This is a genomic window from Ornithinimicrobium jinqii, assembly GCF_045032595.1.
In the GTDB taxonomy this organism is placed as follows: Bacteria; Actinomycetota; Actinomycetes; order Actinomycetales; family Dermatophilaceae; genus Ornithinicoccus.
This window is the reverse complement of sequence record NZ_JBJFZS010000032.1, coordinates 1-53,006: the sequence shown is the minus strand read 5'-3', so window position 1 is coordinate 53,006 and position 53,006 is coordinate 1. Positions and strand designations below refer to the sequence as shown.

Sequence of the window (53,006 nt, the reverse complement as noted above, 5' to 3'; positions counted from 1 at the left end):
TCATCGTGATGCTCCGTTCGAGAGTGCTGTGGAAGGTTCACTCGAAGGATCACGCGGTGACCGCGCCTACATCAGCAGGACACGCTCACCACCGTGGTCGTCGTACACCACTCTGGTGGACTCCACTGGGGTACGGGCACGAAAGAGGCCCCTCCCGGTGACCGGGAAGGGCCTCTGACCTCGGTGGAGGCGAGGGGACTCGAACCCCTAACCCCCTGCTTGCAAAGCAGGTGCGCTACCACTTGCGCCACGCCCCCGAGCTGCCCGAACGACCTCGGGCGGGGTGTTTCAGTTGTCGGCCGCCGGTCTCACTGCCCGGGCGTGTGGACCTCGTCGGTGGCCTCGGCCCACAGGTCGCGCTCGGCCTGGGTGTCCTGCATCTTCTTCACGGCTGCCACCCCGAGGGCGGCGGCGACCAGCATCAACAGGCGCTTCATGACGTCTCCCGGTGGAATCGAGTGTCGACGGCGACGAACTGGGTGGGCCTAACAGGACTTGAACCTGTGACCTCTTCCTTATCAGGGAAGCGCTCTAACCGACTGAGCTATAGGCCCTCCGGCGCGTGGAACACGCGACGCACGAGATTACCAAACCGCTGCGGCCATCCCCAAACCGGCGGGACGCCCGGCGAGGGATGTAGCAGGTGTACTACGGTATGCAGCATGCATGCTCCGGGGGACCTGGCGGTGCGCTGTCGCGGGCTGACGATGGTCTACGGCGACCGCACGGTCCTGGACGGGATCGACCTCGACGTCCCGCGGGGTCAGGTCGTCGCCCTGCTCGGTCCGAACGGGGCAGGCAAGACCACGACCGTGGAGGTGCTGGAGGGGTTCCGCCGACGCAGCAGCGGGACGGTCGAGGTGCTCGGCCTGGACCCGGCCCACGCGCCCGAGGCCTGGCGGTCCCGGGTCGGCGTGGTCCTGCAGAGCTGGCGGGACCACGGACGGTGGCACGTCCACGAGCTGCTCGACGTCGTCGGCGCCTACTACGCGCCCTACGGCACGGACGCGGTCCGTCGTCCGTGGCCGAGCGGGGAGCTTCTGGAGCGGGTCGGCCTGGCCGCCCACGCCGACCAGCGCATCGACCGGCTCTCCGGCGGGCAACGCCGCCGGCTGGACGTGGCCGTGGGGCTGGTCGGACGTCCCGAGCTGCTCTTCCTCGACGAGCCGACGACCGGCCTGGACCCGGAGGGACGCCGGGACGTCCACGACCTCGTCGGCGAGATGGTCGACCTCGACACGACGGTCCTCCTGACCACCCACGACCTCGACGAGGCCGAGCAGGTCGCGGACCGCATCCTTATCCTGGCCGGGGGGTCGATCCTGGCCGACGGGCCTCCGGACGAGCTGCGCCTGGGGCTGTCACGGTCCAACGAGGTGCGCCTGCGCGACCGCGCGACCGGGGAGGTGACCGTGCACGCCACCGCCGACCCCACGGCATACCTGACCGAGGTCCTGGCGACACGGCCGGGGCAGGTGGAGGTGCTGGAGGTCCGACCCGCGTCCCTCGAGGACGCCTACCTGCACGTCGTCCGCCGCGTCGAGGCCGGCGAGGACGTGTCCGACCTGCCCGGGCTGCCGGATGTCGACCGTCACGACCACCTGGGGAGGTCCCGATGAGCGGGAGCACGGCGCCCGCGGTCCTGCGTGCCTCCTGGGCGCAGGCCCGGGTGACGGTGAGGCGCAAGTACCTCAGCCCGACGGGCATCTCGGCGCTCGTGACGCCGGTCATCTTCCTGACCGTCCTGTGGTTCTTCCGGGACAGCCAGATCCGCGGTCTGGTGCCGACGTCGGCGTGGCTGTTCAGCGGCATGCTGACCTTCGGGCTGGTGGCGGGGGCGGTCCTCGGCGTCGCGGCCGACATCCAGGCCGAGCGCGAGGACGGGACGCTGCTGCGCGCCAAGGCGGTGCCGCACGGCATGACCGGGCACCTGCTGGCCAAGCTCGTGGTGGCCCTCGTCGACGCGCTCGTCCCTGTGTTCCCGCTGCTCGGCCTGGCGGCGGTCCTGCTTCCCGAACTGCTGCCGGGCAGCCTGGGCGCCTGGGTGGGCTTCGGGCTCCTCTACCTGCTCGCGACCGCGGCGATGCTGCCGTGGGGCGCTGTCCTCGGCTCGCTCTTCCGGACCGCCGTGGGCGTCGGGGTCGCGGGTCTGGTCGTGTATGCCGTGGCCGCCGTCTCGGGGATCTTGTACCCCCTCACCGCCCTGCCGGGCTGGCTGCAGGTGGTGGGGCAGGCGACCCCGCAGTACTGGATCGGGCTCGGGATGCGCCGGGCGCTGCTCGACCCCTCCGCCGCCTCCCTGGAGGTGGGCGGCACCTGGCGCACCGAGCTCGTGGTCGGCGTGCTGCTGGCCTGGGCCGTCGCGGGGATCGTCCTGGCACCCGTGCTCCTGCGGAGGATGGCGCGCCGGCAGTCGGGCCGGGCCGTCGCCGAGGCACGGGACCGGGTCCTGAGCCGGGGGTACTGAACGGTGGGGACGTCGGCCGACACCGTCCACAACCGGATCGCCATGCTCCGGGCCGAACGAGGGGTGTCCCGCCGGGCCCTGGCCGAGGCGCTGGGGGTGCACTACCAGACGGTGGGCTACCTCGAGCGGGGCGAGTACAGCCCCTCGCTGCACCTGGCGCTGTCGATCGCGGGCTACTTCGAGGTGCCCCTGGAGGTGGTCTTCTCCCTGGAGCCGTTCGAGCGGCTGGGTGGCGGACCGCTCAGGGGCGGGGGGGCTACTCGTCGGACAGGGTGATCTGGGCACCGCCGACGAGCGCGGCGCAGATGTTGTAGAGGAACGCGGTCAGGGTGGCCAGGGCGGTGAGCAGGAAGACGTTGAGCACGCCCAGCACGGCGGCCAGGGACACGACACGACCGAAGCCCAGGTAGTCCATGAGGTCGAAGGACGGCCCGCCGGACTCACCGCTGGTCACCTGGACGAAGAAGTCGCTGATCGTGGAGAAGACGTTCATGCCCGACAGGACGGTCCACAGCACGGCGACCATCACCACCCCGGCGATGCCGAGCGCCACCGAGACCAGGAAGCTGATCTTGAGCACCGACCACGGGTCGACGCGCTGGGCGGTGAGCCGGACCCGTCGAGGACCGCCCCGGCGGGGCGCCTGCCGGGGTGCCGGGGCCGCGTTGCCGCTCGTGCGAGCGGTCCCGCCCCCACCCGGACGAGCACCGGAGGAGCTCCGCCCCGCGGACGCTCCCGCGGCCGAGCCGGACGCCAGTCCGGCGGTGGCGCTCTTGAGGGCACGGGCCTTGCGGGCCGCGAGGTCGCGGCCCTGGGCGGTCCGGGCCAGGGCGCCGTCGCGCATGCTGGCGGCGGCGGACCCGGCGGTCGACCCGGACGCACCCTCGGGCTTCACCCGGTCGTGGACCTGGGTCTCGTCGTCGGACGTGGACGCGCCCGACGAGGCGCCGTGGGTCGTGCTCATGCGTCGTCTCCCGTGTCGGGTGCTGTCGTCTCACCGACCGATGGGCCACCGTCCGGTTCTGACGACGGTACGGCATCGGTGCTCGGCACGACAGTCTCCGCGCCGTCGTCGGGCTCGTCGTCGGGTCCGTCGAGCAGCTCGACGCCCTCGACCGAGACCTCCTCGGCGTTGCGGGCGACGGCCACGATGGAGTCGTTGCGGCCGGGGAGGGCGAAGCGCACGCCGGCGGTGTCCCGACCGGTGATGCGCACCTGGTCGACCGCCGAGCGCACGACGTTGCCGCGCTCCATGACGACGAGCACCTCGTCGCTGTCGTCGACGGTCAGCGCCCCGACGAGGGTGCCGCCCTTCTCCGTCGCCTTGGCGACCTTGATGCCCAGACCGCCGCGCCCCTGGACCCGGTAGTGGGACACGGGCGTGCGTTTGGCCATGCCGGACTCGAAGACGACGAAGACGAAGGGGTCCTCGCCCTCCGGGACCACGGACATCGAGAGGAGGAAGTCGTCGCCGCGGAACTTCATACCGGTCACGCCCGAGGTGGCACGGCCCATGGGCCGCAGCGTCTCGTCGGTGGCGGTGAACCGCACCGACTGGCCCCGCCGCGAGACGAGGAGGACGTCGTCCTCGGCGGAGGCGAGCCCCGCTCCCACGAGCTCGTCGCCGTCGCGCAGGTTGACGGCGATCAGCCCACCGGCGCGCGGGGAGTCGTAGTCGCCGAGCCGGGACTTCTTGACCAGGCCGTTGCGCGTGGCGAGCAGGAGGTAGGGAGCCTGGTCGTAGTCCCGCAGCGGCAGGACCTGCCGGATCTTCTCGTCCGGCTGGAAGGCCATGAGGTTGGCCACGTGCTGGCCGCGCCCGGTGGGCCCGCCCTCCGGGAACTCGTAGGCCTTGGCCCGGTAGACCCGACCCATGTTGGTGAAGAACAGCATCCACTGGTGGGTGCTGGTGATGAAGAAGTGCTCGACGACGTCGTCGGCGCGCAGGGCCGCGCCACGCTTGCCCTTGCCTCCGCGGTTCTGCGGGCGGTACTCCCGCACCGGGGTGCGCTTGACGTAGCCACCACGGGTGATGGTGACGACCACGTCCTCCTCGGGGATGAGGTCCTCCATCGACATGTCGCCCTCGTCGGGCACGATGCGGGTGCGCCGAGCGTCGCCGAAGCGCTCGACCACGCTGGCCAGCTCGTCGCTGATGATCGTGCGCTGGCGCGGCGGGCGCGCGAGGATGTCCTTGTAGTCCTCGATCTGGGCCTGCAGCTCGTCGTGCTGCTCGATGATGCGCTGGCGCTCGAGGGCGGCGAGGCGGCGCAGCTGCATGTCGAGGATCGCGCGCGCCTGGATGTCGTCGATGCCGAGCAGCCCCATGAGGCCGTCCCGGGCGTCGTCGGCGGACGGGCTGCGGCGGATGAGCGCGATGACCTCGTCGAGCATGTCCAGAGCCTTGAGCAGCCCACGGAGCACGTGGATCCGCCGCTCGGCCTCGTCGAGACGGTACTGCGTGCGGCGCACGATGACGTCGACCTGGTGCTCGACCCAGTAGCGGATGAAGGCCGAGATCGGCAGCGTGCGCGGGACGCCGTCGACGAGGGCGAGCATGTTGGCGCTGAAGTTGGCCTGCAGCTGGGTGTGCTTGTAGAGGTTGTTGAGGACGACCTTGGCGACGGCGTCGCGCTTGAGCACGATGACCAGGCGCTGGCCGGTGCGGCCGGAGGTCTCGTCGCGCAGGTCGGCGATCCCGGCCAGCCGCCCCTCGTTGACGAGCTGGGCGATCTTGCGGACCAGGTTGTCCGGGTTGACCTGGTAGGGAAGCTCGGTGACCACCAGGCACTGGCGGCCCTGGATCTCCTCGACCTCGACGACGGCCCGCTGCACGATGGAGCCGCGGCCGGTGCGGTAGGCGTCCTCGACGCCCCGGTGCCCCATGACGAGCGCGCCGGTCGGGAAGTCGGGGCCGGGGATGAGCTCGAGGGTCTTCTCGAGCAGCTCCTCGCGGCTGGCCCCGGGGTGCTCGAGCAGCCACTGCGCGGCGCCGGCGACCTCGCGCAGGTTGTGGGGCGGGATCTGGGTGGCCATGCCGACGGCGATGCCGGCGGATCCGTTGACCAGCAGGTTCGGGAAGCGGGACGGCAGGACCGTCGGCTCCTTGGTCTTGCCGTCGTAGTTGTCGGTGAAGTCGACGGTGCCCTCGTCGATGTCGCGGACCATCTCCATCGCCAGCGGGGCCATGCGGCACTCGGTGTAGCGGGGAGCTGCAGCGCCCTCGTCGCCCGGCGTGCCGAAGTTGCCCTGACCGGTGATGAGCGGGTAGCGCAGCGACCACGGCTGCACCAGGCGCACCATCGCGTCGTAGATCGCGCTGTCGCCGTGGGGGTGGTAGTGGCCCATGACGTCGCCGACGACGCGGGCGCACTTGTTGAAGCCGCGGTCGGGTCGGTAGCCCCCGTCGAACATCGCGTAGACGACGCGGCGGTGCACGGGCTTGAGCCCGTCGCGGACGTCGGGCAGCGCGCGGGACACGATGACGCTCATCGCGTACTCGATGTAGCTGCGCTGCATCTCAGCATTGAGGTCGACCGCCTCGATGCGGTCGGTCTCGCCGGGCGACCGGTCCACGGGCGCCGTCTGCGGGTCCGGGTTCTCGGTCCCCTCGACCTCGCCGTCCACGTCCTGGGGCAGGTCGGGGGTCACGTCGTCGGGGGTCTGCTCGTCAGCCATCGTTTCCCTCGGGTGTGGTCGGTGGGGTCAGGAGGTATGGGGTGCGCGTGCCGGTCGGCCCGGCTAGATGTCCAGGAACCTGACGTCCTTGGCGTTGCGCTGGATGAACCCACGGCGGGACTCGACGTCCTCACCCATGAGGACCGCGAAGATCTCGTCGGCCGCCGCGGCGTCGTCGATCGTCACCTGCAGCAGGACACGGGTCTCCGGATCCATCGTCGTCTCCCACAGCTCCTGGGCGTTCATCTCGCCCAGACCCTTGTAGCGCTGGACGCCGGAGTCCTTGGGGAGCCGGCGACCGTTGGCCAGGCCCTCGCGGATGAGGACGTCGCGCTCGCGGTCGGAGTAGGCGAACTCGTGGTCGGCGTTGGACCACTTCATGCGGTAGAGCGGCGGCTGGGCCAGGTAGACGTAACCGTGCTCGATGAGCGGGCGCATGAACCGGAAGAGCAGCGTGAGCAGCAACGTCCGGATGTGCATGCCGTCGACGTCGGCGTCGGCCATCACCACGATCTTGTGGTAGCGGGCCTTGGTGATGTCGAACTCCTCGCCGATGCCGGTGCCGAAGCCGCTGATCAGCGCCTGCACCTCCAGGTTGGCGAGGACCCGGTCGAGGCGCGCCTTCTCCACGTTGAGGATCTTGCCGCGGATCGGCAGGATCGCCTGGTGGAAGGGGTCGCGACCGGAGACGGCCGAACCGCCGGCCGAGTCCCCCTCGACGATGAACACCTCGGACAGCGCGGGGTCCTTGGACTGGCAGTCCTTGAGCTTGCCGGGCAGGCCCAGGCTCTCCAGCGGGCCCTTGCGCCGGGTGGCGTCGCGCGCCTTCCGGGCGGCGACGCGGGCGTGGGCCGCCTGGACGGCCTTGCCGACGATGGCCCTCCCCTCGCGGGGGTGCGCGTCCAGCCAGGCTCCGAAGCGCTCGGTCATCGCGGCCTGGACGAAGCCCTTGACCTCGGAGTTGCCGAGCTTGGTCTTGGTCTGGCCCTCAAACTGGGGCTCGCCCAGCTTGACCGAGACGACGGCCGTCAGGCCCTCGCGGACGTCGTCACCGGTGAGGTTGTCGTCCTTCTCGCGCAGCAGCTTCGTGGAGCGTGCGAAGTCGTTGACGAGGCGGGTCAGGGAGGCCCGGAAGCCCTCCTCGTGGGTGCCGCCCTCGTAGGTGTTGATCGCGTTGGCGTAGGTGTGCACCGACTCGCTGTAGGCCGCGGTCCACTGCATCGCCACCTCGAGGCTGAGGCTGCGGGCGCCGTCCTCCAGCTCGAAGGCGATGACCTCGTCGTGGATCGGCTCGGCCCGCTTGGACCTGTTGATGTGCTTGACGTAGTCGAGGATGCCGTCGTCGTAGCGGTAGGTGACCGTGCGGTTCTTCACCGCCCGGGTGGCCTCGTCCTCGGTCTCCTCGATGGCCTCGACGTCCTCGTCGGTCTCGACAGGACGCTCGTCGGTGAGCGTGATCGCCAGGCTCTTGTTGAGGAACGCCATCTGCTGCAGACGGATCCGCAGCGTCTCGAAGTCGAACACCGTGGTGTCGAAGATGTCGGTGCTGGGCCAGAACACGATGGTCGTGCCGGTCTCGTCCTGCGGTATCGCCTCGTCCTCGGACAGCGGGGCGACCGGGACGCCCAGCTGGTAGGCCTGCCTGAAGACCCGGCCCTTCTGGCGGACCTCGACCTTGAGCAGGTCCGACAGGGCGTTGACGACCGAGGAACCGACGCCGTGCAGACCGCCGGAGACCTTGTAGCCGCCGCCGCCGAACTTCCCACCGGCGTGCAGGACGGTGAGCACGACCTCCACCGCCGGCCGCTTCTCCACCGGGTGGATGCCCGTCGGGATGCCGCGGCCGTTGTCGACGACCCGGCAGCCGCCGTCGGCGAGCAGGGTGATCTCGATGTGATCGGCATACCCCGCCATCGCCTCGTCCACCGAGTTGTCGACGATCTCGTAGACGAGGTGGTGGAGGCCGCGCTCGCCGGTCGAGCCGATGTACATGCCCGGGCGCTTGCGGACGGCCTCGAGGCCCTCGAGGACCTGGATCGCCGACGCGTCGTAGGCGGGCGCTGTCGCCAGCGACCCGGGGTCCCCTCCCGTGGGTGTCACCTCGGGCAGCTCCGGCATGGCGGGCTCGGCAGGGCTCTGGGGGCCAACCTCAGGCACGGTGCTCCTTGAAGGCGAGGGACGGGACAACATCCCCATGCTACCCGTCGGTCGTCCCTGAACCCGCATTCCACAGGCCTTCTGCGGCCCAATTTCGGCGATCTGGCCGCTCAACCTCCCCCGCTCCCATCCCCACCACGCCACTGGGGTCCGACAGCGCCCACGGGCGGCCGTACGCCAGCCCTTCCAGACGGGTCGTCCGGTGCTCTCCCGCTCCGGCCGGCCGCGCCCGCCGTGCGGCACCGGTGGTCACCCCCTCGGCGCGGGTCTACGGTGGAGGAGAAGGTCGAGCAACGCCACCAGGAGGAGTCGGGATGGGCGACGGCGAGGGTCGCGGCAGGGTCACGAGCACCCAGTGGGGTCTGGTGGCGGGCCTGCTCATCGGGGCCGCGGTGGGGGTGGTCCTGTTCGCCCTCACGAACGAGGTGCTGTGGCTCGTGCTCCCGGGGGTGGGGGTCGCGCTCGGCAGCGGAATCGGCGCCTCCCTCGACAGCCGTCGACGCTAGAGAGCTCTGCGCGGGACGTCGATCGCGGGGGCGGGGATATCGTGAAGCGCGTGGACGAGGAGCTGGAGCCGCTGCACGCCGCGCACGAGGCGCTGGCACGAGCGCGGCGGAGCGCACGGGAGCGGGGTCTGCGACCGGGGTCCCCGGCCGGGGCGGGCCGGCGCCGCGCCATGGAGCCGCAGCACTCGACCACAGACAAGCGTGAGCCGCTCGCGGTCGGGGCCGAGATCGACCGCCTCGTGGCCAGCCGGGGGTGGGACGCCGACGTCCAGGTCGGCTCCGTCGTCGGGCGCTGGTCCGCCATGGTCGGCGAGCAGGTGGCGGCCAACGTCGAGGTCGTCTCGTTCGAGGGAACCGTGCTCACGGTGCGCGCGGTGTCCACGGCCTGGGCGACCCAGATGCGCGTCCTGCTGTCCTCGATCCTGGCCCGGATCGAGCGCGAGGTCGGCCCCGGCGTGGTGACCGAGATCCTCGTCCACGGCCCGGCCGGCCCGTCCTGGCGCCGGGGACCCCTGTCCGCCGGTGGCCGGGGACCAAGAGACACCTACGGCTGAGATCTGAGATCAGCACGCCGCGCGTCCGTTGGTGGGGGTCGGAGCCCTCAGTCGCCTGTGGCCGTGGGGGTGGGGACGACGGAGCCCAGGGTGACCTCCAGCACCCGGGCTGTGCCGAGCAGGTCGGCGGGGACGTCCTCGGGGACGGCAGCCGTGATGAGCACCTGCTCGCAGTCGGCCACGAGCTCGGCCAGCCGTCGCCGCCGACCGCTGTCCAGCTCGGCGAAGACGTCGTCGAGGACCAGCACGGGGTCGGTGCCCAGGTCGTGGCGCAGCAGGTGGAACCCGGCCAGCCGCAACGAGAGGGCCAGGCTCCAGGACTCGCCGTGGCTGGCGTAGCCCTTCGCCGGGAGGTCGCCCAGCGACAGGAGGACGTCGTCCCTGTGCGGGCCGACCAGGGTCACGCCCCGCTCCTGCTCCGCCGCGCGGACCTGCTCGACCGCGTCGAGCAGGGCCTGGACCAGGTCGTCCTGGTCGGGCACCTCTCCGTCGGCGACCCGCGCGGCCACCGGCTCGGGAAGACTCGACCGGTAGGACGCCCCAGCGACCGTCTCGCTGTCGCTGATCGTCCGGTATGCCTCCTGGAGATAGGGCCCGAGGTCCCTCAGCAGCCGCAGGCGCGCATAGAGCAGCGCCCCGCCGATCTGCGCGAGCTGGCCGTCGAAGACCCTCAGCGTGTCCAGCGCCCCGACCCTCGCCTCGTCCAGGCTCTGACCGGGCGCCAGGTTCGGTCCGCCCGACCGCCTCGCTCCGGCCCGCGGCGCACGCCACAGGTGGGCGGCGGAGCGGAGCAGGGCGTTGCGCTGCTTCACCGCCCGGTCGTAGTCGGCCCGCACCCCCGCCCACCGCGGCTGGCGTGCGACCAGCAGGTCGTCGAGGAGACGGCGACGCTCCGCAGGATCCCCCTTGACCAGGGCGAGGTCCTCCGGCGCGAACAGCACCGTGCGCAGGGTTCCGAGCACGTCCCGCTGCCGGGCGACCGGTGAGCGGTTGACCCGTGCCTTGTTGGCCCGGCCGGGGACGATCTCCAGCTCCACCAGGGACTCGTGCCCGTCGTGCACGACGGTGGCGCGCACGACGGCCGACCCCGCACCGGCCCTCACCAGCGGGGCGTCCTGCGCGACGCGGTGGGAGCCCAGCGTGGCCACGTACCCCGCGGCCTCCACGAGGTTGGTCTTCCCCTGCCCGTTGCGACCCAGGAGCACGGTCACGCCCGGCTCGAGGGCGACGGTCGCCGCGGGATAGCTGCGGAAGTCGGTGACCGAGAGCTCTCGCAGGTGCACCGGTGCCCGGGGTCCTGCTCAGCCCGGGTGGGTGTCGCCGCTGCCCGAGGTGGGGCCGGTGCCACCCTCGGTCGCGCCGGAGCCCGAGGACGGACCTGCGTCGTCGGCCACCTCCGCGGGGGACGACCCGCCGTCCTCGCCCGCGCCGACCCGCGTCTCGCCGGGGTCCTGCTCCTTGGGCTCGGCGCCGTGGTGGACCTCGACCTGGCCGTCGTCCTTGCTGCCGGCGTCGTCGAGCATCGTGACCGCGTGCCCGCCGAACTGGCCGCGCAGGGCCGCCACGGCCTGCATCGCGGGCGAGTTCTCCTGCCGGGACGCGAACCGCGAGAAGAGCGCCGCGCTGATCACCGGCATCGGCACCGCCATCTCGATGGCTTCCTCGACCGTCCAGCGGCCCTCGCCCGAGTCGGTGGTGTACTCGCTGACCCCCTCCAGCCCCGGGGTCTCCTCCAACGCCTTGACCAGCAGGTCGAGCAGCCAGGACCGGACCACGGTCCCGCGGGACCAGGCCTGGAAGCATCCCTTGACGTCGGTGACGATGTCCTTGGCGGTGAGGAGCTCGTAGCCCTCGGCATAGGCGTGCATGAGGCCGTACTCGATGCCGTTGTGGACCATCTTGGCGTAGTGGCCGGCGCCCACGGCGCCGGCGTGCACGAACCCCTCCTCGCGCGGCCCCTCGGGCCGCAGCGCGTCGAAGACCGGCATCGCGATCTCCACGTGCTCCGGGCGCCCGCCGCACATCAGCCCGTAGCCGTTCTCCAGCCCCCAGATCCCGCCGGAGACGCCGCAGTCGACATACCCGATCCCGAGGGGGTCGAGGATCGCGTCGAGCTCGACGTCCTCGGTGTACTTGCTGTTGCCTCCCTCGATGACGAGGTCGCCCTCGGAGAGCAGCTCGCCCAGCTCCTCCACGGTCGAGCGCGTCGGGGCACCGTGCGGCACCATGACCCACACCACCCGCGGTGGCTCCAGCTCGGCCACCATCGCCGCGAGGTTGTCGACGTCGCGCAGGTCCTCGTCGAGGTCGAACCCGACGACCTCGTGCCCGGCGTGGCGCAGCCGGTCGCGCATGTTGCCGCCCATCTTGCCCAGGCCGATCATGCCGATCTTCATCTTGCTCGCTCCTCGTCGCGTGGGTGGGGGTATGTCGTGCCCGTGCCTGTCGGTCCGGGGCCGGGGACCGCTCGGACGGCTCAGCCGGCGAACCGCACCGGCATCAGGACGTAGCGGTAGGACTCGTCCGACTCGCCGTCGACCTCTGCCTGCCCGGAGAGCACGGCAGGGCGGGAGGGCTGGGTGAACGCCAGGCGGACGAAGGGCGCGTTGAGGACGCCCAGCCCGTCGAGCAGGAACTGCGGGTTGAACGCAATCTCGATCTCCGGTCCGGTGAGCGTCGCCTCGACGGCCTCGCTGCCCTGGGCGTCGTCGCCGGTGCCGGCCTCGATCGCCACCTGGCCGTCGGTGAAACGCAGCCGCACCGGGGTGTTGCGCTCGGCCACGAGCGCGACGCGGCGTACGGCCTCGATGAGCGCCTGGGTGTCCACGACCGACACCGAGTCGACGCTGCTGGGGAAGATCGAGGTGACCTTGGGGTACTCACCGTCGAGCAGGCGGGTGGTCGTGCGTCGCTGACCCGCCTCGAACCCCACGAGCCCGTCGTTGCGCTGGGCGTCACCGAAGGCGACGTTGACCGAGGCGGCCGCGCCGAGAGCCTTGGCCGTCTCCGAGAGCGTGCGCGCCGGGATGAGCGAGACGTTGCTGGCGTCCGCAGATCCGGGGTTCCAGGTGAACTCGCGCATCGCGAGCCGGTAGCGGTCGGTGGCCAGCATCGTGACCTTCTCCCCGTCGATCTCGACGCGCACGCCGGTGAGGATCGGCAGGGTGTCGCCGCGGTCGGCGGCGATGGAGACCTGGTGCACCGCCTGGGTGAAGACGTCACCGGCCACCGTGCCGCTGGGCTCGGCCTGCGCCGGCAGCTGCGGGTAGTCGGACACGGGCATCTGGATCAGCGAGAACCGGCTGGAGCCGCAGGTCAGCTGGACCTTGGAGCCCTCGGTGGCGACCTCGACCGGCTTCAGGGGCAGGTTGCGGGAGATGTCGGCGAGCAGCTTGCCCAGGACGAGCACCTGGCCGCCCTCGGTGACCTCGGCCTCCACCGTCACGGTCGCCGAGACCTCGTAGTCGTAGGCCGACAGGGTCAGCGTCCCCTGCTCGTCTGCGGTCAGCAGCACGCCGGCCAGGACGGGGACGGGAGGACGGCTGCTCAGGCCACGGACGACCCAGGCCACCGCCTCGGAGAGGACATCGCGCTCGACACGGAACTTCACGACTCTGCGCCTTTCGGCTCACGAAGGAGGACTGGCCCGGGTGCGGCACCGGTGGCGACGCGGGGAGGTGCAGCATGTCACGACAGGTCGTGCAACGTCCACGCGGCCCAGGAGGGTGTGCTCCTCCTGGGCCACTGTGCCACGAGGCGACCGGTGGCGTGGTCGCTCGTCCCCAGGGACGCGGGGCGATATCTCTGCGGTAGAGGGACTCGTCGTCGTCATCGGGGCTGTGGACACTGTGGACAACGGGCTGGACAAGGGTGTGACGTCGCTGGCCCGGTGCCCCGCGCCGGCAGGGGTTCACCCTGTGTACGACCGGTGGACACCTTGGGCGTCCAGCACGACCGGCTGTGCACGGCGAGTCGTCGTCCCCAGGTCGGTCACCTCCGGACCCCTGTTGTCCACAGGCTGACCTGCCCGGATCCGCAGGTCGTGCACACGGCGGTGCACAGGGTCGGGGAACGTTTCAGGCGCGTGGAGGACGGCCGCGAGCGGGGCGGGTGTGACGAAGGTGAACGCTGAGCAACAACACACAGGGTTGTCCACAGGTGTGGACAGCCTGGGGCGGGCGTCAGCGCGCTGAGGCCTTGCGGATGATGCCGGTCAGCTCGGTGATCTGGTCGTAGAGGGCGCGACGTTCGCCGATGAGCTGACGGATCTTGCGCTCGGCGTGCATGACCGTCGTGTGGTCGCGACCGCCGAAGGCCTGGCCGATCTTGGGCAGCGAGAGGTCGGTGAGCTCGCGGCACAGGTACATCGCGATCTGCCGGGCGTTGACCAGGGTCCGCGAGCGCGAGGTGCCGCACAGCTCCTCGCCGCTGATCTGGAAGTAGTCCGAGACCTCGGCCATGATCGTGGTGACCGTGATGGTCGCCGACTCGCCGCTGGGGATGATGTCCTTGAGGACGTGCGCAGCCAGCTCGACGTCCAGCGGCCGGTTGCTGAGCGACGCGAACGCCGTCACCCGGATCAGCGCGCCCTCGAGCTCGCGGATGTTGGTGGTGATCTTGCTCGCAATCAGCTCCAGGACGTCGTCGGGGACCGACATGCCCTCCTGCGCGGCCTTCTTCTGCAGGATCGCGATCCGCGTCTCCAGGTCAGGCGGCTGCACGTCGGTGAGCAGGCCCCACTCGAACCGGCTGCGCAACCGTTCCGCGAAGCCGGAGAGCCGCTTGGGCGGCTGGTCGGAGGTGATCACGACCTGCTTCTCGCTGTTGTGCAGCGTGTTGAAGGTGTGGAAGAACTCCTCGACCGTCTGCTCCTTGCCCTGCAGGAACTGGATGTCGTCGATGAGCAGGAAGTCGACGTTGCGGTAGCGCCGCTGGAAGGCGCCGGCCTTGTCGTCCCGGATCGAGTTGATGAAGTCGTTGGTGAACTCCTCGGAGTTCACGTAGCGCACCCGCACGCCCGGGTACAGCCCGCGTGCGTAGTGGCCGATCGCGTGCAGCAGGTGCGTCTTGCCCAGGCCGGACTCGCCGTAGATGAACAACGGGTTGTAGGCGCGGGCGGGCGCCTCGGCCACCGCGAGGGAGGCCGCGTGCGCGAAGCGGTTGGAGGAGCCGGACACGAAGGTGTCGAAGGTGTACTTCGGGTTCAGCCGCGCGTCCTCGGCGCTCGTGGTCTGCACGGCGCCGGAGGTGAAGCCCGGGTGGTCGCCGCGGGTCGGTGTGTCGGGCCGGTATGCCGTCCGCGCGGAGGGCGGGGCGCCCGTCGGCTCCGGCTCGTCGCCCTCCTCCTCGACCTGACGGCGCAGGTCGTCGTCCACCGTGATCGCCAGCCGCACGTCGTGCCCCAGGATCCCGGTGAGGGCCTCGACGATGGGGGGCCGGAGGGAGGTCTCGAGGACCTCCTTGGTGTGCTGGTAGGGCACGGCCAGCAGCGCGGTGCCGTCGAGGAGCCCGACGAGACGGGTCAGCCGGAGGTAGGCACGGTCGCGGGCGGCGATCCCTCCGGACTCGAGCTGGGTGACGACCTGGTCCCAGGCGGCTGTCGAGTCCAACGGAGGGGGCGCCTGGGCCATCTGGGTGCTGTCCCCTCTTTGGTTCGACCGGCTGGTGATCTGTCCACAGAGTTGTCCACAACCTGTGGACAGATCGGTGGACAACGGAGTCGAAGGCGCGACGCTAACAGGACCACGCCGCCACGGCAAGTGGTCAGAGGAAGATTGTTGCACGGCGCTGGCGTGTCCTGCGTAAGGGCGTGCCGGTGGAGCGCGATGATGGTCGGTTGGCCTGTGACGCCCGCCCCCGGGCGTCGCGTTTGACCCGTGCCACGCGCTCCCGTACCGTGGGACCCGCCGATTTCGGCCGCTTTCGCCTGCCCACGGGTGGGCGCCCGAACGTCGCCACCGAACCCTGGCCGACGCCCCTGCCTGCGCAGTGGGCGGCGACCACCCAGATCCACGGACGCCCTCCGCGGTCGTCCCCGTCATCCGGAGCATCACCATGAGCAAGCGCACCTTCCAGCCCAACAACCGTCGTCGCGCCAAGAAGCACGGCTTCCGCCTGCGCATGCGGACCCGCGCCGGCCGCGCGATCCTCGCGGCCCGTCGTGCCAAGGGCCGCTCCGAGCTCTCCGCCTGAGACCGCAGGCTGCGTCGGCGCTCTGATGCTGCCGCGTCGCCACCGGCTCACCCGCCCGGCCGACTACCGTGCCGTGCTGCGCGGGGGTCGGGACGTGCGACGCCGGAGGGCAGGCACCGACCTGCTCGTCGTGCACGCCGTGCTGACCACCGAACCCACGCTCACGCGTCCGCCGCGCGTGGGTTTCGTCGTGTCCAGGGCGGTCGGCAACTCGGTCGTGCGCCATCGCGTGGTGCGTCGCCTGCGGGCGCTGCTGGCGCCCCGGCTCGCCGCCGTGCCCATGAGCACCGACCTGGTGGTGCGTGCCCAGCCTGCCGCTGCAGCAGCGACCTCGTCCGAGCTGGGCGAGGACCTGGACCGCGCGCTGGAGCAGGTCCTCCGTCCCGCAGGGGGTGGGCGATGACCAGCGGGTCGAGGTCCGGGCCCGCAGCGGGCACCATGCGTGACGTGCACCGCGGTGGCGTCCCGCGTGGCGAGAGACGGAGCACGAGTGCGCTGCCGCTGGTCTGGCTCGTGCAGCTCTACCAGCGCACGATCTCCCCGCTTCTCGGCCCGGTGTGCCGCTACTACCCGTCCTGCTCGGCCTACTCGGTCACCGCGCTCGAGCGCTTCGGACCGCTGCGCGGGCTGTGGCTGACCGTGCGGCGTCTCGGCCGCTGCCACCCGTGGGCGGCCGGCGGGGTCGACCACGTGCCCGCGCAGCCTGCGCCACCCCATACCCACGACGTGCCGGCGGCCCCGGCCACCGGCACGCCGCACCCCCCGGCCAGCGCTGCTCGCCACCTATCCTGAGGACCTCATGACGTTCTTCGACACGATCCTCTTCCCGTTCATCTGGTTCGACTCCGCCATCCTGGTCGGCTTCGAGTGGCTGCTCACCCGGATGGGGATGAGCGACACCAGCGGCTGGACCTGGGTGCTGGCCATCATCGGCCTGGTCGTCACCCTGCGCGCGCTGCTGACGCCGCTGATGATCCGGCAGATCAAGAGCCAGCGACGCCTGCAGATGGTGCAGCCGGAGCTGGCGAAGATCCAGGCCCGGTACAAGGGCAAGAAGGACCAGGCGTCGCAGAAGGCCTTCCAGGAAGAGACCTTCGGGCTCTACCGGGAAGCCGGTGCCAACCCGTTCGGCGCCTGCCTGCCGATCCTCATCCAGATGCCCTTCTTCTTCGCACTCTTCCGCCTGCTCAACAGCGCGCAGTCCGTCTCGGAAGGTCGGTCCGAGCCCCTGGGGCTGTTCACCCGCGAGCTGGCGACGAAGATGGCCGAGTCCGACATCTTCGGCGCAGGACTGACCTCGACCTTCCTGCACGACCAGGACCTGTCTGCCAAGATCCTCTCGGCCGTGCTCATCCTGGTCATGTCGGGCACGCAGTTCATCACCAGCCACCAGCTGATGCGCCAGAACATGTCGCCCGAGGCGCTCAACAGCCCGATGGCGCGGCAGCAGCAGATGCTCATCTACATCCTGCCGATCGTCTTCGCGGTCACGGGCGTCAACTTCCCGATCGCACTGCTCATCTACTGGACCGTGAGCAACTTCTGGACGATGGGCCAGCAGTTCTTCGTGATCCGCAACATGCCGGCCCCGGGCTCGCCGGCGGAGGCGAAGTACCGCGAGCGCATGATCCGCAAGGGCCGAGAGGGAACCGGCATCCAGCTGAAGAACCCCAACCTGCTCTCCGAGCGCGAGAGCGCCGAAGCGGCGACCGAGGCGGCCAAGGCCGGCCAGCGCACCCAGCCGAAGAGCAAGAAGCGCTCCAAGAAACGCTGACCCAGGACGAGGCGCTGCGCCCCTGCACGAACCCCGGCCCGGGCCTGCGGCCTCGACACGACGCCAGCCCGAGCACCAAGAATTCGAGGAGACACCATGAGCACCACCCCCGAGACCACCGCCGAGACCCTGCCCCCCGCCGACGTCGAGCAGGTGCCGAGCCCTGCCGAGCCGGGGACGCCGCTGGGGGAGGACGAGACGGTGCAGACCGCCGAGGCTGCGGGCGACGACGTTGCCGACGACGCTGTCGGTGAGACGGCGATCGAATCAGGCGAGCCGGTCGAGGACGGCGAGGACGAGGAGACGGTGGTGCCGGCCGGCGAGCGGGCCCCCGCGAGGACGGCGGAGCTGGTGCGTGAGGGGGAGATCGCCGCCGACTTCCTCGAGGCGCTGCTGGACATCGCCGACCTCTCCGGCGACCTCGAGGTGGACATCGAGGGCAACCGCGCGGCCGTCGCGATCGTGGACTCCGAGGACGGTGTGGCGCCCCGTCGCCTCGTCGGGCCGGGGGGTCAGGTGCTGGACGCGCTCCAGGAGCTCACCCGGCTGGCGGTGCAGGCGGAGACCGGGGAGCGCAGCCGGCTGATGCTGGACGTCGCCGGCTACCGCGACGACCGTCGGACCGCGCTCGTCACGACGGCGCGCCGCGCCATCGACGAGGTGAAGGAGTCCGGGGTCCGCCAGGAGCTGGAGGCGATGACGGCCTTCGAGCGCAAGGTCGTGCACGACGAGGTGCTCGCTGCCGGACTGCACTCGGAGTCCGAGGGCGTCGAGCCGTCCAGGCACGTCGTGATCCTGCCAGCCTCGTGATCCTGCGTGCGGCCGGCCTGATGCCATGAACGGGCAGGGTCTGGATGCACCGAGCAGGGCACCGGACCCGCCCGAGGAGGCCGAACTGGTGTTCGGCCAGTCGTTGCCGCTGGCCCGGCGGTATGCCGACCTGCTGGCGACGACCGGGATCTCGCACGGCCTCGTGGGCCCGCGGGAGGCGCCCCGCCTGTGGGAGCGCCACCTCGTCAACTGCGCGGTCATGGAGACGCTGGTGCAGCAGGGTGAGCGGGTCGTGGACATCGGTTCGGGAGCGGGGCTCCCCGGGCTCGTGCTCGCGATCGTCCGCCCGGACCTCGACGTCCACCTGGTCGAGCCCCTCCTGCGGCGCACGACCTGGTTGTCGAGAGCCGTGGACGAGCTCGGGCTGGAGAACGTCACGGTGCACCGGGGGCGTGCCGACGAGGTCGACCTCACTGCGCCCGTCGTGACGGCGCGTGCTGTCGCCTCCCTCGACAAGCTCGTGGCCTGGTCGTTCCCGCTGCTGGCGCCCGGCGGCCGGCTCCTGGCGCTCAAGGGCGAGGCTGCGGCGGAGGAGCTGCGCAGCGTCGAGCCCCTGCTGCTGTCGCTCGGAGTGACCCACCACCAGGTGCGCGTCGTCGGGGTCGACCGGGTCAGCGAGCCGGCGCGTGTCGTGGAGATCGTGCGCCCGGACGTCGTCCCGCCCCGGTCCGCTCGTCGGCGAAGCGAGAGCACGTCTGCACGCGCGAGGCGACGAAGCACGACCCGGGAGCGGTGAGGGCCGACGCTGGCTGAGCTCACCGCCCCGGCCCGGCAGCGGAGGGGCGACCGCCAGACCGAGCACCGGCGGCGAATCGCCGGTGGGGCCTTTGGTCGGGGCCCGGCGATCAGCGATGATGGTCCCCTGATGACGATGACTGACCATGGCGTGCTCGGGTGGCCTGCCCGAGGCACCGGTGCCGATCCCCGCGAGCTCGACCGGTTTAGTACCACCAGCCCCCTGGGGTGGCCGTCATCGCCGGAGCGTGCGCGGTCGCGGCCGACCGCGCGCAACGGGTCCGGCGGCCAGACGTCCCTGCAGGGGGACATCGATGTTTCACGGGAAACAGGTCCGGCCTCGATCTCGAACCTCGGTGCTGGGGTGACGGCCTCGACGGTTTCACGGGAAACCACGGCAGCACCGCCCGAGGCCCCCCGGCACCTCTGGTCGGGAACCCGCATCATGACCGTCGCCAACCAGAAGGGCGGGGTCGGCAAGACCACCTCGGCGGTGAACCTCGCGGCCGCCATGGCGGAGGCGGGGCTGCGGGTGCTCGTCCTCGACATGGACCCCCAGGGCAACGCCAGCACCGCGCTGAGCATCGACCACCGGAGCGGGACGCCGGGCATCTACGACGTCCTCATCGACGGCATGCCGCTCGCCGACGTCGTGCAGGAGTGCCCCCAGCTGCCGGGCCTGCTCTGTGCACCCGCCACCATCGACCTCGCCGGGGCGGAGATCGAGCTGGTCCCGCTGGTCGCCAGGGAGAACCGGCTGCGCCGGGCACTCACCGCCTACCTCGACGCGCAGACCGGTGCCGAGGAGATCGACCTGGTGCTGATCGACTGCCCGCCCAGCCTGGGTCTGCTCACCGTCAACGCCTTTGTGGCGGCTCGGGAGGTCCTCATCCCGATCCAGTGCGAGTACTACGCGCTCGAGGGGCTCAGTCAGCTCCTCAAGAACGTGGAGCTGATCCAGCTGCACCTCAATGCCGACCTGCAGGTCTCCACGATCCTGCTCACGATGTTCGATGCCCGGACGCGGCTGGCGGCTGACGTCGCCGGTCAGGTCCGTGAGCACTTCGGCCCGAGGGTCCTCAGAGCCGCGATCCCACGGTCGGTGCGGATCAGCGAGGCTCCGAGTCACGGAGAGACCGTCATCACCTACGACCCCGCGAGCACCGGGGCCCTGTCCTATCTGGAAGCCGCCGCAGAGATGCGGGAGCAGGAGGTTCGAGCATGAGCGAGCGACGTCGAGGACTCGGCAAGGGTCTGGGAGCCCTCATACCGACCGCAGCACCAGGAGGTGACCGGCCCTCGGACGTGTTCTTCCCACGCGCGGTACCCACGGACGGTTTCACGGGAAACGGCCCACGAGGCACCTGGGGCGCTGACGACGCTGCGACAGAGGGGGTCCACGCCAAACCAGGGAGTTCCTTCTTTCCCGGGCCAGACGGTGACGGTGTGACCCTGGCCCCGGTCCCGGGGGCGCAGTACGCGGAGATCCCGATCGACTCCATCCGGGCCAACCCCCGTCAGCCGCGCCAGGTCTTCGACGAGGACGACCTGGCCGAGCTGGTGGCCAGCATCCGAGAAGTAGGGGTGCTGCAGCCCATCGTGGTGCGGCCGGTGACCGACTCCTCCGACGAGGAGGTTTTCGAGCTCGTCATGGGTGAGCGGCGCCTGCGCGCGACCCGGGAGGCTGGGCGGACGAGCATCCCGGCGATCGTCCGCCTGACCGAGGACCAGCACATGCTCCGGGACGCCCTGCTGGAGAACCTGCACCGGGCGCAGCTCAACCCGCTGGAGGAGGCCGCCGCCTACCAGCAGCTTCTCGACGACTTCGGATGCACCCACGAGGAGCTTGCCGGGCGGGTCGGGCGCTCCCGCCCCCAGATCTCCAACACGCTCCGCCTGCTGCGTCTGCCTCCGCTGGTCCAGCGACGCCTGGCGTCCGGGGTGCTCACGGCCGGCCACGCGCGCGCGCTGCTGGGCCTCGGGGACGGCGCAGCCATGGAACGGCTGGCCCAGCGGATCGTCGCCGAAGGGCTCTCGGTCCGCTCCGTCGAGGAGATCGTCGTCCTGGGTGGTGACACGGCGCCGTCGCCGCGGCGTGCGGCGCAGCGCAGCGCGCCGACCCCCGAGATGCAGCAGGCGGCGGAGTCGCTGTCGGCGCGGCTGGAGACCCGTGTGCAGGTGGTCATGGGTCGCCGCAAGGGCAAGATCACCGTGGACTTCGCTGGTCCCGACGACCTCGAACGGATCCTCGCGGCCCTGGCGCACGACTGACCTGCACGCACTGTTCTCCACAGAAACCGCGACAGCCGTCCACAGGGTTGTGGACAACCCGTGTGGACGGCTGTGGACGGAGCGGGGTCAGCCTGTGAACTGCGACATCTCCTGCGCCAGCTTCTTCTTCGGCAGTGCGCCGACGATGGTCTTGACGACCTGACCGCCCTGGTAGACGTTCATCGTCGGGATGCCGGTGATGCCGTACTGGCGGGTGATCTCCGGGTTCTCGTCGGTGTTCAGCTTGGCGATCGTGAGCTTGTCGCCCCACTCCTTCGAGAGCTCCTCGAGGATGGGGGCGATCATCTTGCAGGGGCCGCACCAGGGGGCCCAGAAGTCGACGAGCACAGGGCCGTCGTGCTGGAGCACGTCCTCGGTGAAGGTGGCGTCGGAGGTCTTGATGATGGCCATGGGATGTCCTTCGGTCAGGGGTGGGAGATCGGTCGGGCGTCGAGGAGGGCCGACGAGTCTGCGGTGTCGTCGAGCGCGGCGAGGTAGCGTTCGGCGTCCAGGGCGGCGGAGCAGCCGGTCCCTGCCGCGGTGATGGCCTGTCGGTAGGTGTGGTCCACGAGGTCGCCGCAGGCGAAGACGCCCTGAAGGCTCGTGCCGGTCCCGGCGCCCTGGGTGAGGACGTAGCCCTCGTCGTCGAGGTCGACCTGGCCGACGACCAGCTCGTTGCGCGGGTCGTGCCCGATCGCCACGAACAGACCGTTCGTCTCTACCTCGCTGATCTCCCCGGAAATGGTGTCCCGCAACGTGATCGAGGTCAGTTTGGGACGCCCGTTGAGGGCTGTGACCGCAGTGTTCCAGCGGAAGCTGATCTTGGGGTCGTTGGCTGCCCGCTCGGCCATGATCTTGCTGGCGCGCAGCTCGCCGCGACGGTGCACCACGGTCACCGTCCTGGCGAAGCGGGTCAGGAAGGTGGCCTCCTCCATGGCGGAGTCGCCACCGCCGACGACCACGATGTCCTGGTCCCGGAAGAAGGCTCCGTCGCAGGTCGCGCACCAGGACACGCCGTGCCCCGAGAGCTCCTGCTCCTCCGGCAGACCGAGCTGTCGGTAGGCCGAACCCGTCGCCAGGATCACCGACCTCGCGCGGTGGACGGTGCCCTCGCCGTCGGTGACCAGCTTGACCGGCCCGGTCAGGTCGACGCTGACGACGTCGTCACGCACGAGCTCGGCACCGAAGCGCTCGGCCTGCTCCCGCATGTTCATCATCAGCTCGGGTCCCATGATGCCGTCGGCGAACCCTGGGAAGTTCTCCACCTCGGTGGTGTTCATCAGCGCGCCGCCGGCCGTGACCGAACCCTCGAAGACCAGGGGGGACAGGTTCGCGCGAGCGGTGTAGATCGCGGCCGTGTAGCCGGCCGGCCCCGAACCGATGACGATGACCTCGCGGACGGAGTCGTCGGTGTGGCTGGGAGCTGGCATGGTGTCCGGCAGCGTGATGGGCAGGGAGCTCATGGGGTCCTTCCTGGACGCGCGGAGGCCGGGGACGCGGCCCACGGGCGGTGAAGACGGGATGTTCTCGGAACCGATCCTAGGCGGCGCTTGTTCCCGGTCCAGACTCAGGGCAGGACGGGCACGGATGCGATGGGCGTCGTCTCGGCGCCCGAGGTGCACGCCCACGGCATGAGGTAGGCGGTGGCGACCGCACCGTCGTGCGCGACAGCCAGGAGGACCACCACCGGTCCGTCGGCCAGCTCGGCCCGGGCAGCGGAGCGCTGGGACCAGAGCCCCGCGGCACCGGTCGCGTCCCAGCACCTTCCTGCCTGAGCCGGGGTCAGGACGGACTCCGGCTCGGTGGCGTCCTGCCCTGCCGCCGCCGTCGTCTCGGTGTGGATGCGGGTACCGAAGGTCGTGACGTCGACCGTCCCCAGCGGGGCGAGGAGCACCAGCTCTTCGGGCGCCGTCAGCAGGCTCGCCTCCTCGGTCGCGGCGGCGGAGTCCCCACCTGCGGCGTCCGCCATGTCCCCGGCAGCGGCAGCACGGTCCGCGTCCTGGACCGCCTCGCCCGACGGGTACTGGGCCGCGCTGCCCGCACCGACGCCATCCGGTCCGAGCGGAAGCTGGGACAGGGCGACGGTGGTGATGGCCAGGCCGGCCGCCGCCGCGCCCAGCAGCGTGAGCGTGCGGCCGGGGCGACGCCGAGAGTGCTCGGCCGCGAGGTCGATGACGCCGGCGCTCCCAGCCCCGCCGTGGCGGGCATGATGGGCCTGCTCGACAGCGAGACGCAGCTCGATCCGGTGGACCAGGTCCTCCGGCATCGGCCCGGGGTCGGGCAGGGTGGACAGGAGGTCGCGCATCCCCGTGGGGTCCGGGTCCTGACCGGCAGCGTCGTGCTCCGGTCGTCGACCGGGGGTGTCGCTGGTCGTCACAGGCGGACCTCCTTCGAGGGGGCGGAGCGCGCATGGTGGCGCCAGACGTCGTGCCGCGCCGGAGTCGGCGCCAGCCTGCGGACCGGGGGCGGTCCACTCGGGTACGACGTCCGGGAGGGGCGCAGGGTTCCCGTCCGGCGACACGGGCGGGTCACGGCGGGTCCTCCCCGGCGGCTCCACCCACGGTGAGGATCCGGGCCATCGCCTCACGGCCGCGGGAGCAGCGTGACTTCACCGTGCCCTCCGCCACGTCGAGCACCCGGGCGGCCTCGGCGATGCTGAGCCCGTGCATGTCCACGAGCGTCAGGGCCAGGCGCTGCCCCTCCGGCAGGCGGGCCAGCGCTGCCTGCACGTCCAGGCGGACGTCGACGGAGTGGTGGCGGTCGTGGGGGTCCATCGGGTCGAGGTCGGTGATGTCGGAGGTGGGCCGGACGCGCCGCAGACGGTCGAGGCAGGCGTTGACGGTGATGCGGTGCAGCCAGGTCGTGACCTGTGAGTCCCCACGGAAGGAGTCAGCCCGGCGGAAGGCGTTGAGGAAGGCGTCCTGCACGGCGTCCGAGGCGAGCTCGGGGTCGCGGGTGGTGCGCAGCGCCAGCGCCCACATCCGGTCACGGTGCCGACGGAAGATCTCTCCGAAGGCGTCCAGGTCTCCTGCGGCATGACGGCGCAGCAGCGTGGCGTCGTCGACGTCCGACATCTCCTGCACCGCTGCCATGCCCCCTCGGTCCCGCCCGGTCGACCGACGGTCAGCCGACCGTGATCTCCCGGACGCTGACGACCTCACCGTCCGGTGAGGTCCAGGCCCGGGTGAACCACACGATGAGATAGCGGCCGGTGACCGGCTCGTCCGGGGTGACCGTCCAGGTCTCCGTGGCGCTGTCTGCCGAGCCAAGCTGGGTCGCGCCGTCGAGACCGACCTGGTCGGAGAGGTAGACGGCGCCACCGACGTCGCCCTCGCCCAGCTGCACGGCCACCTCGGAGACGGTGGCCCCCTCGCCGAGGTCGAGCACGAGCCCGGTGCCCGTCTTGAGCCCGCCCCACCCGGTGGAGAGGTAGGTGTGGGAGGTCCAGGCGGTGTCGGGGTCACCGTCGACCGCCAGGGGGGTCAGGTCGTTGTTCTCGTCGCCGTCCCCCTGCGGGTCGAAGGAGGTGATGCCGAGCACAGCGGTCGCTCCGTCGCCGTCCGCGGCCGGTGCGTCCGGGCTGCTGGGCTCCGGGGCGCTGGTGGCCCCCCCGGTCTCGCTGGTGCTGTCCTCACCGGTCGCGTCGTCGCCCGCCGTGGCGGAGGACCCGTCGGTCGGTGCCGACACCCCCGGGCTGCCGTCCGCGCCGCCAGGGTCGTCGCCCCCCGTCAGTCCTCGCAGCGCGCTCCAGCCCAGGACCACGGCCACTCCGAGCAGGCCAAGGAGCACCAGCATCACAACGGCGGTCTGGGCGCCCGTGCCCCGCTCCTCCGCGAGCCCCTGACCTGCAGTGACGCCGCCGCCGCCGCCCGCGCCGCCGCCCGTCCCCGGACCGGCCGTGACGGGCTCCGCTCCCGGACGAGCCGGCCGGGACGAGGGCCGATCACCGGTGCTGTGCACGCCGAGGAGGTCAGCGGTGGTGGGGCGGGTGCGAGCGTCAGCCCGGTCGTCCGTGGGGCCCGATCCCGGCCGGACACCCGCGAGCGGGTCGGTCTGGGGGACCCCGTCCCGGGGGGGACGCGGCACCACGGTGGTCCGGTCGGGGTCGGCGTGGGACCCGGTCCCGGAAACGCCCACGACGTCCTCGCGCCCGGTGTCGGCCGGGTGCTCGGTGTCGGCCGGGTGCGCGGCGATGGCCGCGGCGCTCGCCCCCGCATGGGCCGACAGGGCACCGGTGGTGGCCTCGTCCGGCGCTGCCGTGCGGGGGGCCGCCAGCGAGGCTGGACGGGTGGAGCGCACCATCTCCGAGGACCAGGGGGCCAGCTGACGGGCGACCTCACCCGGGGTATGGGGTGCGACGCCGGAGTCCGCGTCGGCGGCTGGGCCGTCCACCGCCCGGCACAGGGCGTCAAGATCGCCGGGGACCCCGCCGACGAGCTCGGACGGTGCCGGCAGCGAGCCGTCGTAGAGGCGGTGCGCGGACCGCAGGCCCGGCAGCTCCTCGCCCGGCCAGCGTCCGGTGAGCCCGGTGTAGAGCAGCGACACCAGGTCGGCGGTGTCGATGAGCGAGGCCTCGACCGCGGTGACGTCGTCCGTGCCCTCGAGGGCGGAGGCCACGCCCACCCCGGAGATCTTGACGGTGCCGTCGCTGGTGCGCAGCACCGAGTGCGGGTTGAGGTAGAGGTGGTGCAGCCCCCGTCGGCGCGCCGACTCCAGGCCTGCTGCGGCCTCACCGACGATCCGGCGGGCCTCCTCGGCTGGCAGCGGTCCCTCGGAGACGAGGGAGGCCAGAGACTCGGCCTCGCTCAGGCCCTCCTCGACGATCCAGCACAGCCCTTCCTCCTGACCGACGTCCAGGACCCGGACCAGCCGCGGGTCGTCGACGGCGGCCACCCGCCGGGCCCCGTCGATCACCGCCTGCGCGACCTGCGCGTTGTCGCCGGTCGACGGCAGCACGGTGACGGCGACGAGGCGGCCGAGCGTGACGTCGCGGGCCGACCAGTAGTCCAGGGTGCCGCCCTCGCGCCGGGCGAGAAGCTCGTCGAGCGCATAGCGCTCGCCCAGGCGGGTGCCCACCTCCAGCCGGTCCATCTCGCGGTCCTTCCCACTGCCGTCGCGCCCCGTCCGGGCGTCGTCCCACCCTAGTGTGCCCTCCTCGGGTCCCCCGGCCCCCTGCGCAACGCGTGGCGCGCCGTCCTCCGGCGCCGGGACCGCCGCGGCGAGCGCCCGGCCACCCGGGAGCCGGCGCAGCAGCGGGGCGGCTGCCTCCGCCAGCTCGGCGACCCCCAGACGGTGGGCGAGCACGGCATACCCGAGGAGGTAGAGCAGCCCGCACAGCGCCACGGTCAGCACCGAACCCAGCCACGCACCGACCTGGGCGTCCTCCTGCGAGAGCGCAGCGCCGGGGAGCAGGGCGAGGAGGACGAGGACGGGGACGGCGGCCACCACCGCCGCCAGCGCCGCCCGGCCGAGCGTCACGACCACGCCGCGCAGGTCGATACCGGGCAGACGGCGGCGCACGGCGCGGAGGGCCAGCACCGCCGCGGTCGTCTGGCCCAGCGCCTGGCCGACCGCGACGAGGAGCGCCGCGCGCGAGGGCGGCTGGGTGAGCGTCACCGCCAGCACCAGCACGAGCACGGTGGTGATGGCGATCTGGAAGCCGAAGGGGGTCCGGGCGTCCTCGAAGGAGTAGAAGACACGGGCGCACAGCAGGTAGAGGCCGTAGGGCACCAGGCCGAGGGAGAGGACCATGAGGATCGGCGCCATCGCCTGGGGGTCGGCGTTGCGCGGGAAGATGATCCGGACCACGTAGGGGGCGAAGAGGACCATCGCCAGCGAGACCGGCACCATCGCGGTGGCGAGCAGACGCAGCCCGCGGGCCGTGTGCTGGGCCATCCCGGACAGGTCGTGCTCGGCCGCGGCGCGGGACAGGACCGGGTAGATCGCGGTGAGGAGAGAGAGCGCGATGAGGGAGTGCGGGAGGATGAAGATGAGGTAGGCGTTGTCGTAGGCGGCTCGTGCCGGGAAGCTCTCGCCGGTCTCGCGACCTCGCACGACCACCCAGGCCAGCAGGTTGAAGACGAGCAGCAGCCCGGCCTGGCTCAGCGCGATGTCCGCGATCGACCACCCGGCCATCCGCGAGGCCGAGCCGAGGCCGACGCCACGGAACCCCCACCGCGGGGCCCAGCGGAAGCCGGTGCGGCGGACCGCGGGCACCAGCACGACCGCCTGCACCACGATCCCGAGGGTGGCGGACCCGGCCAACAGCCAGATCATCGCGGGCGTCCACTCCTGCAGCCCGATCCGCCCGGCCTCCGGGTAGAGGCGCATGAACAGCAGGATCCCGCTGATCGCCACGACGTTGGCCAGGGCCGGCGACCACATGAACGCCGCGAACCGGTGGTGCGCCGCCAGGACCTGCCCGAGCAGCGTGTGCACCCCGTAGAAGAGGACCTGCGGCACGCACAGGTAGGCGAACATGATCGTCAGGGTGAGCTCGGGGCTACCCCACGGCATGCTGAGGTTGTAGAGCTTGGTGATGAGCGGGGTGGCGGCGACGAACAGCACCGTGCCCCCGACCAGGACGGCGAGCGCCAGGGTGAGCAGGCGGTCGGTGTAGTCCTTGCCCTCCTCGCCCCGCACCATCGCCCGCATGAGCTGGGGGAGCAGGACCACGTTGAGCACCCCGGCGGCCAGCAGCACGTAGATGGTGTTGGGCAGGGTGTTGGCCGCCTGCCAGATGTCCAGGGCCGGGTTGCCCAGCCCGATGGCGGCCACGAGCAGCGAGACCCTCAGCAGGCCGAGGGCCCGCGACACCAGCGTCCCGGAGGCCATCACCAGGCTCGAGGAGGCGAGCGAGGCGGAGGACGAGCCGGTCACGACGGGCCCCCCGGGACGGTCGGGCGGGCTGCCGCGGCGGCTGCTGCGGCCGCCCGTGGCGTGGCGCGCAGGGCACGGGCGATACCGAGGACGAGGATGACCCCGCCGACCCCGCCGAGCACCCAGTAGATCCACACACCGGTGGGCTGCACGCGCACGGTGACCTCGGCGTCGTCGCCCAGCGAGCTGCCGTTGGGTGCAGTGAGGTACGCGGCGATGGTCGTCTCCCCGCGGCGCAGGGCGCGGGCCGTGAACGAGAGCGTCGCCCGGCTCTGCGCCCCCACCGACACCGGGTCCGGCTGCTCGATGACCTGCAGGAGGGTGCTGTCGGGCACCAGCTCGACCTGCAGCTGCTCCACCGCGACGGGCAGGTCGTTGACGACGGTCACCGTGATGATCCCCTGGTCGGACAAGAAGTTGATGGTGCTGGGGTTGATGTGGACCTGGGAGCGCACGGCGCCGGTGAGGGTGCGCAGGCCGCGCCAGAGGGAGTCCCAGTCGTCCGGGGCGGCGCGCCACCGCGTCGACCACAGCGACCGCAGCACGGGCTCCCAGGACTGCGGCGCGCCGTCCTCCTCGAGCACCTGGGACAGGCCGGCGAGGTCGACGGCGAGCCGGTCGAGGCTGCGGACCCGGTCGGGGGTCAGCGGGCTCGGGGCCGGGTCCAGCAGGACGGCTGCGTCGCCCAGCACCTCCGGGTCGGGCGCGGTCCCGGTGAGCTCGTGGCGGTGGGTGCCGGCCTGCGCCTGCGTGAGCAGGGCCGACGCGTGGACCGTGTCCAGCCACGGCGCGCCGACCAGGCCGTCGCTCACCTCGGCGAGCACCTCCTCGGGCACCACGGTGCCGCGGGGTGGCGCGAGGAGCAGGGAGCGGGACGTCCCGGGATCCTCCAGGTATGCCGTGAGGGTGTCTGCCAGGAGGTGCTGCGCGACCGCGCCCGCGCCGCGTCGGGCGGCGGCCTGGTCCGCCCCGGCCAGCAGGGCACCCGCCCGGGAGTCGGCGGCGAGAGCGGTGACCCCCGCCGGGGCCGTCAGCGGGACGGCCGCGTGGTCCACCGGCTCGGCCGAGGAGCCCGAGACCGACTCCCGGGGCAGGAGCACCGCTGCCGCCCCCTCGGGAGTGCCCTCGCGCGCCGACCAGAGCTTGTCGACCGCGGTGACGTCGCGGACGGACGGGGCGGCGAGCGCCGGCCAGACGACGTCGTCGCGCCCTCGGGACGTCAGTCGTCGGACCTGCGCAGTGGCGTCCTCGGGCAGCGTCCCCAGCAGGTCCTGGGTGCGGGTGGCCTGGGCGTCGGGCCGACCCGTGGCACCGACCTCGAGGAGGGCCGCGACGTCCGCGTCGCCGGCCGGCAGCCACCACAGCTGGTCGTCCTCGACGCGGGCCAGCCGCCCTGCCAGCTCCACGAGCGCGGCGTCGAGCCGCTGGTCGGTGACCACCGCCGTCCCGTCGCCCTCGGGTTCGGTGCCCGGGGCGGGTGCCGGCACGGACGGGGGGTCCACGGTCTCCTGCGCGTCCTCGACCGGGCCCTCGCCGCCCCCGGTCTCCTGTCCGTCCTCCCCCGCGCCCTCTTCCTCGCCCGTCCCGTCAACGCCCGTGCCCTCCCCGTCGGGGCCGCGGAGCTCGGCGGGCCCGGGGCCGGGGCTGAGAAGCGCGGGGTCGACCAGCCACGTCACGTCCGGCAGCGGGGACAGGCCCGCCAGCCAGGCCCGGGCCGGGGACCCCGGCCCGGTCGCGGCGTACCAGGCCTGGCGCCGCACCGTGGGATCCGGGTCGGACAGGGCCGGGTCCGCCGGCAGGGTCAGAGGCACCACCCACGCCAGGTCGAGCGGTTCGCGGACCAGGTCGTCGCCGACGGTCAGCACGGTGCGCAGGGTGACCAGCTCGACGCCCTCGGCGCTGGTGCCGTCGGCGTCCTCCTCCTGCGCACGCAGCTCCACCGCCAGCGCCGTCGCTCCGTCCTGCACAGGGTCCAGGACGTTCTCGGGGACGCTGACGGTGAACGGGATGGCCGCCCCGGGGGCCACGACCGGCCCGACCTCGTCGTCCCCGAGCACCCGGTCCGTCGCCCGCGCGTCGGTCCCCCCGACCCACGCGGAGACGTCCGCCCGGCTGCGCAGGGGAGCCCACGCCGCGCGCAGGTCCACGGTGCTCAGCCGCCGGACGCGGTCGCCGTCGTTGACCACCCGCCCCCGGAGGACGACCGGCTCGCCCGGTCGGGCGACGGTCGGGTCGACGTCGTCGAGCAGGATGCGCAGACCAGGTCCGTCCTCCGTCTCCGGGGTCACCGGGTCCGCGCTGACCACGGGAGCGGAGGGGTATGCCGTGAGGGGCGTGGGGAGGGCCGCGCCGGCGGGCACGCCGGCGGTCACGACCAGGGTCATCGCGGCCAGCGCAGCGGCCGCCCGCGCCCGGGACCGGTCCGCCCACGCTCGACGGCGGGCTGCGGGACTCACGGCGAGCTCAGGCGCTCCGGGTCAGTCGCTGCCAGGCCTCACGGGCGATGCGGCGCTCGTTGGGGAAGGTCAGCTTGCGGTGGACCTCGTCGAGCGGGACCCAGATGGCGTCGATCGCCTCCTGGTCCGGGTCGTTGTCCACCGTCAGGTCGCCGCCGGTCGCCTCGAGCAGGTAGTGGTGCACCATCTTGTGGATGCGGTGCGAGGGGGTGGTGAACCAGTACTCGATCGTGCCGAGCGTGATGAGGACCCGCCCCTCGATGCCGGTCTCCTCCGCCACCTCGCGCTCTGCCGTCTGCACGAGGGTCTCGCCCGGCTCCACGTGGCCCTTGGGCAGGCACCACTCGACCCTGCCCAGGCGGTTGCGCCGGGCGATGATGGCGATCCGGGCCCGGCCCTCGTACACGTCGATGACCACTCCCCCCGCGGACGTCTCGCTCACCGACGGCAGTCGTCGCGCGGACGGCTGGTGTCGTGAGGCGGTCGTCATCCACCCACTGTAACCAGTGAGACTGCGGTCACGACCGATGTGCCGCGCCTGCCGCAACATCCGAGCGGGAGCCGGACCGGGCCTCTGGCATCGCCACGCGGGTGGCGGCCCGGGTCGCCTACCCTGGAGGGCGATGCCCACTCCCACCTCGACCGACGCCGCCCTGCTCCTGCGGGCCATGCACCACCTGACCCCGACGCTGCCGCTGCTGACCGATCTCGGGGAGCGTTTCGGCACGGCGGGCCACCAGGTCGCGCTGGTCGGCGGACCCGTCCGCGACGCCTTCCTCGGCCGCCCGTCCCCTGACCTCGACCTGACCACCTCGGCCTCGCCGGAGCAGATCGAGGAGGTCCTCGCCGGGTGGGCCGACACCACCTGGGACGTCGGGCGGGAGTTCGGCACCATCGGGGCCCGTCGTGGGGACGACGTCCTGGAGATCACCACCTACCGGGCCGACGCCTACGACGCCGAGTCGCGCAAGCCGGTCGTCGCCTTCGGCGACAACCTCGAGGACGACCTGGTCCGGCGCGACTTCACGGTCAACGCGATGGCGCTGCGGCTGCCCGAGCTCCTCTTCGTCGACCCTCACGACGGCCTCGCCGACCTCGCTGCCCTGCGTCTGCGCACACCGCATACCCCCGAGGTGTCCTTCAGCGACGACCCGCTGCGCATGATGCGGGCGGCCCGCTTCGTGGCCCAGCTCGGCCTCGTCCCGGCCCCCGAGGTCGTCGCCGCCATGACCGACATGGCCGGACGCCTGGAGATCATCTCCGCCGAGAGGGTCCGCGACGAGCTCGTCAAGCTGCTCCTCGCCCCCGACCCGCGGGCCGGGCTGGAGATGCTCGTGGAGACCGAGCTGGCCGAGCAGATGCTGCCCGAGCTCCCGGCGCTGCAGCTGGAGGTCGACGAGCACCACCGGCACAAGGACGTCTACGAGCACAGCCTCACGGTCCTGGAGCAGGCGATCGCCCTCGAGGACGCGCCGGGCGCCGAGGGCGAGGACGCCGTCCCCGGACCCGACCTGGTGCTGCGGCTGGCGGCCCTCCTGCACGACATCGGCAAGCCGGCGACCCGCCGGTTCGAGCCCGATGGCGGCGTCAGCTTCCACCACCACGAGATCGTCGGTGCCAAGCTCACCCGTGCCCGCCTGCGGGCGCTGCGCTTCGACAAGGAGACGGTCCGGTCCGTCTCCCGCCTCGTCGAGCTGCACCTCCGCTTCCACGGCTACGGCTCGGGGGAGTGGACCGACTCGGCCGTGCGTCGCTACATCACCGACGCCGGTCCGCTGCTCGGCCGCCTCCACCGGCTCACGCGCTCGGACAGCACCACGCGCAACCGGCGCAAGGCGGCGCGGCTCGCAGCGACCTACGACGACCTCGAGACGAGGATCACGCGGCTGCGCTCGCAGGAGGAGCTGCGTGCAGTCCGGCCCGAGCTCGACGGCAACCAGATCGCCGAGGCGCTCGGCATCACCCCCGGGCCGGTGCTGGGGCGCGCCTACAAGCACCTCCTGGCCGTCCGGCTGGACCAGGGCCCGCTCGGCGAGGAGGGTGCCCGGGCCGCCCTCCTGCAGTGGTGGGCCGACCAGCCGGAGTCCGTGACCCAGCCGGAGGCCGTGACCCAGCTGGAGTCCGAGGATGGATAGCAGACCGCTCACGCGCGCGGAGTACCGCTCCCAGGCCGGGGTGAGGGCCCGGCACACGCAGCGTCTGTCGCTGGCCCACCGGCTGCTCTCCCTGCCGTGGCTCACCCTGGTGCTCGCAGCCCTGGTCGTCGCGGCCGGCACGGATCTCCTCCGCCCCGACCGGTATGCCGCCACCGCCACCCTCGAGGCCAGCACCGACCGCGGCGCGGAGGTGGCCGCGGTCTCGCTGAGCCGCACCGACCTCTCCGACCGGGTCGAGCAGGAGGTCGAGCTGGACGAGCAGTGGGCCGGGCGGATCCGCGCCTCGGTGGACCACCGCGCCGGCGAGCCTGTGCTCCTGGTGACCGCCGTGACGCCGGACCCCAGACTCTCCGCCCTCGCGGCCGACACCGCCGCCGCGCTGGCCCTGACCGAGGACCCTGAGGGGCTGACCCTCGCGGCGCCCGCCGAGGTCCCGACCCGGGCTGTCGGTGACCGGGCGTGGTGGTGGTTCGCGGCCGGTGCGGCGGCGGTGGTCCTCGCCCTGGCCGGTGAGAGCGTCGCTGCGCGCCGGGAGCGCCGACCGGCGGACGTGCGCACCCCGGGCACGACCCCCCGGACGGTCGGATGAGCCAGACCTCCGTGACCGCACCCGCCGACGAGGTCCCCACCAGCCGAGCCGGGGTGCGCGCCCTGCGCGCTGCCCGGCACGCGCTGAGGGTGCCGCCGGTGCCACGAGACTTCCGCGCGGACATCGAGGGCATGCGCGCGATCGCCGTCGTCGGCGTGATGCTCTGGCACGCCGGCGTGCCGCTGCTGCCCGGCGGCTTCGTCGGGGTCGACGTCTTCTTCGTGGTCAGCGGCTTCCTGATGACCGCGCTGCTGCTCGAGGAGGCGCGCGAGCGCGGTCGGATCGACCTCGGTCGCTTCTACGCCCGCCGCGCCCGACGGCTCCTCCCCGCCGCGCTGGCGGCGCTGGTCGGCACCGTCGTCATCACCCTGGCCGTGATCCCGCGGACCCGGTGGACGGAGATCGGTGGCGACGTCGTGGCCTCGGCCGCCTACCTCGTCAACTGGCGGCTCGCGGAGCGCTCGGTGGACTACCTCGACCTGAGCCGCGCCCCGACCCCGGTCCAGCACTACTGGTCGTTGGCGGTGGAGGAGCAGTTCTACATCGTCTGGCCGGTCCTGCTCCTGCTCGTCCTGCTCCTGGCCAGGGGCCGGGCGAAGGTGTTCCGGACCGGGTCGTGGATGGTGACCGTCGGGCTGCTGCTCGCCTCGCTGGCCCTGTCGGTGTGGTGGACCCGCACGGCCGGTCCGGAGGCCTACTTCGTCACCCCGACGCGCGTCTACGAGCTGATGATCGGGGCCGCGGTGGCTCTCGCCGCCCGGGCCTGGGCGGACGTCCCCCGCCCCTTGGCGGCGCTGGTGGGATGGGTGGGCCTGGCGATGATCGCCGCCTCGCTCGTGACCATCGACGCCTCGACCCCCTTCCCCGGGGCCTGGGCCCTGCTGCCCACCGGCGGCACCGCCCTGGTCATCCTCGCCGGCTTCAACGCCGGCACCCTCGGCCCGGTGCTGCTGCTGCGGGCCCGGTGGATGCAGTGGGTGGGGCGCATCAGCTATAGCCTCTACCTGTGGCACTGGCCGTTCGTCGCGGCCGCCGCCTCCCTGGCGCAGGTGGGCCGGGGCGGTCCGGCATCCCTGCCGGTGCACTGGGGTCTGCTCGCGGTGCTCGTCTCGGTGGTCCCGGCCTGGCTCTCGTTCAGGTATGTCGAGGAGCCGGTGAGGGTGCACGGGCGCACCCTGGCCTCCCGGCTGCCTCCCGCGCTGGTCACCCGGCGCACGCTGCGGCTGGGGCTCAACTGCAGCCTCGCCGGCCTGCTGCTCGGGATGACCATGATGCTCCTCTCGCCGCCCTCCACCTCCTCCGACGCGGTCGCCTGGCGCACGCCCAAGGTCGTCGACCAGGTGCGTGCCCCCGTCGGGGCGGGCACCCTCGTCGCGGGCGGCGACTCGGCGGCCGCGCGGGGGGCCACCGCCGGCCGCGTGCTGGGGTCGGCGGCCGCTGGTCACGAGGGCCTGGCAGGAGCGCCGGCCTCCGACCTGGGCTCGGACCTGGGTTCGGAGGAGACCCTGGGGGAGGACGTGGAGCCGACCCCCATGCCGGACCGGCTCACGGACCTCGCGGTCCCGCTCGAGCAGGTCCCTGACGACCGGCCGGTGATGCAGCCCGAGGGGTGCTTCGCCGGGCTCACGTCCACCACCGTCGGCGTCTGCGAGGCGGGCGACCCCGAGGGCGTGGTCACGGTGGCCCTGCTGGGCGACAGCCACGCGGGGATGTGGGTCACCGCGCTGGACGAGATCGGGCGGGAGCGCGGGTGGCGGGTCCTGACGGTCTCCAAGTCGTCGTGCCCGCCGGTGGACGGCCTGGAGGTCGACCGGGAGGACCGTTCGCCGACCCACGGGCAGTGCATGGCCTACCAGGAGAAGGTCGTCGACCGGTTGGTCGAGGTCGACCCCGACCTGGTCCTCATGTCTTCCGCCGCGTACTCGGACGTGCCGGGCGAGGAGATGGCGCAGGCGCTGGGCCGACGGATCGACGCGCTGAGCGACGAGGGCATGCCCACCGCGCTGATCCGGGACGTGCCCCGCCCACCCTTCGACGTGCCGGGCTGCCTGCTCGAGCACCCGGACGCCGCGACCGAGTGCGTCTTCGACCGGGAGGAGGCCCTCGCCCGCGCAGGCACGGGTCAGTCGGAGCTGGTCGCGCTCCGGCCCGCCCTGCCCGTGGTCGACCTCAACGACGCCGTCTGCCCGACGGAGGCCTGCGAGCCGGTCCTCGGCGGCGTGGTCGTCTGGCGGGACAGCAACCACCTGTCGGCCACCTACGTCCGGTCGCTCACCGACCTCGTCGAGCAGCAGGTCAGACCGTTGGTGGCGGCGTCGCTGCTGCCGCAGCCGGCCGGTGCGCTGCTCCAGCAGGGCGGACTGCTGGGCGCGGGCTGAGCCGGTCGGGCTCGTCCCACACCCGCCACAGCACCCACGCCCACGCGGCGGAGCGCAGCGCGACCACCAGGGCGTAGGTCTCGGGGGGCAGTCCCCGACCCGGGTCGGTGGCGAAGGCGATGTGCAGCCAGGTGGTGACGAAGTGCAGCGTCTCCACGAACGCCCACACCAGGTGCTCCCACCAGGGCCGGGCCGACAGCGCCAGCCACGGCAGCAGCCACAGCCCCGACTGCACGGACAGCGAGGGGGCGGTGAGCACGACGACGAGCATCATCAGCGCGCTCAGCTGCACCACCCCCGGCAGGGGCGCCGCGTGCCGGTGCCGCCGCCGCCGTCGCGAGGAGACGCGGACCGCCACGCCGACGGCCACGACCCAGCCGGCCACGGCCACCACGGTCGTCGCCGTCGTCGGCAGGGGCGTGCCCATCAGGCGCGGCACCATCTGCAGGGCGCCGTAGCCGGCGCCCTGCACCCACCAGTCGCGGAGCGGGGCCAGTGCTCGCGGCTCCACCAGCACGAGCGGGACAAGGACGGCGAGGGCGCCCAGCACGGCCCCCACGAGGACCTGCGCGCCGGCGAGCAGGTCGCCGCGCCGCCGCGCGACGAGGACCACCGCCACCACGACCACGAGCGGGAACGGTCGGACCAGCAGCGCCACCCCCAGCAAGATGCCCGCGGGCCAGGGATGGTCGCGCTGCCACGCCCACAGCCCCAGCAGCATCAGGGACACCCCCAGCAGGTCCGTGGAGACCAGGGCGAGCGTGGCCACGACCGGGCTGACCGCCAGGTGCGCAGCCTGCCAGGGACGGCGCGGCTGCAGCGCGACGACCGCCAGCACGGCGGCCGCGAGGAGGACCACGGCGGCCAGCGTCCAGAGCACGAACACCCACTGCTGGGCCGCGACGTCCTGTCCCGCCCGGGGCGAGACCTGTGCCACCACCCACATGGCCAGCCCGGACAGGGGCGGCTGGGTCGAGGGGACCTCGGCGGCCCACGGCAGCTGGCGCTGGGCCAGCACGGAGCTGACGTGCACGACCGGCAGGTCGGAGTAGCAGGCGCGCCAGAACTGGTCCGGGGTGTTCCAGCCCTTGAGGAGGCAGTGCCCCTTCTGCCAGACCCCGAGGGCGAGCATGGTGGCCCCGAGCGCGACGAGGGCTGCCGCGACCCCGGTCAGGCCTCGGGCGCCGGTGACGGCATACCGTCCGACCGGTCCGCCCAGGACCCCGGTGAGACGCGCGACCACGGGGTCGCTCCACGACGGTACGACGTAGGGGACGTCGCGGCGGGTGCGCTCGCGGGGGACCAGCATGGTGGACAGGGTAGGTGGTGAGCGCGGCGGCCCCTGGACCTCAGCCCCCCGGGTCCACCGGCGGTGCGGCGGTCGTCCCGGGGTCCGTCGGCAGGGGCGCGGTCGGGGCCGGGGTGGTGGGCGCCGGGGTGGTGGGCGCCGGGGTGGTGGGTGCGGGCGTCGTGGGCTCCGGGGTCGTGGGCTCCGGGGTGGTCTCCGTCGGCTCCTCGGACGTGGTCTCGGTGGGCTCCTCGGAGGTCGTGGTCTCCGTGGTGGGCGCGGTGGTCTCGACCGGGGGCTGAGTGGTCGGGGCCTGCTCGGTCGGGGGTTCGCTGGTCTCGATGGCGTCCCCCAGGCCGACCCGCTCGGGGAAGGGTATGACGTCCTCGCCCTGGAGCGCGCGCCGCATGAACTCGCCCCACACCTGGGCGGGGAAGGTGCCGCCGGTGATCTGGTCGATGCCGCCGACGTCCTGCATGGGGACGGTGCCGTCGCCCTTGTACATCACCACGCCCGCCGCCAGCTGGGGGACGAAACCGTCGAACCAGGCAGACACGTTGCCCTCGCTCGTGCCCGACTTGCCCGCGCTGGGACGACCCAGGTCGCCCGCCGTGGTGCCGGACCCCTGCGTCATGACGTAGGTCATGGCGTCGATGACGTCCGCCGCGACGCCGGCGTCGATGCCGTCCTCGGTCTCCGGCTCCGCCTCGAAGGTGGTCTCGCCCGTGGCCGTGACGACCTCGGCGACGACGTAGGTCTCGGCGCGCTGGCCCTCCGCCGCGATCGTGGCGTAGGCGTTGGTCATCTCGACCAGGGTGGGTGAGGCCGTGCCCAGCACGTTGGTGAGGTCCGAGCCGAGACCCGGCGTGTCCTCCGGGATCCCCAGGTCGACGGCCGCCTCGACCGTGCGAGCCGGACCGACCTCCTCGTTGAGCGCGACGTAGATGGTGTTGACCGACTCGGCCAGCGCGACCCGCAGGTCGAGCAGGCCGAAGGAGACGTCGCGGAAGTTGCGGACCTCGACCTCGCCGCCCTCGAGGCCGAAGGTCATCGGGCTGGGCCCCGCCATGACCGACTCGGTGCTGATCCCCTCGGTGACGGCGGCGGTCAGGGTGATCGGCTTGAAGAGCGAGCCGGCCTGCACGCGGGCGTCGGTCGCCGCGTTGAGCTGGGTCTGCTGGTAGTCCTCCCCGCCGTACATCGCGGTGATCGCCCCGTCGCCGGGCCGGACGGCGGTCAGGGCCACGGTGATGTCGTCGGTCCCCTCCCCGGTGGGGCGGAACTGCTCCACCGCGGCCTTGGCGGCCTCCTGGTGGTCGCGGTCGATCGTCGTGGTCACCCGCAGACCGCCCGAGTCGATCGCCGCGTCCTCGAGGCCGAGCAGCTCGCTCAGCTCTCCCCGCACCTCCTGGGCGACATACCCCTCCACGCCCTGGACCGCGGTCGTGGGCTGGGTGTCCTGCACCTCCGGGAACTCCACGCCGTCGGCCGCGGACTGGTCCAGCCAGCCCTCCTCGACCATCCCGGCCACGACGTAGTCGACACGGGCCCGCACCCGTTCCTCGTTGCCGTCGGCGTAGTCCGGGTCGAAGAGGGACGGGGCGTTCATCACCGAGGCCAGGAAGGCGCCCTCGGAGACGGAGAGCTCGGACACGTCCTTGTCGAAGTAGGCGTCGCTGGCGGTCTGGATGCCGTAGGCCCCACGGCCGAAGTAGATCGTGTTGAGGTAGTTCTCCAGGATCTGCTCCTTGGACTGCGTGTTGTCGATCTTGACCGAGATGAGGATCTCCCGCAGCTTGCGGGTGAGGGTCTGGTCGGCGGTCAGGTAGTAGTTCTTGACGTACTGCTGGGTGATCGTCGAGCCGCTCTGCACCCCCTCGCCGCGCAGCGTGCGGTAGACGCCGCGTGCCGTGCCCGTGACCGAGACCCCCTGGTTGTCGTAGAAGCTGCGGTCCTCCGCTGCCAGGACCGCCTGCTGGACGTGCAGGGGCACCTCCTCCAGCAGCACCGACTCGCGGTCGTAGCCGCCGGTGAAGCGCGCCAGCTCCGTCTGCCCGTCGTCGTAGTAGAGGATCGTGCTCTGCGCGTCGGCGAAGTCGTTCGGCTCCGGGATGTCCGTGCGCGAGTAGGCCCAGGCGAAGGCGCCGGTCGCCAGCACCACTCCCAGCAGCCCCAGCCCGAGCAGCCACAGCAGGATCGTGCGGCCCCGGCCGCGGCCGGAGCGGCGGCGTCGACGCCCTGACTGGCGGGCGTCTCGGCGCGTGGCGGGGGGACGGGTGGAGGAGGTCACGCACCCATTGTGCCAACCGCCGGTGGGAGGAACCTTGGAATGTCGGGGTACCGTGCGTCGTTAGCCCGTGTCGGTGAGCGGTCCAGCGGGACCGGCCGACCAGATGACCTCAAGGAGATGTTCGAATGGCTTCGGTGCGCGTGGCGATCGTCGGTGTGGGCAACTGCGCCAGCTCGTTGGTGCAGGGCGTGGAGTACTACAAGGACGCCGACCCCGACGCGACCGTGCCGGGCCTGATGCACGTCCAGTTCGGCGACTACCACGTCAGCGACGTCGAGTTCGTCGCCGCCTTCGACGTCGACGCCAAGAAGGTCGGCCTCGACCTGAGCGACGCGATCGGTGCCAGCGAGAACAACACGATGAAGATCGCCGACGTGCCATCGACGGGCGTCACCGTCCAGCGCGGGCCGACGATGGACGGTCTCGGCAAGTACTACTCGATGACCATCGACGAGTCCGACGCCGAGCCGGTGGACGTCGTCCAGGTCCTCAAGGACGCGCAGGTCGACGTGATGGTCTCCTACCTGCCGGTCGGCAGCGAGAGGGCCGACAAGTTCTACGCCCAGTGCGCCATCGACGCCGGGGTGGCCTTCGTCAACGCGCTGCCGGTCTTCATCGCCTCCGACCCCGAGTGGGCCGCGAAGTTCGAGGAGGCGGGCGTGCCGATCGTCGGCGACGACATCAAGAGCCAGGTCGGGGCGACGATCACCCACCGCGTGATGGCCAAGCTCTTCGAGGACCGCGGCGTCATGCTCGACCGCACCTACCAGCTCAACGTCGGCGGCAACATGGACTTCAAGAACATGCTCGAGCGCGAGCGCCTGGAGTCCAAGAAGCTGTCCAAGACCCAGGCCGTCACCTCCAACGTCGCCCAGCAGTTCGCCGACCGCGACGTGCACATCGGCCCCTCCGACTACGTCCAGTGGCTCGATGACCGCAAGTGGGCCTACGTGCGCCTCGAGGGACGCGCCTTCGGTGACGCCCCGATCAGCCTGGAGTACAAGCTCGAGGTCTGGGACTCGCCCAACTCCGCGGGCATCATCATCGACGCCCTGCGCGCTGCCAAGATCGCCCAGGACCGCGGCCAGGGCGGACCGGTCATCGGCGCCTCGGCCTACCTGATGAAGTCCCCGCCCGTGCAGATGCCGGACGACAAGGGCCGCGCCGAGGTCGAGGCGTTCATCCGCGGCGAGGCCGCCGTCTGACGTTCTGGCCCCACGGTGCAGTGGTCCCGCCCGCGGGGTCAGAGGTCCTTTTCCGTCCCGCTACGCTCCTGGGGTGGTCGACCCCAGGCTCCTCCAGCTGAGCCCACCCCCGTCGGAGGGGGAGGTGCTGTCCACGAGCCGACCGCAGTCGTTGGTGGTGCTGGCCGAGGACGTGGGCGACCTTGTGCGCAGCCGCGCGTTCCTCCGGGGCATGGTCATGGCCGGACACCAGGTCGTCGCGGTGTGGTCGCGCGGCAGCTGGCCCCGCAGGCTCGCCTTCCTGCCCGAGCGCCGGCAGATCCGGTCGCAGGCCGACGGTGCGCGGGTGGCGGGCGGTGCGCAGCTCGCGGACGCGGTGAGGCTCGACCCGGGCGTCCTGGCTCTCCTCGCCGACGCGGACGCGTTGGTGCCGTTCGGCTCAGCGGCCCGCACGGTCGCGGAGACGGTCGCAGCCGGGCGGTGCCCGGTGGTCCCCCACGCGGACCTCAAGGGCTGGTCCTCCCTGTCCCGGACGTGGGAGCAGCTGGCCGCCAGGGCTGCTGAGGGGATGCTCCACGCCGGGTACGCCCGGCACCTGACCGAGCTCGCGCACATCCTGGGCGACCGTGTGCCGCCGGAGGCCCAGGACCCGCTGGGTGAGCTGCTCGAGTCCCTGCTCCGGACCGGCGACCACGACGCTGCGGTGCCCCTGGTGCCGTTGCTCGACGTGTCCGTGGAGGACCCGGTCCGCGCGGCCCGCCGACGGGCGGTGGTCGCCCACCTGCGCACGTCCGCGGCGGGACGGGAGGACCCCGACCTGAGGGCCGCGGCCGCTGCCGCCCTGGTCGCCGCCGACGAGCTGGTGGAGGCGGAGGACGTCGTCGGCGCCGGCCGGCTCACCACGCTCGCCCTGGGCCTGCTCTTCCACGTCGAGCTGCACGCGGCCGGTTCCGCCAGCCCGCTGGTGGAGGACCCGGACGAGTTCCTCGCCGACTGGCGCCGGTCCTCCGTGGGGGGGCTCCTGGCCCGCCCGGTGGCGCGCCGCGCTCCCGCTGGCGGCGCCCGGGGCGTGGTCGCCGTGCCGGGGTCCTACCCACGGTTCGCCACCCCGGTCGTGGCCGCCCTGCTCGAGCACGCGGACGTCGAGGTGGTCGACCTCGCGTCCGCGGGGCAGCTGCGCGGGCTGGGGGTGCGCGGAGAGCTGGTCGAGTGGCGCCTGCGGCTCGCCCTCGGCGAGGACCCCATGCCGCCGTGGGGGTCCACCGAGCCGCTGGACCGTGCCGCCGCCCTCTTCGTCGACTGGGCCGACCGCGGTGCCCTCGTCGCCCTGACCGGTGTCCCGGACGGCGTGCGGACGACCCTGCGCATCCACAGCATGGACGCGCTCTCCCCGTGGGTCCACCTCCTGGACTGGACGGAAGTGGACAACCTCGTGCTCGTCAGCGAGCACCTCAAGGACCTCGTCGTCCGGCTCCTGGGTGACCGGCTGGCGGGCACGACGGTGCACGTCGTGCCCAACGTCGTCGACAGCACCCGGATCACCACCGTCAAGGAGGGGGGCCACCGTCGACGGCTGCTGATGATCGGGTGGGCGCAACGGGTCAAGGACCCGGGGTGGGCGCTGGAGGTGCTGGGCCGGCTGCGGCAGGAGGACCCCACCTGGCGGCTGCTCCTGGTCGGCCCCGACTTCGCCCCCGGGACCGTCCGCTCGTCCGTCGAGCACGCGGCTAGCTTCCGCCGTCGGCTGGCGGAGCAGGACGTGTGCGGGGCGGTCGAGTTTGCTGGTGAGAGCGAACGCCTGGCACCCCACCTGGCACGCTCGGGGTTCGTGCTCAGCGCCAGCCACCGCGAGTCGTTCGGGCTGGGCCTGGTGGAAGGTGCTGCTTCCGGCGCGGTCCCGGTGGTGCGCGACTGGCCGATGTTCGCGCCCCTGCGCGGGGCCCGGAGACTCTTCCCCGACGAGTGGGTGGTGGGGTCCGTCGAGGAGGCCGTCGCCCGGATCCGGACGCACCAGGACGAGCCCGCGTGGTCGCAGGAGTCCGCACGGACCCGGGCGGTCGTGGCCGAGCGGTTCATCACCGGGTCCCCGGACCAGGTGCTGACCCGGATCGTCCTCGGTCAGACCGAGGGGCGCTCCGAGCGCTGACCGGACGGTCGGCCTGCTTCGCGGACGATCTGCGCGAGCACCTGGACGGCCGCGGTGGTGTGCTTCACCGGCGACCGGTGGTCGAGGGCCTGGGCAGAGAGCGGGCTGCCCTCCTCCACCACGCCCCAGACCGGTCGGCCGCTCCCGCGGTAGTCGCTCCACTTGGAGGGGAGGAAGGGGTTGCGGGCAAAGGCGCCCTTCGTCGTGGCGTCGGTGAGCAGCAGCACGTCCATGCGCCTGCACAGCGCGAGGAAGTCGAGGTAGCCCACGAAGGGTCGGACGCTGACCTGCGGCTCCAGACCTCGGGCGGCGACCGCGGTGACCAGCTTCTCGCCCTGCTCGGTGTGCACGTGCAGCTGGACCTGCGCACGCTGGGCTGCGGGCAGCGCCGCCAGCGCGTCGAGCACGGTGCCCAGGCCCCGGTTGGCGTAGAAGTTGCCGAAGTAGCCGATGTGGGCCCGACCCGGGTCCAGGTCGACCGGGGGGTCGGCCAGGTCGTAGTACGCGGGGGGGAGCGTCGGGTGGGGCCGGACGACCGCTCGGGCGGCGGCCCGGGCCGCCAGACCGGCGTCCGAGATGCGCGAGAGCATGAGGTCGCGCTGGTTGGTGTTGGTGAAGAGAAGCTCGTCAGCCAGCGCGTACGGCAGGGTCTCCGCCCAGAGGAACAGGTTGTCGCCCGGAGGTCCCACCCCCGCCTCGCGAAGGTTCGCGGCCAGCTCGTCCAGGAGCGGTCCCTCCTCGACCGGCGCGTGCCGCTCGCGTCCGTCGGCGTGGACCGACAGGGGGTCGGAGAACTCGGCCACCCACCGCACGTGCGGACGGTGCGCCTTCACCCGGGCGGCCAGCACGTGGCTGGGCACCCAGTGCGCGCGGCTGTAGAGCCGTTCGTAGCCCGGACCCTCGGCGTCCCACCGCAGAACCTGCTCCAGGCCGGCGTCCGCGAACGCGCGCACCGCCTTCCACGACGAGAACCACGTGGGGGTGGGGAGCACGGTCCGGCGTCGGACGAGGTCGTCGGCGATCCGGCCGAGGTCGGGGTCCTGCGCCCGGGAGGGGGCCATGTCGTTCTGCACGACGTCGACCGCCCGTCCCTCCTCACGCACCCGCTTGGCCGCCACCACGGCCGCGGTGTCCACGTAGGGGGTGAAGCTGAAGGCGACCACGAGGTCGGTGGCCCCGGTGCTGGACGGCTCACGCATGTCGCCACTGTAGGTGCGGGTAACGTGCGGCCATGCGATCCCAGCGCGCCCTGCTCCTCGGCGCGGCCGCCGCCGGCCTCCTGAGCCTGACCGCCGTCGCCGGGGCGGTGTCGCACCTGTGGTGGCTCGTGGTCCTCGCGCTGGCGGTGCTGCTGTCCACGGTGCTGCTCGTCGCCCTGGACGCCGACCGCCGGGTGCGTGAGCTGCGCAGCTTCGTCCGGGGGGAGCTGCGCCGGACCGAGATGCCCGAGCCGCGGGCCGCACCGTCCACGGAGGACGTCGTGGGGACGGTGCGTGCGCTGCAGGCGCAGTACACCGGACGCCTCGACCGGCTGCAGGACGCGGTCGAGGAGATGCTGCGCCGCGATGAGCGGCGCTGAGCCGGCCAGGGCGACACGGACCGGGGTGAGCCGCGACACGGCCACCAACGCGATCCTCGTCGACCACCCCGACGCGCTCGCCGTCACCGCCCTGCGGACGAGGTCGGTGCACGCGCGCGAGGTCCTCGTGGAGACGGCCTGGCCGGGTCGCCGGTCGGAGGAGATCGACGCCTGGGCGCAGACCCTCCTCGCCGGTGTCGGACCGCGCCTGACCGCCCCGGGGATGCGCCCCTTCCACCTCGGGCAGTACGCCCGGGTGCTCGTCCTGCAGACGGGTGACCCCAGGGACCGTGCGAGGGGACGGCGGCTCCTGGAGGCCCTCGCCGCCTGCGGCCCGGGGACCACGACCCAGCTCCACCCCCAGGCCGTCCAGCTGCTGCTGCACCTGCGCTGCCAGGACCGGGACCACGGGGCGTGCACGGCGCTGCTCGACCACCCGCACGTGCCTCAGGACGTGGCCGCCTCCGTCCGTGCCGACCTGGCCAACCCGTTCCTGTCGGCCGGTCCCCAGGCCGACCCCGGCCCCTGGCTGAGCCTGCTGGCCTCTGCTCTGCAGGGGCCCGGCCTCGCGCCGCTCCGACTGGGTCCGCAGCTGGACCGCCGCCCGTTCGACCGGCTCACCACCGACCCCCTGCCGCGAGCCGACCGGCCAGGCGACCCCCTGGTCACCGTGGCGGTGAGCTGCCACCGCCCAGGGCCTCCCCTGCTCACCGCGGTCCGCGCCCTGGTGGCCCAGACGTGGCACCACCTGGAGGTGCTGGTCGTCGACGACGCGTCGGGACCGGAGGCGGAGGAGTGGTTGCGGTCGGCCGAGGACGTGGACCCGCGGGTCCGGGTCGTCCGCAAGGCGGTCAACGGCGGCACCTACCGGGCCCGGAACACCGCGCTCAGGCAGGCCCGGGGGGAGCTGTTCACGACCCTCGACTCGGACGACTGGCTGCACCCGCAGGCGCTGGAGATCCTGGTCCGGGCGCTGGAGGAGGACCCCCGCCGGGTCGCTGTCCGCGCCCTGGGCGCCCGCGTCGACGAGGACCTCTCGCTCGTCCGCCCGGGCTACCGTCACCGGACGCTCGCTGCTCCCACCCTGCTCGTCCGGCTGGACCGGGTGCTGCCCCGGGTGGGCTTCTTCGACCCGGCCCGCAAGTCCGCCGACACCGAGTACGCGCGTCGGGTCGAGGCGGCCTTCGGGCCCCGGTCCGTGCACACCGTGGACGAGTGCCTCCTGCTGCTGCGCTCCGGGGACACCCTGTCCTCCGGCGAGTTCGGTCGGGGCTGGCGGCACGGGGCCCGGCACGCGTACAAGACCCTCTACGCACCCTGGCACGCGGAGGTCGCGGCCGGCGCCGCCACGGCATACCTCGATCCGTGGGAGGACCGGCCGGTCCCCGAGCCGCGCCGGTGGGCCCGCCCCCGGGACCCGGGGATGCCCCCACCCCGGCACCTGGACCTCGTGCTCGGCGGCGACTGGCGCCGCTACGGCGGTCCTCAGCGCTCGATGCTCGAGGAGGTCCGCGCTGCCCGCGAGGCAGGACTGCGCGTCGGGGTGCTGCACCTGGAGGCGCTGCGCTTCGCCACCACCCGCGACCTGCCCCTGTGCCCTCCGGTCGTCGACCTGCTCCGCCGACGCGAGGTGGAGTGGGTGCAGGTGGACGACGACGTGGAGATCGACGTCCTCATGGTGCGCTACCCGCCGGTGCTCCAGCACCCGCCGCACGTGCCCGTCGGTGCGCTGCGGCCAGGGCACCTCCTCGTCGTGGCGAACCAGGCCCCGGTGGAGCCGGACGGCAGCGACCAGAGGTATGTCGTCACCGACGTCACCGAGCGCGCTCGCGAGCTCTTCGGCGGGGACCCGGTCTGGGTGCCCCAGGGGCCGGTGGTGCGGCAGGTGCTCCGGCAGCAGGACCCGCACGTGCGGCTGGCGCCGTGGGACAACCCTGGGATCATCGACGTCGACCAGTGGTCCGTGCCGGCCGCCGGCCACCGGGTCCCGGGGCAGGACGGTCGCCCCGTCGTCGTGGGCCGGTGGTCGCGGGACCACCCGCTGAAGTTCCCGCGCACGCACGCCGAGCTGGTCGACGCCTACGACCTCGGCCCGGACGTGCGCGTGCGGATGCTGGGCGGGCGGGCCACCTGGAAGCGCCTGGCGCTGGAGGCCGGTCTGCCGGAGGACCAGCCGCTGCCGGACCGGTGGGAGCTGCTGCGGGCGGGCTCGGTCGACCCGCACGCGTTCGTGCGCGGCCTGGACCTCGTCGTCTACCACGACAACCCGGACCGTCACGAGGCGTTCGGGCGGGTGCTCCTGGAGGCTGCCGCGTCGGGGGTGGTGACGATCGCCGACCCCAAGCACCGGGCGGTGTTCGGCGACGTGCTCGACTACGCCGAGCCCGGCGAGGCGACGCGGGTGCTGGTGGCGGCCTACCTGGCCTCGCCCGAGCGGTACCGGCAGCGGGCGCGCGAGCAGCAACGGCTCGTGCGGGAGCGCTACTCCCACGCCTCCTTCGTGCGCCGCCTCGCGTCCCTGCCAGGGGTGGAGGAGGGCTGGTCGGCGGCGCGGGCCGACGACGCCGTCGCCGGGACCGACTGGGCCGGTGCGGCCGCGGTGCAGATCGTGGCCACCGGCGAGCCCACCCTGCCGCTGGCGGTCGTGGTGGAGGGCGCCGTCGGCGAGCCGCTGGCCGCGCACACCACCCCGCTGCGGGCGGCCGCCGACGCGACGCGGGCCGACCAGGTCGTCGTCCTGCACCGGGCCCCCTGGTCGCCGACCACCCGGCAGCTGCTCGGGGCAGCCCTGGACGTGCCCGCGGAGGCGGACGTGGACGGCGCGGTGCTGACCGCCGCAGCAGGCCGGCCTGACGTGGCCGCCGTCATCCTGTGGCGCGACGGCCAGGTCCGTGTCGTCGCGGGCCCCGGGACGCTGGTCGAGGGCGGGAGCACCTTCCGGCTGGCCGGCGGGTCCCGGACGGTCCGCCTGCGCGGGCACGGGCACGGGGGATGACGTCGCTCAGGAGGTCTGCCGCCGCAGGGGGCACGACCGACCTGCCGCGGCTCAGTCGCTAGGCAGGAGCGGCAGCACCCGGTCGCTGAACGGCAGGGCCACCGGACGGACCCCCTGCACGAGGTCCCAGCTGCGCGGCGCCGCAGCCGGTGGCCCGGGGACGGCACCCAACCAGACGACGGCGTCCGGCGGAAGAGCCTGCGCGAGGGCGTCGCCGACGGGCAGCGGCAGGTCGTCCCGGCCCCAGGTCGTGCTGAGGGCGTCGCGGGCCAGGGCCCGCGCCGTCCTGGCCGGCTCGCGCGACGAGCCGTCGACGTCCTCCCGCAGGCCGAGCACGCGGTGCGGCACACCCGCGGCGGAGGCCAGCAGGCTCGCCTCGAAGACGGGGTCGGCCTGCCGGTCGTCGCCCTCCCGGTCCCACCAGGTGAACGTGCTCACGCCCTGCGCGGCCAGCAGCTCCAGCAGCTCGCGGGAGCCCGCACCGGCGTCGAGCCCCAGCCAGGCCCGGCCCCGCCCGCGCAGGAGCTCGGCGTGGCGCGCCAGGCGCGCGGCGCGCGTGACCCCGCAGGGGGACACGGACGCCAGGTCGACCAGCTCGTCGAGGGGGACGGGCCGCAGCGGTCCCTCGCCCGGTGGCTCGGTGCCCCGGAGCACCTCGGCGCCGGTGACCGGGGCGGGGGACGTCGCGGTCGCCAGCGTGCCGTGGGACACGAGAGCTGCGCCGTCCTCGACGCGGTGCAGCCCCAGGCTGACCAGCGGGTCGGTCAGCACGAGGGTGCGTCCCGGCGACCGGAGCACGACCAGCCAGCTGCCCGCCAGCGCGGCGGCGGCCGCGGCCGCCTCCTCGGGACGCGCGGTCAGCAGGGCGTGGAGGCCTCCGGCGACCTCGCGGGCGCCGACCGCACCGGCGCCGACGTCCACCGGCTCACCGAGCACGAGCACCCAGGTGTCACCGGCTCCGGCCACCGCCCGGGCCAGGCTCGGGTGGAGGTGCAGGGCGGCCCGGCCGCCGGGGAGCGCGACGCTCGCCCAGCCTCGCGGGGTCCGACCCACCCCGGGACTGCTCGAGGGCGTCCCCGCGACCGGGAGCACGGCATACCCCCGGGGCCAGGTGAGGCGCGCCAGGTCGGCCCGACGCTCCTGGCGACGGACCACCTGCGCGAGCCGTCCGGCGACGGGGCCGGGCAGCCCGCCCACGAGGGCGTGCGCCGTCCGGCGCGCGCGGGGCTCGCTCCGCGGCGGCAGGCGGGCCTCCGGCACCTCGTCGAACAGCCGCTCGAGCAGCACCTTGGCCTCCCGCTGCGGGTAGGGCAGGGACAGCATCGTCTCGAGCAGGACGCGGTCGTTGAAGGGGAGCAGGATCCGGTGGCCCAGGTCTCCGTCGACGAACTTCTGCCACCCCCACCGACCGATCCGCTGCTCCCAGTAGAAGAGGTCGTGGTGGTCGTAGCCGAGCAGGCGGTCCGGTGTCAGCTGCGCCTGCTCCACGTAGCCGCCGTACATGCGCTCGGCGAGGTCCTCCAGCCCGTCGGTGGCGTGCATCATCATCCGGGACAGACGCAACGGGGACAGCGGCTCGGGGGTGCGGCGCCGGATGAAGGTCGTGCCGGTCTCCGCGCAGTTGGACTGCAGCTGGACCAGGTCCGGTGGCAGGTCGGCCCACATCGCGTGGGCCGCGCCGCGGGAGGGGACCAGCGGTGCGTAGGTGCGCCGGTGGAGCACGTCGAAGGTCCCGCCGACGGGGGGCTGCCGCCACCGCAGCACCCGGTGGGGGATCCCGAGCCGGGCTGCCACCGCGCTCGCCCCCGTGACGTCCGCCATCGCAGAGGGTCCGTTGCGGGCGTCCCGGGGGTTGACGTAGGTGAACGCGAACCCGTCGCGCTCGCGCAGCGCCCTCCGGGCCACGGCCGCGGTCGCCCGGCTGTCCCCGCCGGCCGTCAGGCTCACCGCTGGTCGTCCCAGGCCGGCCAGGAGCTCGACGTGCCGGCCCAGCCGGTCGCGGAAGGCGTCGTACACCGCGTCGACGTCGGTGCTCCCCACCCGCTGGCGCCACGGCCAGAAGCGTTCGTGGTGCACCGCCGCGGGGGTGCCGCCCGGGTCGCCCAGCTGCACCCGGAGGAGGCAGTTGGGCAGCAGGGGGTGCACGTCCTGGTATGCCGTGCGCCGCCCGGGCAGGTAGGTCACCGCGCCCCGGCGGCGGGCGCGGAGGTCCTCGAGCAGGCGCAGGGCGTCGTCGTCGACGGGCAGGCCGAGACCGGCCGCGACGAGGGAGGCCGAGCTGGCCAGGACCACCCGCCCACCGGTCGTGGCGTGGAACACCGGCTGGGTGGCGTGCGCGTCGGGCACGACGAGCAGGTCGGGTCGGTGGCGCACGGCCAGCAGCGTCCAGCGTCCCCCCAGCTCGGCAGCCTCGCGGACGAGCGCGTCGTCGCCGCTGCTGGTCCACGTCCGTGCCAGTCCGGCGGCGATCCCGGCCCCGTCCGCGCTGCCCGCCGCGACGTCGACCGGGTGGCCGAGGAGCAGCACCGTCCCCGCGTCGGAGCGTCCGCGGGACAGGACCGTGCGCGGATGGAGGTGCAGGACGGCGGAGGGGACCGACGCGGTGTCCGTGCGCCAGCCGACGACGTCCTCGGGGACGGCGGGCGGGGCGGCCCCCGACCCGCGGGCACGCAGCACCCAGCCGTGCGGGTGCGCCCCGTCCAGCACGAGGCCGGGATCCACCCCCGCGGGGGACCCATGCACCGCCCCGCGTCCGGTCACGGCCCGGTCAGCCGACGCCAAGGAACCGCGAGATCACGGTGGCGATCCGGGGCCCTGCGTGACCGTCCCACAGCGGCGGGACGGGCCACGTCGCTCCGCGGCCGGCGCCGAGCACGTCGGCCAGGGCACCGGGCAGGCTCTCGCGGGTGACGAGCTGGTTGGTGCCGTGGGTGATCGTGACCGGGCGCTCGGTGTTGGGGCGCAGGGTGAGGCAGGGGACCCCCATCACCGTGGTCTCCTCCTGCACCCCGCCGGAGTCGGTGACGACGGCGGCCGCACCCTTGACGAGGGAGAGGAACTCGACGTACCCGAGGGGGTCGACGACCAGGACGCCGGCGTGGTCCATGAAGCCTGCGTCCGCCAGCCGCTGCCGGCCGCGCGGGTGCAGGGGCACCACCAGCCGGACCTGGTCGGCCACCGCGTGGACGGCCCGCACGAGGGCGGCGACGTCCTCGGGGTCGTCGACGTTGCCGGGCCGGTGCAGGGTCGCCACGACGTAGGGCTGCTCGGGGTCGATCCCGACCTGCGCGGCAGCGGCAGAGGTGTCCAGCCCGTCGAGGTGCCGCAGCAGCGTGTCGATCATCGGGTTGCCGACGAAGTGGATGCTGTCGGGGTCGGCCCCCTCGTTGCCCAGGTGCGCGACGGCGTCGACGCTGGTCACGAGGAGCAGGTCGGAGATCCGGTCGGTGAGCAGCCGGTTGATCTCCTCGGGCATGGACCGGTCGAAGGAGCGCAGTCCCGCCTCGACGTGGGCGATCGGGATGCCCATCTTGCTCGCGACGAGGGCGGCGGCCACGGTGGAGTTCACGTCGCCGTAGACGACCACGAGGTCCGGACGTCGCGCGGTGAACAGCTCCTCCAGCCCGACCATGATCGCCGCCGTCTGCGCGCCGTGCGCCCCGGAGCCGACGCCGAGGTTCACGTCGGGCTCGGGCAGGCCCAGCTGGCGGAAGAAGACCTCGCTCATCCGCTCGTCGTAGTGCTGGCCGGTGTGCACCAGGAGCTGCTCGACGGGATGCTCCCCGAGCGCGGCGACGACGGGGGCGGCCTTGGGGAAGTTGGGCCGGGCACCGGTGATGTGCACGACGAGGGGCGGTCGCTCGCTCACGGTCGAGGATCTCCTTCAGCGGGGGTGGGTGGACGTCGACCATGCTGGCACAGGCCCGCAGGTCGCCCCCCGCCCCCGGGCGGCGCGTCGCGCTCAGCCCTGGCGGTGGACCTGCAGATCAGCCGGCAGACGGTCCGCCAGGTGCCGTAGGAGGGCCTCGTCGACCGGACGGAGGGCGACGGCGGTGGTCGTCGGCCCGACCACCGCCGTGACCAGGTGCCAGAGCCGGTAGTGGTCGATCACCGATCCCAGCCTCCGGGCCAGGTAGGCCTCCCACGACCCCTCGTCCGCCTCGACGCCCGGGGCGGTCCACCCGCCGCCGGTCCAGCGGTCGCGCGGGACGACGTGCTCGAGGACGAACCCGTGCCGCCGGGCAGCGGCGAAGGCCGGCCGGTCGAGGACGAGCACCGGCCGGAAGGCGACCGTCTCCCGTTGCAGGTCGGCGACCCTGTCGACGAGCCCGGTCGCCTGGTCGTCGGTCAACCCGATCCCCAGCACGCCGACGACCGGCAGGCGGTCGACGTCCGGGCCGCCGACGTGGCGCCCGGCGTGCAGGGGGACGGTCAGCTGACCGGCGGCGCCCGATCCGGGGGAGAAGACCCGCCACGCGAGGTCGACGAGCAGGGGGTTGCCCCGGACACGGGGCAGGACGCTCTGGGTGGCGAGCCGGTAGCCGGGCAGACCCCGGGCCCACCGCGCCAGCCGCTGCTGCCGCTGCCGCGCCGCCCCGGAGGACGAGGAGCTCGTCCTGCTCACGAGCGCACCCGGTGCGCCGCCGGCTCCCCGACGACCTGCAGGATCGTCCGGGCCGCCTCCTCCGCGCCGTTGCCCGGGTCGTCCCGCCAGGCCTGGTCCCTCAGCTCGCCCCCCCTGGCCAGCAGCTCCTCGACGACGCCGTCCGCACGGCCCCCGGTGAGCGTGCTGGTCGAGAGGGCCCACCCGCGGCGAGAGGCATGCTCGGCCCGCCGCACCTGGTCGTCGAGGGAGGTGCTCGCGTTCGGGACGAAGACCGTCGGCACCCCGAGCCGCAGACTCTCGTGGAAGGAGTTGTAGCCGGCCGCCGCGACGGCATAGTCGAAGGCCGCGAAGTGCTCGGACAAGGGGAAGTGGCGCACGAGGTGGACGTCGTCGCCGGCGTAGGCCCGGTCGGCGATCGAGGGTGCGGTCACGCACACGCCGACCCCGCGGGCACGCAGGGCCGTCGCCGCCGCACCGACCTCGTCGTCCGTGTCGTTGATGTTGCCGGCGCCCAGGGACACGAGGGCGAGCGGCCCGTCCGGCGGTAGTCCGAGCGCGGCCCTCGCCTCCGAGCGGCCGGTCATCCCCGCGCGGTCCAGGAGCGTCACGGGAGGCACCCGCACCACGTCTTCCGCCTCGACGGTCGCGCCCCGGTCGGCCGCGCCGGCCAGGTCGCCCGGCTCGACGACGGCGTCGAACCAGTCGGCCTTGGCCAGCTGGTCGACGTTCCGTCCTGGCTTCCACATCGCTCGCCTGGACCAGACGGCGCGGGTGCGGGGATGGGTGGCCAGCGCGACGTCGAGGCCGCGGTAGGGATGGGTCCCGTCGAACACCAGCACGTCCGGGTCCAGACGGTGCAGGACCTCGGTGAGGCGTTCGGCGAAGAGCAGGCGCCAGGCGGCCGGAAGGAGCCCGGACGCGCCCTGGCTCGGCAGGTACTCCCAGGGGATCCCCTCCTGGTCCACGACCGGGACGGCCTGGGAGAGGGAGAGCACGTGCTGCCGGGTGCCGTGCGGCATCCGACGACCGTAGGCGAGCAGGCGGGTCAGGTGCCCCATCCCCGCGCCGTTGCTGGACACGAGCAGGACCGACGCCATGCGGACGATGATGTCACAGCGCGATAGCATGGCCCGCGCACGTGTCATGACCCCCTCCCCCACCCCCCAAGGAGTCGACCCATCGTGGCTGTGGATGCTGTCATCATCGGACTGGGCTATGTCGGCCTGCCACTGGCGCAGGAGGCCACCCGGGCTGGGAAGAAGGTCCTCGGGTTCGACATCAACGCGGGTGTGGTC

At 73.0% G+C, this 53,006-nt stretch carries 42 protein-coding genes and 2 tRNA genes; 20 read left to right on the top strand and 24 right to left on the bottom strand.

The features are described from left to right. Positions 1 to 184 precede the first annotated feature (184 nt). From ACI3ET_RS14645 to ACI3ET_RS14635, 3 genes are all read right to left on the bottom strand, one after another. A tRNA-Ala gene (locus tag ACI3ET_RS14645) sits at positions 185 to 257 on the bottom strand. A gap of 51 nt (positions 258 to 308) precedes the next feature. After that, on the bottom strand, positions 309 to 437 hold the full coding sequence (locus ACI3ET_RS14640; RefSeq protein WP_405033809.1) for a DLW-39 family protein: 129 nt from the start codon (positions 435 to 437) through the stop codon (positions 309 to 311). A gap of 43 nt (positions 438 to 480) precedes the next feature. Continuing rightward, positions 481 to 554, bottom strand: a tRNA-Ile gene (locus ACI3ET_RS14635). A gap of 108 nt (positions 555 to 662) precedes the next feature. Between ACI3ET_RS14635 and ACI3ET_RS14630 the strand changes: the two genes are divergently transcribed. The 3 genes from ACI3ET_RS14630 to ACI3ET_RS14620 are packed head-to-tail and all read left to right on the top strand — an operon-like array spanning position 663 to position 2,743. Continuing rightward, complete coding sequence (locus tag ACI3ET_RS14630) at positions 663 to 1,619, top strand: ABC transporter ATP-binding protein (RefSeq protein ID WP_405033808.1); 957 nt, start codon at positions 663 to 665, stop codon at positions 1,617 to 1,619. Further along, the gene (locus ACI3ET_RS14625; protein ID WP_405033807.1) at positions 1,616 to 2,467 is read left to right on the top strand and encodes an ABC transporter permease; all 852 of its coding nucleotides are present in this window, start codon (positions 1,616 to 1,618) and stop codon (positions 2,465 to 2,467) included. Before ACI3ET_RS14630 ends, ACI3ET_RS14625 begins: the two co-directional genes overlap by 4 nt. 3 nt (positions 2,468 to 2,470) lie before the next feature. Further along, positions 2,471 to 2,743, top strand: a complete 273-nt coding sequence (locus ACI3ET_RS14620; protein WP_405033806.1) for a helix-turn-helix transcriptional regulator — start codon at positions 2,471 to 2,473, stop codon at positions 2,741 to 2,743. On the opposite strand, the gene ACI3ET_RS14615 is transcribed toward ACI3ET_RS14620, so the two are convergent. The 3 genes from ACI3ET_RS14615 to gyrB form a co-directional block, all read right to left on the bottom strand. Then, entirely contained in the window at positions 2,724 to 3,431 is a 708-nt protein-coding gene (locus tag ACI3ET_RS14615) for a DUF3566 domain-containing protein (RefSeq protein WP_405033805.1), read from the bottom strand. The two genes, ACI3ET_RS14620 and ACI3ET_RS14615, sit on opposite strands and share 20 nt — an antisense overlap. Continuing rightward, a complete protein-coding gene (gene gyrA, locus ACI3ET_RS14610) occupies positions 3,428 to 6,145 on the bottom strand; it encodes a DNA gyrase subunit A (RefSeq protein ID WP_405033804.1) in 2,718 nt (905 codons plus the stop codon). Before gyrA ends, ACI3ET_RS14615 begins: the two co-directional genes overlap by 4 nt. A gap of 63 nt (positions 6,146 to 6,208) precedes the next feature. Beyond that, positions 6,209 to 8,263 carry a DNA topoisomerase (ATP-hydrolyzing) subunit B gene (gene gyrB, locus ACI3ET_RS14605; protein ID WP_405033811.1) on the bottom strand — a complete coding sequence of 685 codons (2,055 nt, stop codon included), beginning with the start codon at positions 8,261 to 8,263 and terminating at the stop codon, positions 6,209 to 6,211. A 353-nt stretch (positions 8,264 to 8,616) separates the two neighbouring features. On the opposite strand from gyrB, the gene ACI3ET_RS14600 reads away from it, so the two are divergent. Beyond that, positions 8,617 to 8,808, top strand: coding sequence for a hypothetical protein (locus ACI3ET_RS14600; protein WP_405033803.1), 192 nt, complete (start codon positions 8,617 to 8,619; stop codon positions 8,806 to 8,808). A 50-nt stretch (positions 8,809 to 8,858) separates the two neighbouring features. Further along, a complete protein-coding gene (locus ACI3ET_RS14595; protein WP_405033802.1) occupies positions 8,859 to 9,362 on the top strand; it encodes a DciA family protein in 504 nt (167 codons plus the stop codon). A 47-nt stretch (positions 9,363 to 9,409) separates the two neighbouring features. Here the strand turns inward: ACI3ET_RS14595 and recF are convergent, their stop codons facing one another. The 4 genes from recF to dnaA all read right to left on the bottom strand — a co-directional run bounded on the left by recF (position 9,410) and on the right by dnaA (position 14,992). Then, a complete protein-coding gene (recF, locus tag ACI3ET_RS14590) occupies positions 9,410 to 10,645 on the bottom strand; it encodes a DNA replication/repair protein RecF (RefSeq protein WP_405033801.1) in 1,236 nt (411 codons plus the stop codon). Positions 10,646 to 10,663: 18 nt separating this feature from the next. Then, the gene (gene gnd / locus ACI3ET_RS14585; protein ID WP_405033800.1) at positions 10,664 to 11,758 is read right to left on the bottom strand and encodes a phosphogluconate dehydrogenase (NAD(+)-dependent, decarboxylating); all 1,095 of its coding nucleotides are present in this window, start codon (positions 11,756 to 11,758) and stop codon (positions 10,664 to 10,666) included. 80 nt (positions 11,759 to 11,838) lie between these two features. Continuing rightward, positions 11,839 to 12,972, bottom strand: a complete 1,134-nt coding sequence (gene dnaN, locus ACI3ET_RS14580; RefSeq protein ID WP_405033799.1) for a DNA polymerase III subunit beta — start codon at positions 12,970 to 12,972, stop codon at positions 11,839 to 11,841. Between the two features lie 571 nt (positions 12,973 to 13,543). Continuing rightward, a complete protein-coding gene (dnaA, locus tag ACI3ET_RS14575) occupies positions 13,544 to 14,992 on the bottom strand; it encodes a chromosomal replication initiator protein DnaA (RefSeq protein ID WP_405033798.1) in 1,449 nt (482 codons plus the stop codon). A 424-nt stretch (positions 14,993 to 15,416) separates the two neighbouring features. Between dnaA and rpmH the strand changes: the two genes are divergently transcribed. The 8 genes from rpmH to ACI3ET_RS14535 all read left to right on the top strand — a co-directional run bounded on the left by rpmH (position 15,417) and on the right by ACI3ET_RS14535 (position 21,165). Next, positions 15,417 to 15,554 carry a 50S ribosomal protein L34 gene (gene rpmH / locus ACI3ET_RS14570; RefSeq protein WP_405033797.1) on the top strand — a complete coding sequence of 46 codons (138 nt, stop codon included), beginning with the start codon at positions 15,417 to 15,419 and terminating at the stop codon, positions 15,552 to 15,554. 25 nt (positions 15,555 to 15,579) lie between these two features. Beyond that, positions 15,580 to 15,957 (top strand): ribonuclease P protein component, encoded by a 378-nt coding sequence (locus ACI3ET_RS14565; protein WP_405033796.1) that lies wholly within the window; start codon positions 15,580 to 15,582, stop codon positions 15,955 to 15,957. After that, a complete protein-coding gene (gene yidD / locus ACI3ET_RS14560) occupies positions 15,954 to 16,346 on the top strand; it encodes a membrane protein insertion efficiency factor YidD (RefSeq protein ID WP_405033795.1) in 393 nt (130 codons plus the stop codon). Before ACI3ET_RS14565 ends, yidD begins: the two co-directional genes overlap by 4 nt. Positions 16,347 to 16,353: 7 nt before the next feature. Further along, positions 16,354 to 17,328 carry a membrane protein insertase YidC gene (gene yidC / locus ACI3ET_RS14555; RefSeq protein WP_405033794.1) on the top strand — a complete coding sequence of 325 codons (975 nt, stop codon included), beginning with the start codon at positions 16,354 to 16,356 and terminating at the stop codon, positions 17,326 to 17,328. Positions 17,329 to 17,424: 96 nt separating this feature from the next. After that, positions 17,425 to 18,138 (top strand): Jag family protein, encoded by a 714-nt coding sequence (locus ACI3ET_RS14550; RefSeq protein WP_405033793.1) that lies wholly within the window; start codon positions 17,425 to 17,427, stop codon positions 18,136 to 18,138. A gap of 25 nt (positions 18,139 to 18,163) precedes the next feature. Beyond that, positions 18,164 to 18,895 carry a 16S rRNA (guanine(527)-N(7))-methyltransferase RsmG gene (gene rsmG, locus ACI3ET_RS14545; RefSeq protein WP_405033792.1) on the top strand — a complete coding sequence of 244 codons (732 nt, stop codon included), beginning with the start codon at positions 18,164 to 18,166 and terminating at the stop codon, positions 18,893 to 18,895. A gap of 129 nt (positions 18,896 to 19,024) precedes the next feature. After that, positions 19,025 to 20,119: a ParA family protein gene (locus tag ACI3ET_RS14540; protein ID WP_405033791.1), complete on the top strand. Its 1,095-nt coding sequence runs from the start codon at positions 19,025 to 19,027 to the stop codon at positions 20,117 to 20,119. Further along, a complete protein-coding gene (locus ACI3ET_RS14535) occupies positions 20,116 to 21,165 on the top strand; it encodes a ParB/RepB/Spo0J family partition protein (RefSeq protein WP_405033790.1) in 1,050 nt (349 codons plus the stop codon). The genes ACI3ET_RS14540 and ACI3ET_RS14535 overlap by 4 nt, the downstream gene beginning before the upstream one ends. Positions 21,166 to 21,252: 87 nt before the next feature. Here the strand turns inward: ACI3ET_RS14535 and trxA are convergent, their stop codons facing one another. From trxA to ACI3ET_RS14500, 7 genes are all read right to left on the bottom strand, one after another. Beyond that, positions 21,253 to 21,576, bottom strand: a complete 324-nt coding sequence (gene trxA, locus ACI3ET_RS14530; protein ID WP_405033789.1) for a thioredoxin — start codon at positions 21,574 to 21,576, stop codon at positions 21,253 to 21,255. 14 nt (positions 21,577 to 21,590) lie between these two features. Further along, positions 21,591 to 22,595 (bottom strand): thioredoxin-disulfide reductase, encoded by a 1,005-nt coding sequence (gene trxB / locus ACI3ET_RS14525; protein WP_405033810.1) that lies wholly within the window; start codon positions 22,593 to 22,595, stop codon positions 21,591 to 21,593. Positions 22,596 to 22,732: 137 nt separating this feature from the next. After that, positions 22,733 to 23,542 carry a hypothetical protein gene (locus ACI3ET_RS14520; RefSeq protein ID WP_405033788.1) on the bottom strand — a complete coding sequence of 270 codons (810 nt, stop codon included), beginning with the start codon at positions 23,540 to 23,542 and terminating at the stop codon, positions 22,733 to 22,735. Positions 23,543 to 23,693: 151 nt separating this feature from the next. Next, positions 23,694 to 24,257: an RNA polymerase sigma factor SigM gene (sigM, locus tag ACI3ET_RS14515; RefSeq protein ID WP_405033787.1), complete on the bottom strand. Its 564-nt coding sequence runs from the start codon at positions 24,255 to 24,257 to the stop codon at positions 23,694 to 23,696. Positions 24,258 to 24,288: 31 nt separating this feature from the next. Further along, positions 24,289 to 28,044: a lipid II flippase MurJ gene (locus ACI3ET_RS14510; protein ID WP_405033786.1), complete on the bottom strand. Its 3,756-nt coding sequence runs from the start codon at positions 28,042 to 28,044 to the stop codon at positions 24,289 to 24,291. Further along, on the bottom strand, positions 28,041 to 30,500 hold the full coding sequence (locus tag ACI3ET_RS14505; protein ID WP_405033785.1) for a DUF6049 family protein: 2,460 nt from the start codon (positions 30,498 to 30,500) through the stop codon (positions 28,041 to 28,043). Before ACI3ET_RS14505 ends, ACI3ET_RS14510 begins: the two co-directional genes overlap by 4 nt. A gap of 7 nt (positions 30,501 to 30,507) precedes the next feature. Further along, positions 30,508 to 30,990 carry an NUDIX hydrolase gene (locus ACI3ET_RS14500; RefSeq protein ID WP_405033784.1) on the bottom strand — a complete coding sequence of 161 codons (483 nt, stop codon included), beginning with the start codon at positions 30,988 to 30,990 and terminating at the stop codon, positions 30,508 to 30,510. A 133-nt stretch (positions 30,991 to 31,123) separates the two neighbouring features. Between ACI3ET_RS14500 and ACI3ET_RS14495 the strand changes: the two genes are divergently transcribed. From ACI3ET_RS14495 to ACI3ET_RS14485, 3 genes are read left to right on the top strand one after another with little or no spacing between them, the layout of a single operon-like run. Continuing rightward, positions 31,124 to 32,635, top strand: coding sequence for a CCA tRNA nucleotidyltransferase (locus ACI3ET_RS14495; protein WP_405033783.1), 1,512 nt, complete (start codon positions 31,124 to 31,126; stop codon positions 32,633 to 32,635). Beyond that, complete coding sequence (locus ACI3ET_RS14490) at positions 32,628 to 33,245, top strand: hypothetical protein (RefSeq protein ID WP_405033782.1); 618 nt, start codon at positions 32,628 to 32,630, stop codon at positions 33,243 to 33,245. The genes ACI3ET_RS14495 and ACI3ET_RS14490 overlap by 8 nt, the downstream gene beginning before the upstream one ends. Beyond that, complete coding sequence (locus tag ACI3ET_RS14485) at positions 33,242 to 35,623, top strand: acyltransferase family protein (RefSeq protein ID WP_405033781.1); 2,382 nt, start codon at positions 33,242 to 33,244, stop codon at positions 35,621 to 35,623. Before ACI3ET_RS14490 ends, ACI3ET_RS14485 begins: the two co-directional genes overlap by 4 nt. On the opposite strand, the gene ACI3ET_RS14480 is transcribed toward ACI3ET_RS14485, so the two are convergent. Continuing rightward, positions 35,541 to 36,932, bottom strand: coding sequence for a glycosyltransferase 87 family protein (locus ACI3ET_RS14480; protein WP_405033780.1), 1,392 nt, complete (start codon positions 36,930 to 36,932; stop codon positions 35,541 to 35,543). The genes ACI3ET_RS14485 and ACI3ET_RS14480 overlap by 83 nt on opposite strands. Before the next feature lie 40 nt (positions 36,933 to 36,972). Continuing rightward, entirely contained in the window at positions 36,973 to 39,201 is a 2,229-nt protein-coding gene (locus ACI3ET_RS14475) for a transglycosylase domain-containing protein (RefSeq protein WP_405033779.1), read from the bottom strand. A gap of 125 nt (positions 39,202 to 39,326) precedes the next feature. Here ACI3ET_RS14475 and ACI3ET_RS14470 point away from each other — a divergent pair, with 125 nt between their 5' ends. Together ACI3ET_RS14470 and ACI3ET_RS14465 are read left to right on the top strand one after the other, a co-directional pair. Further along, complete coding sequence (locus ACI3ET_RS14470; RefSeq protein WP_405033777.1) at positions 39,327 to 40,406, top strand: inositol-3-phosphate synthase; 1,080 nt, start codon at positions 39,327 to 39,329, stop codon at positions 40,404 to 40,406. Between the two features lie 73 nt (positions 40,407 to 40,479). Continuing rightward, on the top strand, positions 40,480 to 42,531 hold the full coding sequence (locus ACI3ET_RS14465) for a glycosyltransferase (protein ID WP_405033776.1): 2,052 nt from the start codon (positions 40,480 to 40,482) through the stop codon (positions 42,529 to 42,531). Here the strand turns inward: ACI3ET_RS14465 and ACI3ET_RS14460 are convergent. After that, positions 42,504 to 43,730: a glycosyltransferase family protein gene (locus ACI3ET_RS14460; protein ID WP_405033775.1), complete on the bottom strand. Its 1,227-nt coding sequence runs from the start codon at positions 43,728 to 43,730 to the stop codon at positions 42,504 to 42,506. The genes ACI3ET_RS14465 and ACI3ET_RS14460 overlap by 28 nt on opposite strands. Before the next feature lie 32 nt (positions 43,731 to 43,762). Between ACI3ET_RS14460 and ACI3ET_RS14455 the strand changes: the two genes are divergently transcribed. Together ACI3ET_RS14455 and ACI3ET_RS14450 are read left to right on the top strand one after the other, a co-directional pair. After that, on the top strand, positions 43,763 to 44,110 hold the full coding sequence (locus tag ACI3ET_RS14455; RefSeq protein ID WP_405033774.1) for a hypothetical protein: 348 nt from the start codon (positions 43,763 to 43,765) through the stop codon (positions 44,108 to 44,110). Continuing rightward, positions 44,097 to 47,105: a glycosyltransferase gene (locus ACI3ET_RS14450; protein WP_405033773.1), complete on the top strand. Its 3,009-nt coding sequence runs from the start codon at positions 44,097 to 44,099 to the stop codon at positions 47,103 to 47,105. The genes ACI3ET_RS14455 and ACI3ET_RS14450 overlap by 14 nt, the downstream gene beginning before the upstream one ends. A gap of 51 nt (positions 47,106 to 47,156) precedes the next feature. Here the strand turns inward: ACI3ET_RS14450 and ACI3ET_RS14445 are convergent, their stop codons facing one another. The 4 genes from ACI3ET_RS14445 to ACI3ET_RS14430 form a co-directional block, all read right to left on the bottom strand. Next, a complete protein-coding gene (locus ACI3ET_RS14445) occupies positions 47,157 to 49,826 on the bottom strand; it encodes a hypothetical protein (RefSeq protein WP_405033772.1) in 2,670 nt (889 codons plus the stop codon). A 46-nt stretch (positions 49,827 to 49,872) separates the two neighbouring features. Continuing rightward, the gene (gene wecB, locus ACI3ET_RS14440) at positions 49,873 to 50,973 is read right to left on the bottom strand and encodes a non-hydrolyzing UDP-N-acetylglucosamine 2-epimerase (protein ID WP_405033771.1); all 1,101 of its coding nucleotides are present in this window, start codon (positions 50,971 to 50,973) and stop codon (positions 49,873 to 49,875) included. Between the two features lie 93 nt (positions 50,974 to 51,066). Further along, a complete protein-coding gene (locus ACI3ET_RS14435; protein WP_405033770.1) occupies positions 51,067 to 51,729 on the bottom strand; it encodes a hypothetical protein in 663 nt (220 codons plus the stop codon). After that, entirely contained in the window at positions 51,726 to 52,808 is a 1,083-nt protein-coding gene (locus ACI3ET_RS14430) for a UDP-N-acetylglucosamine--LPS N-acetylglucosamine transferase (RefSeq protein ID WP_405033769.1), read from the bottom strand. The genes ACI3ET_RS14435 and ACI3ET_RS14430 overlap by 4 nt, the downstream gene beginning before the upstream one ends. Positions 52,809 to 53,006: the final 198 nt, after the last annotated feature.

Bases quoted from the DNA above. Each gene is read 5' to 3' on its own strand.
- ACI3ET_RS14640 (WP_405033809.1), bottom strand. From the start codon at position 437: ATGAAGCGCCTGTTGATGCTGGTCGCCGCCGCCCTCGGGGTGGCAGCC.
- ACI3ET_RS14630 (WP_405033808.1), top strand. From the start codon at position 663: ATGCATGCTCCGGGGGACCTGGCGGTGCGCTGTCGCGGGCTGACGATG.
- ACI3ET_RS14625 (WP_405033807.1), top strand. From the start codon at position 1,616: ATGAGCGGGAGCACGGCGCCCGCGGTCCTGCGTGCCTCCTGGGCGCAG.
- ACI3ET_RS14615 (WP_405033805.1), bottom strand. From the start codon at position 3,431: ATGAGCACGACCCACGGCGCCTCGTCGGGCGCGTCCACGTCCGACGAC.
- gyrA (WP_405033804.1), bottom strand. From the start codon at position 6,145: ATGGCTGACGAGCAGACCCCCGACGACGTGACCCCCGACCTGCCCCAG.
- gyrB (WP_405033811.1), bottom strand. From the start codon at position 8,263: ATGCCGGAGCTGCCCGAGGTGACACCCACGGGAGGGGACCCCGGGTCG.
- ACI3ET_RS14600 (WP_405033803.1), top strand. From the start codon at position 8,617: ATGGGCGACGGCGAGGGTCGCGGCAGGGTCACGAGCACCCAGTGGGGT.
- gnd (WP_405033800.1), bottom strand. From the start codon at position 11,758: ATGAAGATCGGCATGATCGGCCTGGGCAAGATGGGCGGCAACATGCGC.
- dnaA (WP_405033798.1), bottom strand. From the start codon at position 14,992: ATGGCCCAGGCGCCCCCTCCGTTGGACTCGACAGCCGCCTGGGACCAG.
- rpmH (WP_405033797.1), top strand. From the start codon at position 15,417: ATGAGCAAGCGCACCTTCCAGCCCAACAACCGTCGTCGCGCCAAGAAG.
- ACI3ET_RS14565 (WP_405033796.1), top strand. From the start codon at position 15,580: ATGCTGCCGCGTCGCCACCGGCTCACCCGCCCGGCCGACTACCGTGCC.
- yidD (WP_405033795.1), top strand. From the start codon at position 15,954: ATGACCAGCGGGTCGAGGTCCGGGCCCGCAGCGGGCACCATGCGTGAC.
- yidC (WP_405033794.1), top strand. From the start codon at position 16,354: ATGACGTTCTTCGACACGATCCTCTTCCCGTTCATCTGGTTCGACTCC.
- ACI3ET_RS14550 (WP_405033793.1), top strand. From the start codon at position 17,425: ATGAGCACCACCCCCGAGACCACCGCCGAGACCCTGCCCCCCGCCGAC.
- rsmG (WP_405033792.1), top strand. From the start codon at position 18,164: ATGAACGGGCAGGGTCTGGATGCACCGAGCAGGGCACCGGACCCGCCC.
- ACI3ET_RS14540 (WP_405033791.1), top strand. From the start codon at position 19,025: ATGACGATGACTGACCATGGCGTGCTCGGGTGGCCTGCCCGAGGCACC.
- ACI3ET_RS14535 (WP_405033790.1), top strand. From the start codon at position 20,116: ATGAGCGAGCGACGTCGAGGACTCGGCAAGGGTCTGGGAGCCCTCATA.
- trxA (WP_405033789.1), bottom strand. From the start codon at position 21,576: ATGGCCATCATCAAGACCTCCGACGCCACCTTCACCGAGGACGTGCTC.
- trxB (WP_405033810.1), bottom strand. From the start codon at position 22,595: ATGCCAGCTCCCAGCCACACCGACGACTCCGTCCGCGAGGTCATCGTC.
- sigM (WP_405033787.1), bottom strand. From the start codon at position 24,257: ATGGCAGCGGTGCAGGAGATGTCGGACGTCGACGACGCCACGCTGCTG.
- ACI3ET_RS14500 (WP_405033784.1), bottom strand. From the start codon at position 30,990: ATGACGACCGCCTCACGACACCAGCCGTCCGCGCGACGACTGCCGTCG.
- ACI3ET_RS14495 (WP_405033783.1), top strand. From the start codon at position 31,124: ATGCCCACTCCCACCTCGACCGACGCCGCCCTGCTCCTGCGGGCCATG.
- ACI3ET_RS14490 (WP_405033782.1), top strand. From the start codon at position 32,628: ATGGATAGCAGACCGCTCACGCGCGCGGAGTACCGCTCCCAGGCCGGG.
- ACI3ET_RS14485 (WP_405033781.1), top strand. From the start codon at position 33,242: ATGAGCCAGACCTCCGTGACCGCACCCGCCGACGAGGTCCCCACCAGC.
- ACI3ET_RS14480 (WP_405033780.1), bottom strand. From the start codon at position 36,932: ATGCTGGTCCCCCGCGAGCGCACCCGCCGCGACGTCCCCTACGTCGTA.
- ACI3ET_RS14470 (WP_405033777.1), top strand. From the start codon at position 39,327: ATGGCTTCGGTGCGCGTGGCGATCGTCGGTGTGGGCAACTGCGCCAGC.
- ACI3ET_RS14460 (WP_405033775.1), bottom strand. From the start codon at position 43,730: ATGCGTGAGCCGTCCAGCACCGGGGCCACCGACCTCGTGGTCGCCTTC.
- ACI3ET_RS14455 (WP_405033774.1), top strand. From the start codon at position 43,763: ATGCGATCCCAGCGCGCCCTGCTCCTCGGCGCGGCCGCCGCCGGCCTC.
- ACI3ET_RS14450 (WP_405033773.1), top strand. From the start codon at position 44,097: ATGAGCGGCGCTGAGCCGGCCAGGGCGACACGGACCGGGGTGAGCCGC.
- ACI3ET_RS14430 (WP_405033769.1), bottom strand. From the start codon at position 52,808: ATGGCGTCGGTCCTGCTCGTGTCCAGCAACGGCGCGGGGATGGGGCAC.